Consider the following 57671-nt stretch of genomic DNA (forward strand, 5'->3'; position numbering starts at 1 on the left):
GCACGCTTGCTATTCAGCTGGCAAAAGCCAAAGGTGCTACCGTGATCGGCGTTGCGAGTGAAAGCAATCATAAGTACATGAAAGAACTTGGAGCCGATCATACCATCGACTATAACGACGATCATGTGGGAGCGGCTGTTTCTGATATTGCTCCTGATGGCGTTGACCTCATCTTCCATTGCTCGCGTGGAGATTCATTCAGTCAGGTCATGGAAACGGGCGTGCTTAAAGAGGATGGGAAAGTGGTATCCATCACCAAGAGCCAACCCGATATCAGTGATGATATTGATTTCACGTATGTATTTGTGGAACCGAATGCCGTGCAACTTCAGCATATTCAGGAATTGACGGACGAAGGCAAGATCAAGGTTCCCGTTTCAAAAACCTATCCTCTCGATGAAACAGTGGAAGCTCTTAAAGCAATAGAGACACTGCATACTCAAGGAAAAATCGTTATCACTCCTTAGTTGAACAGTTAAAAGAATCCTTCGGGGCGTTTCTTAGCCCGAAGGATTTAAATCTGTTGCTTGAAGATCATTCCAACGCAAACTCGATCGAAAACTCAATAGGTTTGGTATAATACTCCTTATTAAATAAAGGTTCGATCGGGGAAATCTCCAACTCTGCATCTAATGACACAGCAAAAGCTTGCTGCCTTGTTTTTAGAGGTGCCGGCATATCTAAAGTCTCGTAAACCCGTTCACTTATACCCAATATCTCACCGATCTCCACTGACTCATTTTGGATCAGTTGCCCTGCTTTTAGTTTTGCCTTTCGAATCGCTTGTTCATAGGCAACATTATATAGAGAATCTTCTTTGGAGTTCTTATAGGCCATTACCCTGAAGGTATTTACCCCTTCTTTCAGTAAAGCCCTCCTGATGGTATCAATTTTATTGAGTTCGTGAATATCAAATTGTATGGACGATGTGTAATGGTAGGGCCTCGATTGCGTGTAGTTGAGATGCTGTAATTCGCCGGAGTTTATTTCGAGGTTCTCCCTTTTATAACCCAGCTTTTTTAAAAGATCTACCGCAGAAGCGAGTTTCTCAAAACCACCCTTTTCTGCTTCCAAAGGATCAGCATCTTCCAGCCGAACTCCCGCATATACCGATACATATTCTACCGGGATCTTTAACGTTTGGTCAACTCCGAGTTTAATGGAACTGCTTTTTTCCTGTGTGCAGGAAATCAGTGCTAATGAACTGAAAAGTATCGCTAATTTTTTCATGGGACCGGGTTTTAAGTTTGTATGAAAGTGAAATAGTCCTGTTAAAAGAACTCCCTTTCAGTATGTCCTGTATTTTTCCGGTTTGAAATCGCATGTGTATGTTAAACCGTTTTCCGAAGAAGAGGCATCATTTTTTACTTTCAATTCATTATTGTCAATGCAGACAAGGTTTCGTTTCTTTGGCTGATGCAAAAATCCATTCCAAAATATGTTCTGCCTGTAATTGTGATCGCTCAATTTGCAGGAACTTCGCTCTGGTTTGCAGGAAATGCCGTTGTCAGTGATCTGATCCAGAACCTTGATCTGCCTGAAATTTTTATCGGCTATATCACCATGGCGGTTCAGGGCGGATTTATTGTCGGTACCTTGGTTTTCGCATTCCTTAATATTGCTGATCGCCACTCTCCGGTCTTGGTCTTTTTGCTCTGTGCGCTTTCCGGTTCTGCTGCCAATCTTCTGGTCATTCCGGCAGATTCAGCGCTTAACGTGATCATCGCAAGATTTTTGACCGGTTTCTTTTTAGCAGGCATTTATCCTGTTGGAATGAAAATCGCCTCCGACTGGCATAAAGAGGGTCTCGGGAAGGCATTGGGATACCTGGTGGGCGCCCTGGTTTTAGGGACAGCATTTCCTCATTTCCTGAAGTATGCGGGAGGAAGCTGGCCCTGGCAGTCTGTTTTTGCGGGAACTTCTGTAATTGCTTCAGCTGGAGGCATACTCTTATACCTATCCGTACCGGACGGACCTTACCGAACCTCATCTGCAGGTTTTAAATTTGAACTAAAAGCCATCTTCAGGCTATTTAAGAATCAAAATTTCAGATCTGCCGCTTTTGGCTATTTTGGGCACATGTGGGAGCTCTACACTTTCTGGGCGGTTGTGCCGGTCTTGCTTTCCGCTTATATCCAACAGAATGAAGGGGCAGACCTTTCTATTTCACTGTGGAGTTTTATTATAATTGGGATCGGAAGCATCAGCTGTGCCATCGGCGGATATCTGTCACTTAAAAAAGGCAGTAAATGGGTTTCTATGGTCGCACTCAGCGGTTCAGGACTTTGCTGTTTGCTGTTGCCTCTAAGTTTTGGGCTGCCGGTCGTGTTGTTTTTGTTATTATTGTTGATGTGGGGCATTTTCGTCGTTCCGGACAGCCCTCAGTTTTCTACCCTGGTGGCACGCTCTTCGGACAAAGCTTATGTAGCAACAGGACTCACCATCGTCAACAGCCTGGGTTTTGCCTTGACGATCGTAAGTATTCAACTGATCAGTTTTCTTTGGATTTATACAAACAATGAAGCCATTTTTTGGCTCATTGCTGCCGGACCGATTTGTGGTTTGCTCGCCATTCGGGGCTTCCGGGAGGGTTTTTGACAAGTTCAGCAGGTCTTAATGTTAAGGTAATGCAATACTTGTAAATATTTATTACAATCGGGGGACTTACCGTTATGCAATCTAAAGTAACTACAGAGTCGGTTAACCCTTAACGAACCACAACATATATTATGGAAGGACAAGCTACACGCATTAAGTTGCAGTGGAATTGGTACGCTATTTTCGCTGTAATTCTATTCACATTTGCATTCACTTCTCGATCCGCTTTTGCTCAAAACCAGACGATCGGAGCCGGACTTGAGGGACAAGCACTGATTGATTTCATTCAACAGAACTATACCCCAAGCCAAGTGTTGGGGTATGACACTGCCCGGGATACCATGTATGCCGTGATCGACAATAACAACGGAGATCTTTCAGGTGTATACACCGGTTATACCATCACTCTGGATCCCTCTCAAGATCCAAGCACCGATGCTTTCTATAAAGGCATTAATGCTGAACATACCTGGCCGCAAAGTATGGGGGCAGGCAATGAACCCGCCCGGTCAGACATGCACCATCTGTTTCCGACCAAATCGAACGTAAACAGTGCCCGGAATAATGATCCTCTTGGGGAAATAGATGATAATCTCACAGATACCTGGTACTACCTCGATCAGTCACAGTCATCAATTCCAGGCAGTAATATTGATCTGTATGCTGAAAATTATGGAAGTACCGCCTTCGAACCTCGCGAGCAGCATAAAGGTAATGCAGCGCGTGCCATCTTTTATTTTGTAGCGATCTATCAAGCTGAAGCTGATCAAGCCTTTTTTGATCTTCAGAAAGACGATCTGTATAACTGGCATTACCTTGACCCCGTAGATGGTGCCGAACTAAACCGAAGCAGTGCCATAGCCGGATATCAGGGAAATCAAAACCCATTTATACTGGATACCTCCCTGGTACGCAGAGCCTTCTTCCCGGATGGAAATACCGGTGGAAGCGATACCACCCCGCCAATGATAAGCTCTGTGCAATCAACCAATATTGGAGCCAACTCAGCGACTATCACATGGACAACCGATGAATTGTCTGACTCAGAAGTGGAGTATGGCACTACCACCTCTTATGGCTTTTTGGAACAGAATACCAGTTATACAACCTCCCATGCCGTTACCATAACAGGACTAACGGCCAACACCACCTACCAATATCAGGTAAGCAGTACGGATGGATCCGGTAATACCGGGACTTCTTCCAACTTTTCATTCACCACTGCTGAAGAAGGTACCAGTGCAGGTGCTATCGTTTTCTCAGAGATCTTTTATGATACCCCGGGAACCGATAGCGATGAGGAATGGATCGAACTATACAACGGAACGTCTTCCACTGTTGATTTAGGCGGATATACCATCACCGACAACAACGGAACCGGATCCTCTTATACTTTTCCAGGCGGAAGTAATATCGCTCCGGGTTCCTATTTTACAGTGGCTGCCAATTCAGCCGGATTTAATGCGATCTATGGCTTTGATGCAGATCAATATGGGTCCATTTCAGCACTTAATAATGGCGGGGACGTCCTTATTCTTACTGACGGGCAAAATAATGAAGTAGACATTGTTGCCTGGGAAGGCGGAGCATCCGCAGGGTTGCCTGCAGGATGGGGCAGCACTACCGATCCGTCCGCTTCAACCGGTGAATCCATCTACAGAAGTACCGTTACTGCTGATACCGACAGCTATACCGACTGGGCAGTTGCCGTTAATAACGGAGATCCTCAAACCCAAGCTTCTGCACCGGTTAACCAAGCACCTACAGCCGAAGTAAATGGTCCCTATAACGGAGAGACCGGAAGTTCTGTAAACTTTAGCAGCGCCGGTTCTTCAGACAGTGACGGCACGATTGTTTCTTACAGCTGGTCGTTTGGCGATGGCAATAGCAGTACCCTGGCCAATCCATCACACACCTATGCAAGTGCTGGAACTTATACTATTTCCCTGTCCGTGACAGATGATCAGGGAGCAACAGCTTCAGCATCCACTACGGCTGATATTACAGATCCTGTTCTTGATTACGTGCTGTTTTCAGAGATCTTTTATGATACACCTGGTACCGACAGTGAGGAAGAGTGGATCGAATTGTATAACCCAACTTCGCAACCGATCGACCTAACGGGATATACCATTGTGGATAACAACGGAACCGGTGCTTCTTACACCCTGCCTTCCGGAAGCGTGATTGATGGCGAAACATTCTTCACCATCGCATCCAATCAAATCGGTTTCAATACCTTATATGCAGCTGATGCTCATCAGTATGGAAGTATCCCTGCTCTAAATAATACCGGAGAATCACTATTGCTCTTGGATGGGTCGGGCACCGCGATTGATCAGGTTGCCTGGGAAGGCGGAGCTTCAGCAGGTGTTCCATCCGGTTGGGGAACAGGGCCAACAGCCGCCACAGGAGAAAGTATTGTTCGATCTGAACTCAACTCAGACAGCGATACCGGTGCAGATTGGAGTACCGCTCCCAATAACGGAGATCCTGCAACAATCGAGGCTACAGACACAACCGCTCCGGTTATCAGCTCGGTCACTTCTTCCGGCATAACCGAGACCGAAGCAACCATTACCTGGTCCACTGATGAACCCGCCAACTCACAGGTTAACTTTGGTACCACCACCAGCTATGGCACTTCGGCGGGAAGCGGCAGTTATGTGACATCTCACTCCGTTACCTTGTCGGGACTCACTGCAGGAACCGACTACTTCTACCAGGTTGTTTCAGTGGATGAATCCGGGAACACCTCCGTAGATGAAACCTATTCTTTCACTACCAGTGCTCCTGCTGCAGACCTGCCTGATATCTTGATCACGGAAGTATTTTATGATACCCCGGGCAACGAATCCAAAGAAGAATGGGTAGAGATCTATAATACCACTTCTCAGGAGATCGCCCTGAATGGCTGGCAGCTCGTGGATGACAACGGCAATGGTCAATCCGTAACCCTTTCCAATAAACACAAAATAGCCGGTAATTCTTATATGACGCTGGCTCTGGATCGTAAAGGATTCAAGGATCTCTATAATAAAAATGCAGATGATTTTGTGAATTTACCTCCACTTAACAACGGAGGCGATGTGCTGGTCATCAAAGATCCTTCAGGCAGCGTGATAGATGCAGTGGCCTGGGAGGGTGGAGCCAACGGATTACCTTCCGGATGGGGAAGTACCACCGACCCTGTTGCCGGAGAAGGGAATAGCATCTACCGCAGCGATATTACAACCGACACGGATTCCTTTAGTGACTGGACGGTTTCAACCGGTTTAGGTTCTCCTATGACGCAATCGGATGGAACCTTCATGGCTAAATCCGCCTCCGGTTCGTTCGAAGAACCTCTGACAGAAACCATTCCGGAACAGATCACCCTGGGTAATTATCCAAACCCGTTCAATCCCACCACTCAGATCGCTTACGGACTTCCGGAAACCCAGCGGGTAAGCATCGCTGTTTACAACATGTTGGGACAGCAGGTTGCTACTTTAGTAGATGGAGTGATGGAAGCCGGTAACCATACCATAAATTTCGATGCTTCCAATCTTTCCAGCGGAGTTTATTTATATACCATCCGAACTTCATCAGCTGTCATCACCAAAAAGATGTTGCTGATGAAATAGCTTCCCTTGGACTTGGCCTTATAACTTATATCAATGAAGCCCGGCTGTTTGCCGGGCTTTTTTTATGATAATGCCCGTTCTTACCCTTTGTGCCAACCAAAATGCGAACATATCTATAAGCAGAAGAAGACTTTTAGCTTTAAACTATATACAATAGTTAATCTATAACATTAAAATTATAAATTATCGTATATAAAATATTCCCGATACCTTTAGGCCGGATTTAAAACCCCAAACAACAACCGGCAACCCTAAAAATTCAGAATGTTCACTGATAGTTTGTTTCTACTCATTGTATCATTTTCACCTCTCCTGTTCTTTACTACCTACCTCTTTTCAAAATTTTCTCCGGGTCTTCGCCCAAATGCCCTTCTAAAACTAAGTCTCTTTTCCGGCTCTTTTAGCATACTCGCATCTATATTTGCCATATGGTGGGTTTATCAAACAGGATTGCAGGAAAGCCCCTTGATCGGAATGGCAGGACTCGGCCTCTCAATACGGCTTGATCCGCTGAGTGTCCTTATGTTCACCATGATTGCTTTATTGGCTTTTATCATCATTAAGTTCAGCGCAAATTACCTTGATGGGGATAACCGTCAGGGAATTTTTATAGGGCGGCTTTCCGCTACCATTGCCTCAGTTCAATTGCTTGTGTTATCCGGAAATATGGTGATCTTATTGATTGCCTGGATCCTTACCAGCCTTACCTTACACCAACTGTTGGTATTCTACAAAGACCGGCCAAGAGCAAGAATAGCCGCAAAAAAGAAATTCATTGTCGCCCGCCTGGGAGACTTTCTGCTCTTGATCGCTTCTATCATGATCTACATTGAAGCCGGAAGCGGCAACCTTGAGATCATATTCTCCCATTTCCAATTGGCTTTTGAAAACGGAACTGTTACCGGGCTGATGGAGTGGTCAGGTATACTTCTTGCCTTGGTTGCCCTATTGAAATCAGCACAGTTTCCAACCCACGGATGGTTGATTGAAGTCATGGAAACACCCACACCGGTCTCTGCTCTTCTGCATGCCGGAATCCTGAATGCAGGGCCCTTTCTGATGGTGCGCATGGCGTACGTGTTAAGTCCTTCAGAATTTGGGGCGGTCGTATTAGTATGCGTTGGAGGCTTTACCGCTTTCTTCGCTTCCGTTTCATTTCTCACGCAAACATCCATCAAAACCGCGCTGGGATATTCCAGTATCGCACACATGGGTTTTATGCTGATGCTCTGCGGAATGGGATTATACTCAGCAGCTATGCTTCACCTGGTGGCTCACTCCTTTTACAAGGCACACGCATTTCTGTCTTCCGGGAGCGCTGTTGAACAGATTCGGGCATCTAAAATATCTCTTCCGAAAAGAATGGGCAGCCCGGTCAGGATCGCTGCGAGTTTTGTTATCGCTATTTTTATCTACACCACCTACTCCTATCTGTGGGGCGTGAATGTGATGGAACAACCAGCCCTGTTTATGGCAGGAATCATCATCATACTGGGTTTATCACAGATCGTTGCTCCGGCTTTAGACTCCATGGGATATGTCAAGTCAATGATCGGCGCCTGCCTCATGGCTGTTGGCGTAGCTACCTCATTCTTCACGCTTGAACATGCCACAAATGTCATTTTGCATACGCAAATACCGCATGTCTTGAATCCCGGAAGCTTGGTGCTTTTCCTTGTAAGCGGACTCCTGATACTGTTCGGAATAACCGTTTTAGCTCAGATCGTTGCTCCGGCCATAAATGCCGGTCCGTTTTGGAAAAAACTCGGCATTCATTTTCGAAACGGGTTTTATGCGAATGCCTTTTTTGATCGAATGGTGGGCGCCTTATCGGTCAAGACAACGAATACGGATCCAATGAGATCCTAACCTTCATGCTCTAAAACTTACGCCAAACACCACTCACTTAACCTGATATTTACATGTCTGAAGATCTAAAAACGGCTCAAAAAAACTCGAAAAACAAAAAAGAGAGCAGGCCCGCTTCTATGCAGAAGGCTTGCAAAAAAATAGCGCCCTTATGGTCACTGGAAAATTTCGTGGCGGTAAATCCTTACCTGGGATTTGCAGAAACCCCTTTTAAAGACGCGGCTCACCGGCTGTCTCAACTGGGCAATATCGAAATGACGCTGCCTGTTTCCTTCTATCAAAATGCCATCCGAAATGGAGATATCGAAGACAGAGATCTGGAAAAAGCCATTACAGATGATCCGGATACCGGCTTCCAAACCCTTGGTAAATTTCTCCAAGCTCTTGATGAAATGGAGCCTGCTGTGGAACCCTCTCCAACGGTAGACCTGGTGATGGATGTGGCGGCTGAAGTAACGGGTAAAAACTGGAGTTCACTTTTCGTGGATTGCATGACTTCATGGGCCGCGGCCTACTTCGATGAGGGACAGGCTTTATGGATGACAACCGACAATCATTCGGATATTTTCACAGCTTGGCGGGTTGAAGCAGAGATGGACCCGACACCCGAAATAATGGGGCTGAAAGGGTTCCGATCACATATCCAAAAGCTGCCGGATGATCCCATAAAGGCGGCATTGCACAGTTTGGATGTCCTGAAAGTACCGGAAGAATCACTGGAGTTTTATCTACATGGTTTATTGCTCAGAATTGGCGGCTGGTCATCGTATGTGGCACGGTTTGACTGGGATGCGAATCTGGAAGGGAAAGAAGCCAATCACCTGCAATTATTCCTCTGCAATTTGATCTGCTGGGAAGCGGCATTGTACCAATCACTCGAAAGCATCAACCTGAAAAACCTCTGGGAGAAAGCAAAAGGAAAGTTAAACGAGCTTCAGCAGCAAGAGCGTCCGGAACGCCATCAGCAGATCAAACTGATCCTGCAACAAGCTTTTGATAATGCCTGTGAACGTTCCCTAATTGAACGATTCAGGCAAAAGCCCCAACAAGAGCATATCAGGCAAAAAGAAAGAGCGGATGTTCAGGCGATCTTCTGCATCGATGTTCGGTCAGAAGTATTCCGAAGAAATTTTGAAATGACCTCCCCAACTGTAGAAACCATCGGTTTTGCTGGATTCTTTGGCTTTCCGATCTCATTTCAACCCATCGGACATGGAGAAGGACAACCCCAATGCCCGGTTCTCATATCGCCCGGCCCAAAGGTTAAAGAATCCATGGAGGATTCCCGCGAATACGAGCAAGCGGTATCGGCAAGAAAACTCAGGCGACAACTTATGAAAGCGTGGAAATCCTTTAAGCTGGGAGCTATTGCCTGCTTCAGCTTTATGGGCCCGGTAGGTTTGGCGTATCTATTCAAGATGTTTACGGATGCTTTCGGAATATCGAGGCCGGTAAAAAATCCCGACCGGGCAGGATTCACGAAGCAGCAGTTCGAGCGCCGGGATGTACTTTTAAGCACAGAGCATGATGAAACCGGCTCATCCGGAATCCCGATGAAAGAGCAGGTTGAAATGGCTAAAGGAGCACTAAAAGCCATGTCTCTGACGGATAACTTTGCACGGATTGTACTGATCGCCGGGCATGGCTCCAACACCGTCAATAATCCCCATGCATCAGGGCTCGATTGCGGAGCTTGTGGCGGACGAACCGGGGAAGCCAATGCAAAAGTTGCCGCCAGGATCCTCAATGATCCCGAAGTTCGAGGTCATCTCAAGCACGAAGGCATTCGCATTCCGGATGATACGCTCTTCATTGCTGCTCTCCACGATACCACCACAGATCAGGTGACGCTTTTTAATACGAACCAGATTGATAAAACTCATCAGCATGACCTTGAAAACCTGAAAACGTGGTTAAAGGAAGCAGGTCGCGCAACACGAACTGAAAGAGCGTCCCGGTTCAAAATAAATAAAGACGAAGATGTGGAAAAAGCCATCTTTAGGCGCAGTAAAGACTGGTCGCAAGTCCGCCCTGAATGGGGACTGGCCGGATGTAACGCATTCATAGTAGCGCCCCGCGAACGCACTGCAAATATTGACCTGGGGGGAAAGTCTTTCCTTCATAATTACGACTGGAAGCAGGACGAAGACTTCAGCGTGCTGGAGCTGATCATGACGGCCCCGATGGTAGTCACCAGCTGGATCAACCTGCAGTATTACGCTTCCACAGTAGATAATAAAACTTTCGGTTCCGGCAACAAGACCTTGCATAATGTCACCGGTGGAATTGGAGTTTTGGAAGGATATGGCGGGGATCTGCGAACCGGTTTGCCCTGGCAGTCGGTGCATGATGGAGATCGGTACCAACATCTTCCGCAGCGGCTTAATGTTGTGATCGAAGCCCCGATCCATGCGATGAATGCCATCCTCGAAAATCACCCTTCGGTTAAAAATCTGTGCGACAATGGCTGGCTCAACCTCCTTGCAATGGATGAAGATGGACAGATTCGCAAACGCTATGCAGGAGACCGTAAATGGAAAGCAGTCGAAGAATTTAAAATGGAAATGATGACTTAGCCGATCCGGCTAGCCCCATGAAAAACTGGAAAAGGGAACGCACCGTCTTGTAAAAGGCATTATCGGATGGTATAATCCAATTTCCAGTTAATAAAACCACACTCTGATGAAACGCTTTCATGTCATTATCACGCCTCTTCTATTCATCGCCCTTCTTATGCCTGCCCAACTTGTTTTGGCACAAATTGACCGGGAAGCCGGATTGCCTTTTCTCACCCGCTCTGAGGTAATAGCTCAACGGGGAATGGTGGCTACCAGTCAACCACTCGCCACACAAGTTGGGTTGAATATTCTCAGAAATGGCGGAAACGCGATTGACGCAGCCATCGGAGCAAATGCTGCTATGGGACTCATGGAGCCTACTGGAAATGGAATAGGCGGCGACCTGTTTGCCATCATCTGGCATGAAGAAAGCGGGCAGTTGTATGCGTTAAATGCCAGCGGTCGTTCTCCACGTGGGTTATCATACGATCGATTAATAGAAATCCTGGAGGAAAAAGGAGAAGACGATATTCCACCTTACGACCTGCTCTCTGTATCGGTGCCGGGAGCCGTTGATGGCTGGTTCGAAATGCATGAACGTTTTGGCTCTGCTGAGATGAGCGATATTCTTTCAGAACCCATCCATTATGCTGAAAACGGATTCCCTGTGAGTCAAGCTATTTCTGAAGCCTGGATACGCAGTGCCCGTTTTCTGAAAAATCAGCCGGGGGCTTTTGAAGAGACCTTTACTATTGATGGAGAGGGACCCGAAAAGGGAGAAGTTTTCCGGAATCCCGATCTTGGAAACACGTTCCGGTTATTGGCCGAACAGGGCCGTGATGCTTTTTACAGAGGCGAGATCGCCCGTAAGATCGATGCCTGGATGAAAGAAAATAACGGATATTTACGATATGAAGATTTCGATCAACACCATTCTGAGTGGGTCGAGCCACAGACCGTAAATTATCGCGGCTATGATGTGTATCAGGTAGGCGGAAATGTTCAGGGAACGGCCGTACTGCAAATGCTGAATATACTGGAAGGATTTGATCTCTCTGAAACCGGTTTTGGTACTGCCGAAACCCTTCACCTGCTGATTGAAGCTAAGAAACTGGCCTTCGAAGACCGGGCCAAACACTACACCGATTCCGACTATTATGATATTCCCTATGATGTGTTGCTGTCCAAAGAATATGCTGCCGAGCGACGTAAACTCATCGGAGATCGTGCCCGGCGGGATCTCACCACCGGCGTAGATGTACTCGAAGACGGAGATACCATCTACCTGACAACGGCAGATGAAGAAGGAAATATGGTATCTCTCATTCAAAGTAACTTCCGCGGTATGGGTACCGGTTTTGTGGTGCCAGGAACCGGATTCAGCTTTCAGAATCGTGGCGAACTTTTTTCGCTTGATCCTGATCACCCCAATGTCTATGCTCCCGGAAAACGCCCCTTTCACACCATCATTCCCGGTTTTGTGATGAAAGACGGAAAGCCCCTCATGAGCTTTGGAAATATGGGCGGCGGATATCAACCTATTGGGCATGTCAGCATTTTGACCAATGTGATCGACTTCGGCATGAACATCCAGGAGGCCGGTGATGCTTTTCGCTGGGAACACTCCGGATCTACCCAACCTACCGATGATTTATCCGACAAACTCACGGATACAGGACAGGTGAGTATTGAATCGGGCGTACCTTTTTCTGTAGTTAAGGCACTCCGAAGTATGGGCCATGAGGTGCAGATCGGTGACAGCTTTTTTGGCCGCTACCAGGCCATCATGCGCGATCACGAAAAGGGCGTGTACTACGGCGCTTCAGAATCCAGAGTGGATGGCCAGGCTGCGGGGTATTAGGAAAGGTTTTGACGGGAGATGTTCTCTTAGACCTGGTGGTTGGGAACGAAGTTAAATCGACTCAACCAATTTGCTTTAACATCGAACATGTCAAAGAAATCCGGTTTTCTTTACATATCCAACTAAACGTGTAAAGGAAAAGCTGATTTTTTAATATGTCCACCTTGGATGTAGGTAAACATCACCGTTGTTTAAAGAACCGCTCTATAATTTGATAAACTCTACTGCCATTTTCATTTGGCCATCTTTCTTCCAAATTGTCTCTGAGCTTTGCCCGCTCAATTGCTACTTCTGCATTATCAAAAAACATAGCAGCATAGCCGGAATCATTATTCTGATCGTCACCCATAAGCGGATTTAAAACTGTCTTGACATCATTACAAGACTGTAATCGATCATCAGGATCTTGGTAATGAAGTAAAAGCCAAAACTCAAAACATGGGTTGCTTACTGCTAAACCAATTCCCGCATCCATACATTCTTGTGCTGCTCTTGACAAATGAGGCTCATATTTATCCACATCTACAACCATCCAGGTTTCATCACCCTCCTGAAGCGGCTCTTTTTCTAATTCAGATTTCAGATGTTCTAAAACCTGATCAGGAGATGACCTATGTTCATCACAGGGTATAACTTTGAACTGAAAACGAATATCCTGTTCTTTGAAAATATCAAAATAGCGAGCTTCTTTACTTGTTTGACTGTCTCCTCCTTCAATACCAACAAAAATGATATTTGTATCCCGATGATGTGGAATACTACGATCAAGTGATCTTTTCTTTCTTCTGTTAAGCATGTGCAGGCTCTAATACATCGTATCGGATATTTGGAATACCTCCAAAACGCCCTAATAAATAGTCTTTATCCAGTTTCTTGTCATTACGGATATTATACTCATGCAATGACCTCAATTTTGATGCCCCAAATTTATTTTTTTCCATAAACCAAACTTCATCCCTTCGTAAAAGATCTTGGTCTAATAAATTCGTGTCATGGGTAGTAAAAATTAACTGACTTTTATTCTTCCCGGGACTGATCTCATTAAACAGATTTACCAACGTTCGGCTTAACATAGGGTGCATTCGTCGATCAAGTTCATCAACAAATACTACTTTGGCTTCTGTTTGAACATCTGCCAACAAGGGAATTAAATGCATCAGCCTTAACGTGCCGTCAGACTCTTCTTCCATATCGAAAGCAACCTCTTTGCCTTCTTTATCTTTATGAATGGTCTTAAGACGATACTCAACAATTTTTCCATCTTGTTTTTCATACACACGTTGCATGATTTCTGATGAAATAAATAACCCCTGATCCTCATCCATCTCATTTAATTCTGCACTGAGTTCTTCACGAAGTTCCTCAGGGTATAAAGTTAAGTCACGTTCTACATCGATTTCTCTACTTTGGCTTTCTACCCGCTCAATACCTGTACCAACTTGTTTTAACACACGGCTAACAAATTTGGTAAAATCATCATCTTTAGTAGCTCTTAATGTGAGTTGGCGGTATTTGGAAACGGCAGGAATTACAGCCAGGTTGTTTTCAAACCAACCGGTAATTTTTTCAATTCCAGGATGGTTTTTCTCTTTTAATTCATACAAATACAACTGATTGATTCGGGTAGAGCGAGACACCATTTGAAGCAATTTGGATGTATAGTCTTCAGCTTCTAAAGATTTTCCAGTCTTAACAACTGCATGCTCATCATTGCTTACGCGTTCAAATAGCTTTCTTTCTTTTGCTCCTGGACGTTGACCATAGAGCCATTCTTCTACTACTTTTTCATGAGTTACAGCAAATCCATAGGTATAGATTTGCTCCTCCAAATACATAATAAACTCAATAGAAGTGGGTTCGTCTCTATATTTTTTAGATAACTTAAAAGGACTAACCCGAATTCTTTGACCTGATTTTGTTCCACTAACAATCAAATCCCGAGCAAATTGAACAGCATCAATTAAGTTTGTCTTACCAGACGCATTAGCCCCATAGATAGCCCCTAACTTTAATAACTCAGCTGGCTGACTGAACTCTGTCTCCATCTTATGAGATTTATGCCCTTTAAGTCCGGAAGCAATCATCTTAAAGACGACTTCTTCTTCAATGGACTTGAAATTTTCGACTGCTACTTGAATTAACATTTTAATACTCAAGGCTATTATTTGTGATTATTTCGTAAATAACGATACTAAATATAAATTATTTATAAAAATATTGTTTATCGGGACAATCTTTTTACAAGATTATTAAAATAGTCAGGCTGCGGGGTATTAAGAGGATATTTTAATGGCTTTGTAGCCCTGGACCTTGAGGTCTTGTTTAATGTCCACAACCGGGTGATTGGGAAAGGAGGGACATTTTAAATCATTACAAATTAGCAAGTCGTTTACCCCAATGTTTGCACCATAAACCAAAAAAGCCCATGCAAATCTAAGATCTACATGGGCTTTACTTGAGTGTGGGACCGGGCGGATTTGAACCGCCGACACACGGATTTTCAGTCCGTTGCTCTACCTACTGAGCTACAGTCCCTTTCACAAGGACGGCAAAGATAAAAGGTTTGTAACCTACATACAATATTGAATTCAACTTCTTTTCAAAAAAACCGGCTTCAGGTTACATGAATATCTTTTAAGCGCAGCTGAAGCGTCCGCCGGCCGTTCCAGTTATTCTCTTCGATCACATACGCTACTTTGAACGGATCTCCGGTACGCACCGCCGGCAAATATTCATGCATGTTAAAGCCAATGGTGTCAAATACACCGGATCCGTTTTGACGGATCCTCATTTTAAGATGCCCATTCCCCACAATGGTCGGCTCACCCACCACGGTCACCCCTTCCGTTATAAATACCGGGCGGAGATTTCCTGGGCCAAAAGGCTCAAACTGACTGAGCAGTTTCCAAAATTTCATGTCTACTTCATCCAGGTCGAGCTTGGCATCAACCGTGAGTTCCGGCTCAAAGGAGTTCTCGGAAAGATCCGTATAAGCCAGATCATTCATACGGCGGCGAAACTCTGTCAGGTTTCCTTCCTTGAGTGTGAGTCCGGCTGCGAACTCGTGCCCACCAAACTGCTCCAACAGATCCTCACACTTCTTGATCGCATCATAGATATTAAATCCCTTCACGCTTCTTGCCGACCCCTTCACTTTTCCGTCCACATTACTGAGCATGATGGCCGGGCGGTGATACAGATCTACCAGTCGCGAAGCAACGATCCCGATCACTCCCAAATGCCAGTCTTCATTATATAACACAATAGTCGAAACCTCTTCCATATCAAAGTCCTCATCGATCTGAGCCATGGCTTCTTTCATGGTTTGAGAGTCCGTATCCCGGCGTTTCAGGTTCACTGATTCCAGCTCATAGGCATGCGCTTTTGCCTCGGCCAGGGTTTCTGAGATCATCAGCTTCACCGCCGTGCTGGCATCTCCCATGCGGCCCGCTGCATTGATACGAGGTCCTATGGAGAATACGATCTTGGATGTATTTACCTCTTCTTTTTTCACATTGATCAGTTCAAGAAGCGCCGCTAATCCCACCCGGGGACTCCGTTGTATCATCTGCAAGCCGGCCTTCATCAGCACTCTGTTTTCATCGATGATAGGCACGATGTCTGAAGCAATGGAGATGGCAACCAAGTCCAAAAATTTATACGACACAGACTCCGGCAGCCCCAACTTCTTGATCGTGGCCTGAATGAGCTTGTATCCAACTCCGGCCCCTGAAAGTCCGTCGAATGGATAACTGCAATCGGGGCGTTTTGGATCGAGTACAGCTACGGCATCTGGAATGGAATCGCCCACGGTATGATGATCACAAATGACCAGGTCAATGCCTTTTTCTTTGGCAACTTTGGCTTCTTCAATGGCCGTGATCCCACAATCAACCGATACGATCAGGGAAGCCTTGATCTCCTCAGCATACTGAATCCCGTCCGGATTAATGCCATACCCTTCCTTAAAGCGATGCGGAATATAATAATCCGCATCGACACCAAATTCTTTCAGAAAAGTATAGATACAGGAAGTTGCCGTAGTCCCGTCTACGTCGTAATCTCCGTACACGAGTACTTTCTCACTTTTGCGGATAGCCAAAGCAAGCCGCTCCGCACCGGCGTCCATATCCTTCATTAAAAAAGGATCGTGAACGTTCTCTATCTTTGGCCTGAAAAAGTATTTTGCATCATCGTATGTTTTTATGCCGCGGATAGCCAGTAAATGGGCTATTTTGGCCGGAATTCCAAGTTTGTCTGCCAGTGCAGGTACAGACTCCCCTCCCTCCGGCTGCGCGAATACCCAGCGGAATGACATGATTGTTTTGTGCTTTATTTTTATTCATAAAGGCGATGCGGCGGTCAAACCGGAATGCCAACGCGTTCTGCGTTTTATTGATATATAAAATAGCATTAAACTTGAGAAAATCAGCCCATTTGTCAGATAAAATAAAAAGGATTTTGGCAAGGTTCATTTTTAGAGCCTCTTGCTGCTTTTCTTACAAACTTTAGTAATCTAACGGACGGATTGGTTGAGAACCGTCAAATAAATGCCGAACTTTGGAAGCGGTTCCATTCCGAACCTCCATGAATAAACCCTTATATTCCTGCCATGATTGAAACCATTGAAAAAGAACCCAAGACATTGAAGAAAGAGAACAAAGATTTTCCCCTTTTTAGTGAGCTGGCAAACAAAGAACATGAACAGGTTGTCATCTGCTCTGACCCGGATACCGGGCTCAAGGCCATCATTGCCATTCACAACACCACACTAGGTCCTGCCCTTGGCGGAACCCGCATGTGGAATTATGAATCTGAAGAAGCCGCGATGAAAGACGTGCTGCGTCTGTCGCGCGGAATGACCTACAAATCTGCCATTTCGGGATTGAATTTAGGAGGGGGAAAAGCGGTGATCATCGGTGATCCACACACCGAAAAAACCGAAGCCCTGTTTCGCTCATTTGGTCGTTTTGTAGATGGACTTGGCGGGCGTTATATCACCGCAGAAGATGTGGGAATGACGGAAAAAGAAATGGAATGGATCTATTCCGAAACCAAATATGTGACCGGCATCCCGAAAGCACTGGGCGGAAGTGGGAACCCATCTCCTGTTACAGCTTACGGCGTTTATATGGGAGCCAAAGCGTGTGCAAAGAAAGCTTACGGCAGTGATTCCCTGGAAGGCAAGAAGATCGCGCTTCAGGGCGCCGGAAATGTAGCCTCTTTCTTTGCCCGACATGCCGCCAAAGAAGGTGCAAAATTATATATCACGGACATCTATGAAGACAAAGCTAAATCACTAGCTGAAGAAGTAGGCGGTGAGCTTGTTGATCCCGATGCCATTTACGGTCTTGATGTTGATATTTTCACTCCTTGTGCCCTCGGCGGTATTATCAACGATGATACCATGGATCAGTTCAAATGTGATATCATTGCCGGTGGGGCAAACAATGTATTGGATGAAGAAGACAAACACGGACAGATGTTGCTTGATAAAGGCATCATTTATGCCCCTGATTATGTGATCAATGCCGGTGGTATCATCAACATTGCCAGCGAACTGGAAGGCTACAATGAAGAACGCGCCCTCCAGAATGCCGGTAACATCTACAACACCATCACCGATATTTTGAATTACTCGGAGGAGCACGGCATTCCGGCTCATAAAGCTTCCAATGCCTTAGCTGAAAAACGCATTGAAACCATCGGAAACATCAAAAATAAATATTCTTCCAAAGCGAATGTTTCCGGCCGATTGGGAGAAGTTTATAAGCGTTTTATCGACTGATCTGAATCAATTTGATGATCATGAAGGGATGCAGGCAACTGTATCCCTTTTTTTGTTTGATTACTTTACTTCCACCTGCCTGCCCGCCAGATCTGCTGGGTTTCCCCACCCAATAAAAAGGTTTTTTCTGCGTATCTTTGGGGCTAATTACATTACAACAAAGAGACTCTTTTTTCACTCCTATGAATATCGAAGAATATAATTTTAAAGACCGCCTCATCAAGGGAATTACGACCGACGGACATTTTAAGATTTCAGTGGTAAAAACAACCGAAGTGGTAAAAACCGCTCGGGACAAACATCAGCTTTCCCTGCTGAATACAGTTGTACTTGGAAAGGCTTTGACCGCCACCATGCTGCTCGCTTCCGAACTAAAGGGCGAAGAGCGAATCCAGTTGCGTATGGATGGAGACGGCCCTATCGGATTTTTGGTAGCAGAGGCCAATCAAGTAGGCGAGATCCGCGGATATGTTAAAAATCCTGCTGCTGAGTTGAATTATGACAATCCTGAAACCCGCTTGGGAGATGGCATTGGCCTGGGTGTACTCACCTTCTCAAAAGTGCTTTACAATGAAGCAGAACCCCGAACCAGTACCATCCAGATCGTAAATGGAGATGTTACCAGTGACGTTGCACACTACCTCGCCCAATCCGAGCAAATTCCTTCTGCTTTACTGGTTGATGTAGGTATAGATGAGGATGGAAATGTAACCAACGCCGGCGGACTGCTCATACAACGCATGCCTGATGCTCCCGAAGGGCAGATCGATCTTTTGCAGGAACGTCTTGGCTCCTTCCCACCGATCGACGAGCTTTTATCTGACGGGCAATATATTGATGAGATTATGGCCAAAGCCGTTTCTCCTTTGAAGGTTAAAGAGCTAAACCGTCAACCGGTGGATTTCTTTTGCAGATGCACTCGCAAGCGATTTAAAAATGCACTTTCCATGCTCAGCCTTGATGACCTGAAGGATATGGAAGGCGAAGGGCAGGAAGTGGTATGCCATTATTGCAACCGAAGAGAAAAAATTTCGAAAGAGGAGATCGAAAAAATTATCACGGATGCGCAAGCCAAGATGAACTAACATTACATTATGGCCAAACAAGTTGTTATTGTCGGTGGTGGCTTTGCAGGTATTTCTGCTGCTAAGAAACTGGCCTCCGCAAATTTCTCGGTCACCATCATCGACAAAACGAATCACCATCTCTTTCAGCCGTTACTGTATCAGGTAGCCACGGCAGCACTTTCTCCGGGAGATATTGCCATGCCGATCCGGGCTATCTTCAGCAAACAAAAAAATGTGGAGGTAGTGCTGGGCGAGGTTGATGCTATTGATAAAGTCCAAAGACGCGTTCAGCTGAAAAGCGGGGCTTACTATCCATTTGATTATTTGGTGTTGGCCTCAGGCGCTCAGTACAATTATTTTGGTAATGATGATTGGAAAAAACATGCTCCCGGCCTGAAAACACTTTCCGATGCCCTTGAGATTCGGGAACGGATCCTTTTGTCACTGGAACAAGCCGAACAGATCATCGATCCGGACAGACGTAAACCTTACCTCACCTATGTTGTGATTGGCGGCGGACCTACCGGCGTTGAAATGGCGGGATCGATCGCAGAAATCGCAAAGCGAAGTATGATGCGCGATTTCCGAAACATTCAACCCAACGAAACCAAGATCTATTTGATAGAAGCCGCAGGGGGTATTCTCAATGGCTTTGAGGAACCTCTCCCTGAAAAAGGCTTAAAAACACTGGAAGATATGGGGGTTGAAGTCATTCTGAATTCTCCTGTTCAGGAGATCCGGAAAAACGGAGTACAAATTGAGGACACATTTATTGAAACTCCGAATATTATTTGGGGAGCCGGAGTGGCTGCATCACCGTTAATCCAGAAATTAGGGATTGAAACCGACCGTATGGGACGCGCTATGGTTGAAGCTGATCTCTCGATTCCGGGCGACCCTGCGATTTTTGTGGCGGGAGATGCCGCTCATGTCAAAGACAAAAACGGAGTTCCGCTTCCCGGTCTTGCTCCGGTAGCCATGCAACAAGGAAAATATGTAGGGAATCTCATCAGGAACGAAACGATGGCTTCCTCTAATCGAACCGCTTTTAAGTATGTTGACAAAGGCACAATGGCCACCATTGGAAGAGCAAAAGCCGTAGCGGATATTCGTGGGTTTAAATTCAGTGGCTTTTTCGCATGGCTGCTGTGGGGGTTGATCCACATCTTTTTCCTCATCGGCTTCAGAAACCGGTTTCGGGTATTCGCCGAATGGACCTGGCATTACATCACTTTTAAAAGAGGGGTAAGGCTTATTGCCAAAAAGGAAGATGAAGATCGGTTGTAAAGTCTTTGCTCAGATAGCAAATGAGGTTCCGCATCCACAATTCTCGACCGCATTGGGATTATCGAAGGTGAACCCGCGCGCATCCAATCCGTCGGGATAGTCGATTTGCATCCCCTCCAGGTACATCAGGTGTTTGGGAGCAACGATGATCTCCACACCAAAGCTTTCGTAAACATGATCGTCGTCTGTACGGTAATCAAGGCCGAGTTTGTAGCTTAATCCGGAGCAACCTCCGCCATCTACGGCAACGCGCAAATATAAGTTCTCATCAAGGCCCTCTTCGCCTTTGATCTTTTCCACCTGTTTGGCTGCCCGCCGGGTAAGGGTAACCGGTTCACCCGTCAGTTCTTCTTTTTGATAATCTTGTTGGGTGACAGGCTGGGGGGTGGCAGAATCTTTCTCCTCATCTACATCATCGATGAGGGAAGCAATTACATCGTCTAAATTTTCTTCTTGAACACTCATGATACTTTTTCGCTCCTTTATTTAGAACGAGTCAAAATTACGAAGTTTTTTGGGAAAATGTATAATGGGTGATGCCGTCTTTTTCAAACAGATCAAGAATACCGGCACTTACCAAATTCACCAATATTTTCGCTGCTCGGTAAGTTGTAACGCTTATCAGCAGCGAAAACCGTTCAACAGTGATATCTCCATATTCATTCAAAAACCGAAAAAGTTGCTGTTCGTTTTCCCCGTATTCAAAAGTAACGCCTTCATCCGAATAATTTTGCTTCAGCACTTCGATGTATTCATCGCTGGCTACTACACTTTCGTCTTTAACCCGAACATAGACCTGGCGGTATTTTTTGCCTTTAACATACACCGGCTTCTCTTCGGCTTCGGGCACTTTTACCATCAGCACATCCCGTTCTCCGGTGTTTACTAATTCGATGGTGATGGGAATGGCCGGAATGCATTCTTCTTTTGCTGCCTGGTTCAACCAGAATTCTTCTTCGTAATAACTTTCAACCCCAACGATCTCTCCGTTATCTTCTACCCCGATCAGTATCGTGCCCCCTTTGGTGTTTGCAAAAGCAGCCATTTCGCGGGCTATTTTTTCCGGGGAAGCCACGCTGTGCTTGAATTCCAAAAAGCTGCTTTCACCGGTCTGAACAAGGTTTTTCAGATCACTGAGCGTGAGTTCAGATACTTTAACGGTATCAGAATATTGCATGTAGAATTCAAATTCATCTTTCATCGCAAATGGGATTTTGAGCTAAGCGTTACGAATTATAGGCGCAATTATCACGCAACCTGTAACAGGTAACACGAAACCCAATTACATCACAATTTCATTTTTAGGGTCGCGCGTCATGAGTTCGTATAACGCATCCTTTGGGTCTACATTGTCGAACAGTACCCGGTAAACGGCCTTAGTAATGGGCATTTCCACATTATTCTTTGTAGCCCAATCATATACCGACTTGGTTGTTTTCACACCTTCAGCCACCATATTCATGCTTTTAATGATATCATCCAATTTTTCACCTTTACCAATGCGAAATCCTACCGAACGGTTCCGGCTGTGGGTACTGGTACAGGTTACAATAAGATCCCCCATACCTGTTAAACCGGAGAATGTGTCAGAATGAGCCCCCATCATCCCCCCCATACGTTTCATCTCGTGGAGTCCGCGGGTGATGAGCGCAGCTTTGGCGTTATCTCCAAGTTCAGCTCCATCTACAATACCGGCGGCAATGGCCATAATGTTTTTTACGGATCCTCCGATCTCTACGCCAACCACATCATTATTCACATATACCCGAAACATGGGAGTGAGAAAAGTATCCTGAATGATCTTGGCTGTTCGGGTTGAATAGGCGGCTGCCACAACGGTTGTTGGTTTCAACTCACCAACCTCTTCTGCATGGCTGGGGCCGTATAATACCCCGATATTGTCTTCCAGCGTAAGTCCCTGCATTACTTCGATCAGCACCTGCGACATGGTTTTGAACGTATCATTTTCGATACCTTTGGCTACCGTCACAAGGATCTCATGACCATCAAGGCATGGTTTTAGCTTTCCGGCCACTTCCCGTAACGTGTGAGAAGGCGTGGCAAAAACTACCATATCCTGCCCTTTCATGCACTGTTCTAAGTTATTGTAGGCTTTAATAGATTTAGAAAGTTCGAGCTCGGTCAGATAAGCAGGATTCCGGTGCTTTTCGTTGATATGATCCGCTATGTGTTTTTCGCGAGCCCATAGCTGTACATTATTACCGGCCTGATCTAAAACCATTGCAAGTGCGGTACCAAAACTACCGGCACCAATAACCGTAACGTTGCGATTACTCATACTTCAGCCTCCGTAAGATGCTCGGCTGTTTTATTTTCATTTTCTTCTTTTTTACTCCCCGAAAAATTCACGCGATTCTCTGTCCCATTCAGTAGACGCCGGATATTCGATTTATGCTTGTAAATAATGCCTGTTGCAATGATAGTCGCAAAAATAATGATGCTGCCATCCACATAATATCCTAAACCGTAGCGCATAATCAACAGACTGATCGGATAAATAAAACTTGCAACTATGGAAGCCAAAGAAACATAACGGGTAGTAAAAACGATCAAAATAAAGATGGCGGAAGAAATCCCTATGGAGATCGGCTCAATCCCGAATAACATACCACAAGCGGTTGCAGCTCCTTTTCCTCCTTTAAAATTGGCAAAGACCGGAAACATATGGCCAATAACAGCAAATAAACCGCAGGTGATCTTCAGAAAAGCATCGGCTTCCCAGCCGGGAGGCGCTATGGGACCGCTTCCAATTTCAAATGCATACATTGCGATCCAGAACGAAGGCACGAAGCCTTTCATGAAATCCAGCACCAGCACACTGACTCCGGATTTCCACCCTAAATTTCGAAAAGCGTTGGTTGTCCCCAGATTTCCGCTCCCAAAATTGCGGATATCCATTTTATGAAATATTTGTCCAACCCAAAGTGAAGAGGGAATGGATCCCAACACGTAACTGATCAATAAAACCGTGAATAATGAAACCATAAGCTAATTGTTTGCCTGAAGTTACAATATTGGAATCTTAGTTAACAGTTTTGGAAAAGGAAAAGCTATAGTCGCAACGCTCGCAGGATCTGTCGGACGCTGCGAGGTTACTTAATGCTCTTAAACGTGGCGCTCGGCGTGGTAAGAAGAACGTACAAGCGGACCACTTTCCACATGCTCGATTCCGAGTTTTTCTCCAATTTCTTTGTACTCGGCAAATTGGTCGGGATGAACCCAATCCAACACCGGGTGGTGCATTTTGGTAGGCTGCATATATTGTCCGATGGTAAGTACATCTACGCCGTGTTCTACACAATCCTGCATTAACTCGATCACTTCTTCCCGCTCTTCACCCAAACCAACCATGATACCGGTTTTGGTTCGGAGTCCGGCATTTTTGGTTCGCTGAAGAAGTTCCAAAGAACGCTCATAACGAGCCTGGGGACGTACTCTTCGGTACTTGCTTGGCACGGTTTCTAGATTATGACTAAGCACATCCGGCGGAGTATCGAAAACGATTTGTAGCGCAGCATCCCACTCACCCCGGAAATCAGGAATGAGGGATTCTATTGTTACGCCGGGGATGGCTTCGCGGAGAGCTTTATGTGTTGCAGCAAAAATTGGAGCACCACCGTCTTTGCGTTCATCACGGTTTACGGAAGTAAGTACCACGTGCTTGAGTTTCATTTTGGCTGCTGCATCAGCTACGCGAGCCGGTTCATCCCAGTCCAGATCTTGTGGAGGTCGGCCGGTTTTAATGGCACAAAAAGCACAGGAACGGGTACAAACATCCCCCAGGATCATGAAAGTAGCGGTTCCGGCTCCCCAGCATTCTCCCATATTCGGGCAGCGGGCTTCGGAACAAACGGTGTTCAAATTATTGTTGCGGATGGTTTCCGAAACCTCTTTGAACTTCTCTCCGGATGGAAGTTTTACACGCAGCCAGTCGGGCCGGCGATTCTTGGTCTTATTTTCTACAACCTGAAGTTCTTTGATCATGGTGCTTCTTTAGTGATTATGTGCTGAATTAAAAATCAGCGAAGTAATTGTCATCCTGAGCGCTTAGAGTTAAAAACTATGGTAAAATGCATTCCGCGAAGGATCTCAAAGTATAAAATAGTTCCTGGATTCTGCTTTGAGACTCTTCGCGATAAACTCAGATTCTTTTAAACCATCTAAACGCTCAGAGTGACAACAATTTTACTTTTAAAACAATAATTAAAGTTACGAAATAATCTGCTCCACTTCTTGCAGGGAGCCTTTGTTTGTTATGGAGACTTCAAAAACATCTTCAAAGTGAAAAACAATCCGTTCTTTAACTTCCTCTGGGTCAATTTCTTTGCCGGATAGTTGCTGTAAACTGGTTACGGATTTATCGTCAATTCCACACGGCACGATGTTGTTAAAATATCTCAAGTCGGTGTTTACGTTGAGCGCAAAACCGTGCATGGTTACCCATCGAGAACAGCGAATGCCCATGGCGCAGATCTTAGCTTCATCTACCCACACTCCGGTAGCGCCTTCTATTCGTCCGGCTTCAAAACCATAATCGGCACAAACGCGGATCATGACCTCCTCCAGGAAACGAAGATATTTGTGCACATCAGTGAAATGCCGATCCAGATCTAAAATGGGATAACCCACAATTTGCCCGGGACCGTGGTAGGTGATGTCGCCGCCACGATCGATCTTGATGAACTCGGCTTCCAATTGCTGCAGCTCCATCATGGATCGAAGCATGTGTTCTTCGCTTCCGCTTTTGCCAAGCGTGTATACATGGGGATGCTCTACAAAAAGAAAAACATCATCTAACCGCTCTCCCTGAAACTCACCTTTCTGCTCAGCTCGTTTCTCATCGATGAGCCGCTGCTGAACGGATTTCTGCAGGTCCCATATCGGCTGATAGGAAGCATGGCCTAAATCGTACAATTCGATGGTTTTTTGTGGCATTTGATTTCGAAATGGACCATTCACCGTAGGGGCAATTCATGAATTGCCCCTACGGTGATACATTTAACTTGGAAAACCAATTTATCTATAGACAAAAATGGCTCCCGAAGGAGCCATATTCGTTCAACATTCCCCGAATTCTCGGGGCAAGCTAATGTTCCTGTTCGGTGTTCTACTTCTTAACGGGAGTTCCTAAATGAACACCTTCGTTATAAGCTTCAGCTACCGCTTCCATCACAGCCTCAGAGAGGGTTGGGTGAGGGTGAACGGCGCTGATAATTTCGTGTCCTGTGGTCTCGAGATCACGGGCTACAACAGCTTCCGCGATCATTTCGGTTACGCCAAATCCAATCATGTGGCAACCGAGCCACTCACCGTATTTCGCATCGAATACAACCTTAACGAAGCCTTCTTCGTGCCCGAGGGCTGTGGCTTTTCCGGATGCAGACAGCGGGAATTTCCCAACTTTCACATCGTAGCCTTCATCTTTGGCTTGCTGCTCGGTATATCCAACCGAAGCAACCTGAGGCTCACAATAAGTACAACCCGGAATGTTGTTGTAGTTGATTGGGTGTGGATTTTGTCCGGCTAACTGCTCGGCCAATACAACGGCTTCATGAGAAGCTTTGTGTGCCAGCCATGGAGCGCCGATGATATCACCGATGGCGTATATTCCATCCACATTGGTTTTGTAGGTTTTCTTATCTACAACGATTGATCCTTTCTCGGTTTTCACACCGGCTTTGTCGAGGCCAAGTCCTTCAATGTTTCCGGTCACACCAACGGCAGAAAGAACCACATCGGCTTCGATCTTCTCTTCGCCTTTTTTGGTTTTTACGGTGACTTCAACACCTTTACCTTTTTTCTTCACGTTCTCGACCGTGCTTTCGGTCATCACGTTGATGCCTTTTTTCTTGTAGATCTTGCCGAGTTCTTTTCCGACATCGGCATCTTCTACCGGTACTAAATTCTTCTGGAGCTCAACCAAAGTCACTTCGGTTCCGATGGTATTGTAGAAATAAGCAAACTCAACGCCAATCGCGCCGGCACCTACAATCACCATTTTCTTCGGCTGCTTTTCGAGCTGCATGGCCTTTTCAGAATCGATGATCATTTCGCCATCAATTTTAAGGCTTGGAAGTTCACGCGGACGAGCACCCGTTGCCACAATAAAATGCTTGGCTTTGATGCTTTCCTGCTCTTTACCTTTGTCATCATTGACGGCCAGCTCAGACTTCGATTTGAAAACACCTGTTCCCATGAATACATCGATCTTGTTCGCTTTCATGAGGAACTGAACGCCTTTGCTCATTTTGTTGGCAACACCACGGCTTCGTTTTACCATACCCCCAAAATCAGCGGAATAATCTTTTACGTTGATCCCGTAATCCGAAGCGTGTTCGATCGACTCATATACTTCTGCCGAACGCAATAAGGCTTTGGTTGGAATACAACCGATATTCAAACAAACACCGCCGAGATGTCTTTTTTCTACAATTGCGGTTTTAAAGCCAAGCTGAGAAGCGCGAATGGCGGCTACATATCCGCCTGGGCCTGACCCGATTACACATACATCAAATTCTTTTGCCATGGTACTTTCTGATAATAGTTTTGAAGTTCATCGCCGGGGCGAAACTCAATTCACCACAGCGCACTTTTAAAAGCCCTAAAAGGTAAGGGTTTTTGAATTGAACTTCGAATAGTGAACAAGGAATATTGGATGTTGAAGTTTTTCATGTTCAGAAAGAATCCCGCTCCAACGCAGAGCGTGTGGAGCGAGGCCTTAGAATACTATTCCCATATTCGATTTAGTAAATTTCTCCACTCTGCCTAAGCTTTAATATTGAAGACTCGTTCCTAGGCTCTGCGTTGGAACGTATTCTTGGCTCAAAATTTTATATAACTTCCCTAAAATCCTGTTCGCAAATCCCTTCAGTTTTGTTATACTTCAAGAGAGAGACGAACTTCATGCTTTAGACTTATGCAAAAAACGATCATCACGCTACTATTACTTTTTATTTCCTTCCCGTTATTGGCTTCTTCAAACAGCAGCGATCCGGCTAACATGGAAAAGAACATCAAAGAGTTGGCTGAGTATTTTGAAGGCAAAGGATACGCATTCAATGATATGTTGAAGGATTCCCGGTTTAAGCTGGTCGATAATATTACAAAAAAGTTTACCCGGGCTGCTGAAGTTCGTATTGAGGATTTCAGTGACTATCAGAAAGTTCTAAACTACGATCATAAGAAAAAAATGATCTCATCTTTCATGAAAACGCATGCCGAAGATCTTGAATCGGCGGAAAAAGAATATGGCATCCCTAAAGCGGTTATTGCAGGAATTTTGGGAATTGAGTCTGAATTTGGCAAGTATAGCGGATCATACAATCCCTTTAATGTGTACGTATCCATGTATGCGGAAGGACATCGGTCGGAATTTGCGAAAGCTCAACTGGAAGAGCTACTTATCTTTGTCAAAAATAACGGCCTTGATGTGTTTGAACTCAGGTCCAGTTATGCCGGTGCTATGTCGTTCGCTCAATTTATCCCCTATTCTTTAAATCGATGGTGGATTGGAAATGATCTTTATAACATGACCAATAACATCAACTCTGTGGCAAATTATCTGGCTCATTTTAAGGAGATCACCGGGTCTGTAGAGAAAGCCGTATATCGTTACAACCCAAGCGACCTTTACACTCAGGCTGTGTTATCTTTAGCCAATGAGGTATCGGCCCAGGCAGGCACAAACTGATATCCCGGCATTCCGCCTAACTATTCTAAATACTTCCCGAGGGTTTCCATTAGATTCTCGGCAGATAACGCCATCCCATATTCAATGATAACGCCTTCAGGATCGACTAAATAGTAGGTTGGATAGGAATTCGCGGAATACAATTCCTGGATCTCATTGTTCTCTTCATAAATTTCCGGGATTTGCGGCCATTTCAGGTTTTCACGCTCCACAAAATCCCCGAAGCGCTCCAGACTCAGTTCGTTGGCAATCCCCACGATCTCAAAGTCTTCCCCGCCGTACGTTTCATACGCCTCTTTTAGGATCGGAAGTGCATCAATACATGGCCCGCACCAGGTTCCCCAAAAATCGATCATTACATATTTTCCCTGCAAACTTTCTAAGCTGATCTTGTTTCCGGTCAATGTTTCAGCTGAAAAATTGGGCGCTTTTGTTCCCGGCCGAAGGGCTACTTTGGGGTCTACTTTTTCTTCGGAAACATCGATGGTAATGGAACTACCATCTGCAGCAATCTTGGTGATCTCCCAACTTTCTCCCGCGATATTAAAGGGCTCGGTTACAGGATAAGCCTCAAAACCGTCAGGCATTACATCGAATATACCATCTTCATTGAGATCGATATACAGATAGGTATACAGTTCTTTTCGGTAGGGTGGGGCGCTTTCTTTGGAGAGAAGCACATCAAAAGGTTGGTCATTAACATTCCAGGTTCCCATCCTTAATTTCTCAAAGAATAGCTGAAGGCTTTCTTCCGGCGGAGAATCGGCGAGATACAGCAAACTCGCCTGCCCTTCAAACCGAACCGTTTCAGTTCCATTATAATACTCAAATCCGGCCGGCACTACCGCTTCCATCACCTGAAACAAATTATCCTGAAACTCTACCGTAGTGGGCACAAAATAGAACGGCTCCGGCCTAAACTCCCCGCTTTTCCCTTCCACATAAGCAACAGGATCGCCATCTCCATCCTTTCCTACAGCCACTGTAAAAATAACATCTACCCAATCGCGGGTAACTGTGGATGAATCAATCAGCACTCTGTTCCCCCGGTAAGTAGAAGAATCTATAAAACCCGCCCCAAAACCCTGACTTACATATTGGTAGAGATCGATGATCCCGTGAAAAATTTGTCCATTTTTAATCTGAGTGGGCATTTCCGTAGGCTCTCCGGGGTATTCCGGTTCAAATACATAGCCGCCACCCATTGAAACCGCAAGCAAAGGCGGTGCTTGTCCTGTGTTTTTTGTTAGTTTGAGATCCACTTGGTACGGTGGAATCTCATTTTTTGAAGTGCAAGAGGTTAAAATTATAATTCCCGAAACAATTAAAATGATAAATTTTTCCATAATAGCATGATCGTACTGATTTTACCGCATATTAGCATTTCATTCTGAAAATAAAAAAAGCCTCTTCCGTTTAGAAGAGGCCTTCATTTCAACATTCTGCATTGAATTGATTATTCGCTAACCGAAATCAATTCAGATTTTTCGTCATGAAATACCATTTGGGATCGCCGTATTCAAATGCTTGTTTTTCGTATAATCGGCGCGCCGGATTATCTTCCCGGACTTCCAGGGTAACTTTTGAACATCCCATTTCGCGAGCTTCCTGTTCAATGGTTTCCAGCATCATAGTTCCGATACCCATTCCGCGTGCATCGGGGTGAACCGCTACATCATGGATTTTGAATACTTTGCTGGCGGTGAAGGTTGAGAATCCTACAAAGCAGGTTACAATTCCCAAAGCCTTTTCATCGGCATAAGCGATGTAAGTCATGGTAGTGGGAATCTTCTTCATTTCTGCGATCATATCTACGCGGACTTCCTCGTCCAGCGGTTCATCCTGCCCCATAGGATCTCTCGCAAAAAGGTCTACAATCTTGACGATATCTGAGGCGTGTTTAGGGTTGTTTAAATCAGCTTTTAAAATTTTGACGTCAGTTGAAACGTCGGCTTCTGCAATCACTCTTTCTTGATTTGATTAAAATTAATGGTCAAAGTTAAGAAGTTTAGGCACCGGCATAAAGCAGATAACCATTTTCTAACTTTTCTTATTAATAAGTTAATTTGGCTTTAATTGTTTCGTGACAGTTTTCGCTGTTGCACAAGAAAAATGCCGGCGCCTAATGAACCGGCATTAAATTTTATTGTTTTTTCTTAGTCTGCAGGGACAACTTTTGCCTGACTTTGCAGGTCATCTGCTACTGCCTGTACCTCATCCAATACACGAAGCAAATTTCCGCTCCACAACATTTCAATTTCTTCTTCGGAATAGCCGCGTTTCACCAGCTCATGGGTTACATTAAAGGTTTCGGAAGCATCCATCCAGTTATAAACGCCACCGCCACCATCAAAATCTGAGCTGATACCCACGTGCTCAACTCCGATCAGACCTACCATATAATCCAGATGATCTACAAAATCTGATACATTTACAGGAGGTGTATTTGGATTCACTTCACTTTCAATACGCGGTTCTGCATTATCCTGAGCGGTGCGGTACAACTCCATATACTCGTCGCGTTCTGCTTCGCTCATTTCCCTCAAATCTCCCCAACTTACTAATTCAAAACCAAGTTTTTCGGCTTCTTCTTCTAAAATTGTGCGCGAAGCTTCCTGCCATGCGGCATGTTTTTCACCGTCCACATAACCACGGAATGCAACAGTTTGAACAACTCCGCCATTTTCTTTGATCGCCATCAGTTCTTCATCGCTGAGATTCCGGCTGTGATCATATACTGCTCGTGCCGAGGAGTGAGATGCAATAACCGGAGCCTTGGATAGCTGAATAGTTTGCAGGTTCGCTTTTTGGGAGGGGTGTGAAAGATCGATCATGATCCCAACGCGGTTCATTTCGGCAATGGCCTGTTTACCCAATTCACTCACTCCGTCGTGCAGCCACTCTCCATTTTCTTCACCGGTGTTGGAGTCCACAAACTGACTGTGTCCATTATGTGAAAGTGACATGTAACGCGCCCCCCGGTCATAAAACTCTTCAATCCGGGACAGATCTGTTCCTACCGGGTAGGCATTTTCTACTCCAATCATAGCTACTTTTTTGCCCTCAGCCACAATTCGCCGGACATCCTCTGAGGTAGTGGCAAGTTCTATCTGATCGGGAGCAATTTCTTCCACCAGCCGATGAATGGCTTTGAACTTAGCATCTGCAATTTCATAGGCGGCTGCATATCCTTCTTCCGAAAGCGTATCCTGCCCGGTATATACCACAAGCCAAACCACATCCAGCCCGCCTTCTTCCATTTTTACCAGGTCCACCTGCGTATCCAGTCGTTGAGTGTAGTTGGTTTCTTCGGTGAAATTATTCACGTTGATATCTACATGGGTATCCAGGGTTATCACCTTTTCGTGAATATCCATTGCTTTGTCAAAAATTTCCTTCTCGCCGGAACCGCATCCCACAGTCAGCGTCATAGCAAGCAAAGAAAGGCCAAGTAGTTTTTTCATGATCAAAAAATTGTGTTTAAAAGATTAGAGGCTGAATCTATGTTAATTTTTGGAAAGTTGTGAATGCCCACGGAACGCTATCCGATTACTGAGCATTGATTTAATACATATTAACAAAACTTTTTCGCTATGACATTCATGACTTTTCTCGGATATATAACCATTGGATTAGTAATTGGATGGTTAAGCAGGATTATTACAAAAGACCGTGGAGTTACCATGTACCCCAGCCTTGCTTTCGGTGTATTGGGAGCCTTAGCCGGTACGGCGATCGTACAATTTTTAGGCCTGGCTGGTGCGGCTTTCTATGCAGCTGTGGGTGCTATAGGTATATTGTTCACCGTTAATGTATTCCGGCAGGACGAACCAATTTTCACGGAAACTGAGACCGTTTGATCTTATCTCCTACATTCTAAATACAACCTGATGGTTTTGCACCTCAGGTTTTTTTATTTGCTTTTGGGTCTTTAAGGAACAATTTCCGATCATTTTGATAATGGTATAAAGAGAGATCTCCCAACCCTAATTGTTTTTAGAATGAATGTAAAAGACCGCCGAATCCATCTTTTCCTACAAATATTTTTCTTACTCATTGGAATTTATCAGCTTATTCGGCTCGTTGGCTTTCTTCAAAGTAGTACCGGGCCTGTTCAGCTTTTTGAGTTTCAGCAAAATCAACTTCCTTTTCTTTCACTTGCTGCAGGTGTCATTGCATCCCTCACCTCCCTGATCAGCGCATTTTCGTTATGGACCCGTACAACCTGGACGTATGGATTCACCTTATTTACATCGGGCATATTGTTCATGTATCACTTGCTGAATCTTGCCCAAGCTATCCGTTTTAATTCATTTGAGATCATACCTATCGTGATCGTGCTGATCGTGTTGCTGCAAAGTTTCCCTTACCTGCTTAGAAGGTCTTACCGAAGTGCGTAACACAAATACTTTCTTTGCGTTCAACAGTACATGGATAAGATCTCTCAAAAAGATATTGATTGGCTGCTGAACCTGAAGGGTTCAACCACGGCAAAAAATTCATTTGCACCTCCTCCCAAAAAGAGAAGATATTGGCTTCAAATATCTGCCGCCTTATTTATTCTTTTTGGAATGGTGATCCTGCCATTCTTTTTGCTGATCCGTACTTCGGTTTTCCTGAATTTAGCGAAAGGATGGAATGCATGGCTTTCTTTAGGGGGCGGTATTTTTGCTACTGTATTGTTGTTGGTATTCTATCTCTTTTTGTTCTTCAGAAAATACCCTAACAAAAAATTACTTCTCAAATTGAGCCTTTCCGGTGCAGGTATCCTGGTTTTTTCTTTCTGCTTGTACGGGGTAATGTATCTTTCATCTGTAAATGCAAAGAGTGAAGACATCCGAAATGTATACCGTTCCATGCATCCGGTGCTCAGGGTAGCTGTAGCAACAACCACTCTTGCCGATGGCGACCTGGTAATTACCGACATCCGTCGCGCCCCTGAAGATTATGAACGCATGGGATTGCCATTAAATGAGCGTTCCCTTCATTATCCTCAAGCCGAGACCGGGTATGTGCACGCCGTTGACCTTCGTACCAAAAATCGTTCAGAGATTCGAAATATTCTGCTTCAATACTCTCTGGAAGCTATGGGATTTTACACCCTGCGTCATACCGGCACCGGAGATCATCTTCACATCTCTTTTCCCCGCTCTAACTAACATTCTTTCCTTGTTTATCTCTAAGATAATTACGACCATCAAAACACTTCAAAACAAGGAAAGGAGACAGGGAATATGTCCACATATAAATTTTATGAACAGGTCAACAAGAACTTTGACAAAGCAGCCAAATACACCCGTTTTGATAAGGGTATTTTAGCTCAGATCAAGATTTGTAACACGGTATATCATGTTACATTTCCAATTCAAAGAGATAACGGCAACATTGAGGTGATCGAGGGATGGAGAGTTGAACACAGCCATCATAAAACGCCTACCAAAGGCGGTATACGGTTCAGTCATAAAGTAGATGAAGATGAGACCATGGCATTGGCTGCACTGATGTCTTATAAATGTGCCATCGTGGATGTTCCTTTCGGAGGTGCAAAAGGTGGTGTCAAGATCAGCACCAGGGATTATTCCGAAGCAGAACTGGAGCGGATCACCCGTCGCTATACTTATGAATTGATCAAAAAGGGATTTATCGGTCCCGGGGTTGACGTTCCCGCTCCCGACTATGGAACCGGTGCCCGTGAAATGGGATGGATTCTGGATACGTACCGTCAAATGAAAGATGACCTCAATGCTGAAGGTTGTGTAACCGGGAAACCGATTCAACAAGGCGGTGTTCGAGGACGAACCGAAGCGACCGGTCGAGGTGTTTATTTTGGTATTCGTGAAGCATGCAATGTGAAAGAAGACATGCAAAAATTGGGCCTCGATACCGGCGTTGAAGGAAAAACTTTCGTTGTTCAGGGACTCGGTAACGTTGGGTATCACGCTTCAAAATACATGACGGAAGCCGGAGCTAAGCTGATCGGAGTAGCCGAGATCGAAGGCTCGATCTATGACGAGAATGGGATCGACCTGAAAAAGCTGATGGAATACCGCAAGGAAACCGGCTCTATCATTGGTTTCGAGAACACCAAGGAACTTAAAAACCGGGATGATGCCTTTTATCTCGATTGCGACATCCTGATCCCCGCCGCCCTCGAAAGTCAGCTTACCGGCGAAAATGCCGACAAGATCAAGGCAAAGATCATTGCAGAGGCCGCCAACGGCCCTACCACTGCTGACGGACATGACATCCTGAAAGAACGCGGAGCATTGATCCTACCCGATACTTACCTGAACGCAGGTGGTGTAGTAGTTTCCTATTTCGAATGGCTCAAAAATATCCAACACGTTCGATACGGAAGAATGAGCAAGCGGTTTGATGAAACCAGCTTCAAAAAGATTCTTGGGGTGATCGAGAACATTTCAGATCGCAAGTTTACTGATGCTGAACTCGAGGATCTCGCTCATGGCGCCAACGAATATGATCTGGTTGATTCCGGGCTGGAAGAAACCATGATCACTGCATACCAGGAGATCGCAGAAATTCGCAGAGAACACGATCTGGATGACCTGAGAACCGCTGCCTTCATCAGTGCCATCAATAAGATCGGCATCATGTACGAGCAGATGGGTATTTTCCCGTGATTTGAAGACCCTGCTTCAAAAACTGGTTCTGACGCAGAGCGTGCTGAACCAGTTTTTGAAATCTCAATTTTCAATGCTGATCGTGTTGGAAATTGGGATTTGGTTTTTGGAATTTCTTACCGTGAATGAACTAAACACCATATCGATCGATGGCAGCGGCTATGTGTTAGCTGCATTCATCGGGTACCTTGCGATCCTGTTTGGGATTGGCATTTATTCCGCGCGCTTTTCTTCAGAAGGCATTTCCGAATTCTTTATAGGCGGAAGAAAAATGAACCGTTTGGTCGTTGCCCTTTCAGCCGTGGTTTCCGGCCGAAGTGCGTGGTTGTTGCTCGGCGTGACCGGCATGGCTTATGCACAAGGTGCTTCTGCCTTATGGGCCGCTGTTGGATACATTGTGGTAGAATGGTTTCTATTTATGTACTATGCCAAGCGACTTCGTCAATTCTCCGAGCGGTACGACTGCATTACCGTCCCCGATTTCTTTGCGGAACGTTTTGATGACAAGAGCGGCAGCCTTCGTATCATTTTAGTGATCATCTTCCTGATCTTTATGGTTGGATATGTCTCCTCACAATTTGTAGCCGGCGGAAAAGCATTCGCTTCCAGCTTTGGGATCACACAGACATCCGGGGTCATCCTTTCAGCAGCAATAATTTTACTCTATACAGTGTTGGGAGGCTTTATGGCTGTTAGCCTCACCGATACCATTCAGGCTTTTTTCATGATCATTGCCCTGGTGTTCCTTCCTGTTATTGCTATATGGAATTTAGGCGGTTGGAACATAATGGCAGAGCAGCTTACCCTTCACGAAATTGGTTTTCTTGATCCCTTTGCCTTAGGCTTCGGCGCTTTCATTGGGTTTGTAGGTATTGGGCTGGGATCACCCGGAAACCCTCATATTCTATCCCGGTATATGTCGATTGATGATGCCAAACAGCTGAAATATGCCGCGGTAGTGGGCACCACCTGGAATGTATTGATGGCCGCAGGTGCCATCCTGATCGGCTTGGTTGGAAGAGCCTATTTTCCGGAAGCTGATATGCTTCCCGGTTCCGATACAGAAAACTTGTACCCAATATTAGCTCAGCATCAATTACATCCTTTGCTGTTCGGGGTGGTGATCGCCTCCATCTTTGCTGCAATTATGTCCACAGCTGATTCGCAACTGCTGGTAGCCGCCTCAAGTGTGGTCCGGGATGTATACGATAAACTTCTGAAAAAGGAAGAAGACATCCCTCAGAAAAAACTGGTCTTGTACAGCCGCATTGTGGTTGTGGTATTGGTGGTTCTTTCCATGATCTTTGGCCTGGCAGCTGAGAACATCGTTTTTTGGCTGGTGCTTTTTGCCTGGGCGGGATTGGGAGCTTCCATTGGCCCTACTTCCATCATGGCGCTTTACTGGAAAAAGACCACTAAAGCCGGAGTGATCGCAGGCTTACTCACCGGGACTTTTGTAACTATCATCTGGTATTCCGTTCCTCTTCTGAAAAACAGTATGTATGAACTTATCCCCGGCTTTTTCCTTGGATTATTTGCCACCTGGATCGTCAGTAAATTCACTAAAACTCCGGAAAAGATCGAAGAACACTTTGAAGAGATGATCAGAAAATAACTTCCGACAGCTAATTATCCCTTCATCTTCGGGAGCGACCAATTCCACTTTATGGACACCGTGCGAACGGTAATGATCACTGCCGTTGTTATCAGGTAATTCAGGTTTTCGGGGAGATTCAATTCCAATCCAAGATAGAATACCATGGCTCCCAATAAACAAGCGGTGGCATAAATTTCTTTTCGAAAGATCAGGGGGACTTCCCGGCAAAGCACATCCCGTGTCACCCCGCCCACTACGGCTGATATCATCCCCATCATTCCGGCCATAAAAGGATTCAGCCCCAGGGAAAGAGCCTTTTCCATCCCAATAATCGTAAACAGAGCGATCCCAATGGTATCGAAGATGAAGAGTGTTTTGCTGAAATTATTGAGCTTTTTCCCCATGAAATAAGTGAATGGTACGGCCGCCAATATCACTAACGGATAGGTTATGTCTCCCATCCAGGTGATGGGGTGATTATCAAGCAGTAGATCACGAACCGTACCGCCGCCAATAGCTGTTACAAATCCTACAACTGAGGCTCCGAATACATCCATGTCCGTTCGTGCTGCCAACCGAATACCGCTGATGGCAAATACAAAAGTACCAATGAGGTCGAGAAGGTAAATGATATCCATATGCAACTGAGTTGCTTTTCTAAGAAAGTAGCAAACGCCAGACACCAAGTCACCAATAACTTGTAATTTGAAACTTGGTGCCTGGAATTTATTTCATCTAAGGCCGAAATTTAATATCCACCTTCTGCGTCGGCCCTTGTTCTTTATTGCGGATCGCCAACTGCTGCTGAATATTACCGGTTACCTGCATCAATGCGGTTGCCGCCGGAGATTCAGAATCATCCAGTACGATTGGCTTCCCGGAATCGCCACCTTCGCGCAAGGTCTGCTGCAGCGGGACTTCTCCCAGCACCGGCACATTCATTTCCTGCGCCAAATGAGCCGCGCCGCCCTTACCGAAGATGTAGTATTTCTTATCCGGCATGTCCGGAGGGGTGAAATAGGCCATATTTTCGACCATACCAAGTACTGGAACGTTAACTTTCTTGAACATGGCCACGCCTTTGCGGGCATCATCCAATGCTACGGTTTGTGGGGTGGATACGATCACCGAACCGGTCAATGGAACGGTTTGTACGATGGTAAGCTGGATGTCACCGGTTCCTGGAGGCAAATCCATGATGAGGTAATCCAGTTCGCCCCATTCCACATCGGTCATAAATTGTTTCACGGCGCTGGTGGCCATCGGTCCGCGCCATACCATGGCTTGGTCTACATCCACCAAAAAGCCCATCGACACCAACTTGATGCCAAATTTTTCATGGGGTACCAATTTCTTCTGCGTGGTGATATTGGGCCGGTCGTGAATGTTGAACATCGTGGGGATACTTGGGCCGTAGATATCAGTATCCATCAGTCCCACTTTCTCTCCCCGTTTGGCGAGTGCCGCCGCAATATTCACAGCTACGGTAGATTTTCCAACTCCGCCTTTACCCGAAGCAACGGCGATGATATTCTTAACGCCCGGCAAGATCTGCTGCTGTTGAGCCTGCTGATTTTCCGGCTTGGTTGCTTCCATCTCTCTTTTTTTGGAGAGATTCACGGCCATCTGGATATCCACAATGGCTTCCTTGTCGATAAATTTCCGGATGGCTTCTTCGCATTTTTCGCGAAGATGGTTTTCGAGGGCTTCATCCTTCTCGGGAAATTCGAGGGTAAATGAAATGTATTTTTCCTGAACGATCACATCCTGAACCATATCGAGGGAAATGAGATCGCGTTGTTCGGAGGGGTGTAAAACCTGGCTGAGTGCTGACTTAACCTGTTCTTTATTGATAGACATAAATGATCTTTAAAACCTGAATCTGATGAACGGTCATTGATTTCAATTTCGGGCGCTAAAGATAAGGATTCTTATGGAGAATAAATTCCGGGAAGTACGTGGTAACTGACAAATTTCAAATACCAATGATCAATTATGCTATCAATTTTACACCTGGTTCCATACGCTCTGCGTTGAACTTAATATGTAGCTGCAAAATTCACGATCTGTGAGCAACATCTTTTTCTCGCTGATTTCCGCGGAGTTTGGCGCAGAGTTTCGCTGAGGGTTTAATAACCTCATCAATTACAATCTGCGGAACTCAGCGTTTTCATCAGCGAGCCTCTGCGTGAGACAAGATGCACCTCGTTCTCATTAATCGGTAGAGGCTCAGATTCAACATTCAGCTCAGTGAGCCGCATTACGGTTCCACAAACATTCCAAAGAAATACCTATGTTGTGCCGATTTTTGGTGAACAAAGCCTTACCTTTGGGCTGATCTTAAATATTGATTTCGGGGATCTGTTGGTGAACCGGAATGGATCTAAACACAGACTTTAACTTCATACATGTCAAAGAAAACGCCTTTTTACGCTATTCATAAACAAGCCGGTGCCAAGCTGGTGGACTTTGCCGGATTCCAGATGCCGGTACAATACGAAGGCATTAAAACCGAGCACGCAGCTGTTCGGGAAGCCGTCGGAATGTTTGATGTGTCCCATATGGGAGAATTTTTTGTAAGCGGCCCCAATGCCTTAGAATTGATCCAAAAGGTAACCGTTAATGACGCCTCAAAACTATCTCCGGGAAAAGCTCAGTATTCCTGCATGTGCTATGAAGATGGCGGCATTGTAGATGACCTGATCGTTTATCAAACCGGCGAAGAAGAATATATGCTGGTCGTGAATGCTTCCAACATTGAAAAGGATTTCGATTGGATCTCTTCCCTCAATACCATGGGAGCTGACCTGGTAAACGTTTCCGACAAATGCGCTTTACTTGCGGTTCAGGGACCCAAATCCATAGAAACCCTGCAAAAGCTAACCGACACCGACCTTTCGTCGATCAAGTTCTATACCTTTGAAGAAGGCAAACTGAATGGGGCCGAAGTCTATTTCTCAGCCACCGGATATACCGGCGAAAAAGGATTCGAACTCTATTTTGATACCGATGCAGTGGATGCTGAAAAAGTTTGGAATGCCATTATGGAAGCCGGTGAGGAATTCGGCATCGAACCTTGCGGACTTGGTGCACGTGACACTTTACGCCTCGAAATGGGCTTTGCTCTGTACGGCAACGACATCACCAAAGATACGCACCCACTGGAAGCCCGCCTTGGCTGGATCACCAAATTCGACAAAGGTGATTTTATCGGCAAGGAAGCCCTTCAGCAGAAAAAAGAAGAAGGATTGCAGCGGCAGCTTGTCGGCTTTGTGGTGGAAGGCGAACGCAACATTCCCCGGCAGGGATACGAGATCCAAAATGAGGCCGGAGACGCCATCGGGGAAGTCACCAGCGGAACAATGTCCATCACTTTGGGTAAAGGTATAGGGATGGGTTATGTGGATAAAGATTACAAAGATGAAGGAACCGAGATCTACATAGCCATTCGCAAAAAACAAGCGAAGGCCACGGTAACCCGTCCTCCATTTATCAAAAAATAATTTTACTGAGAGACCTATGCCAGAGATCAATTATATAGACGTTTTCTTTTCTTTACAGAGTTTTCAGGAAGAAGAGCTGCGTGGAAAAAGTGCAGTTATTATCGACGTGCTTCGAGCTTCCTCTTCCATCACCGCGGCCATTCATAATGGTGCCAAAAAGATCATTCCGGTGGCTGATATGAGCGATGCCATGAAGATCGCTACTACCATGGATCAAAAAGATTACCTGTTATGCGGCGAGAAAAATGGGACCAAGATCGAAGGATATCATCTTGGAAATTCGCCCGCCGAATATCAACCGGAGGTGGTGAAAGACAAGACCCTGATCTTCAATACCACCAATGGAACCAAGGCCATCAAAAAAGCCTCACTTGCCAACGAAGTGTATGTGGGAACTTTTCTCAATCAACAAACGATCCTAAACGCACTGAATGAACATGACGATGAGGTCGTGCTGATCTGCTCGGGATGGCAGGGACGGCTGGCCATCGAAGATACTTTGTTTGCCGGCTCGCTCATCCATCAGCTTACCGGCGGCAACCTGCCTGATTCTGCCAAAGACGGGGCAAAAGTAGCATTTGGTCTTTTCGAAAAATATGGGGATGATTTAGAAGGAGCGATCAGTCAAAGCGACCATGCAAAGCGATTGGCTGAAGTGGTTCCTAATGACGATATTGCATTCTGTTGCAAAGTAAATGAATTTGACGTACTTCCCGGAATGCGGGACGGAATTCTGACAAACCTGAATGGCTAAAAACAACTTAAATACATCTGCGACATCCGGTTTAGACGCGAACCGCAAAAAAGAAATCATCGGCATTATTGTGATGTCGATTGCGGTTTTGTTGGGGTTGAGTATTCTCTCATACAATCCTGAGGATTATCAATATGCGCGGAGCATCTCTTTTCTGGATCTCTTCAACCCTGATGCCAATTCCCGGCTGGTGCAAAACTGGCTGGGTCCGGTAGGTGCCTATATCTCGCACTATCTTGTGTACAGCTTATTTGGTTACACCAGTATCATCTTAGCGCTGATCATCGGGTACCATGGCTGGCATACCTTTCGACGACGTGATTTTACCGAGCTGGGCTGGCTTACCGTGCTTTCCGTTTGGGGGATGGTGCTGCTATCCACCTTTATTGGCTGGCTGAATTCCAATGCCGGCTTTCCGGACGATTCCATCTGGAGCGGTGCTGCCGGAGTGGCCGTTGCTCAGGTGATGTACAATATCACCAACATCGGTTCCATCATCATCCTTTCCGTTTTGATGCTGGTTACTTTGTTGATGCTGGTAGATCGCGACCTCCAGAAAACCATCGACAATGTGAAGCTTTGGATGGAAAATCTCCGGGAAAAACTGGAGGAACGCCGCGCAGCCCGTCAGCTTCGTAAAGAGGAGAAAGCCAAAGAGCGTGAAGAACGGCTCGCTCAAAAAAGAGCGGAGAAAGAGCAAAAACAAGCTCAGAAAAAGGCTCAGCAAGAAGACAAATCGGAAGAAAAGGAATTAGAAAAACAGGCTATCGCCGAGCCAAAGGATGAAAAAGAGCCTGTAAAACCGGCTCCTTCCATCGACGAGATCGTAGAAAAATCGGAAGAAGAGGAGCAGAAAAAACGAGCCGAAGCCAAGGAAGAGGTTAAAACACTGGATACCCGTCAGCGAGCTTCCCTGGAGAAGGAAGAAGAGATCGACGATGAGGAAGACGATATCGAAGTTTCCGTGTTTGTAGGGAAAGGCGAGGAAGAAGCCGACGACAAAGACCTGGAGAAGAAAAACCGCGAACAGGCTAAAGAAGAGAAACCGGTCATTCAGTATAAGTTTCCTAAAGTTGACTTGCTGGATCCCCCGCCTAACGAAGGCAACGAAGTGGATCTGGAAGAGATCAAAGAGAACAAGCGGATCATCCTCGACAAGCTTAAGCGCCATAAGATCGAGATCGTGGGCATCAATGCGATCGTAGGGCCTACGGTTACGCTCTATGAATTGGAGCCTGCGCCGGATGTGAAGATCTCTAAGATCGAGAGTTATTCAAACGACCTGAAAATGGCGACCGCTTCCAAAGGATTGAGGATGCTTGCGCCTATTCCCGGAAAATCGGCGGTTGGAATTGAAGTTCCGAATAGCACGCGCGAGACGGTATTTATCAAGCAGGTCATCAATACCAAGAAGTTTGTAGAAACGAATTTCACGCTCCCGATCGCGTTTGGGAAGACCATTGAGAATGAAGTATTCATGATCGACCTGACCAAGATGCCTCACTTGCTTATCGCCGGTGCTACCGGTTCCGGTAAGTCCGTGGGTATTAATACGATCATCACCTGTCTGTTGTATAAATGCCATCCTGACAATCTGAAGTTTGTGATGATCGATCCAAAGAAGATCGAGCTTTCGCTGTATCGCAACATTCAGAATCACTTTTTGGCGATGCTGCCGGATTCCGATGAGCCCATCATCACCGATACCTCCAAGGCGCAGGAAACGCTCGAAAGTTTGTGTAAGGAAATGGACGATCGCTACGACTTGCTCAAAATGGCGATGGTACGGGATATCAAATCCTACAATCAAAAATATAAAACCGGTGAGCTGGACGATGAATTAGGACACCGTCATCTTCCTTATATCGTGGTAATTATTGATGAGCTTGCCGATTTGATGATGACTGCCGGCAAACAAATTGAGGAGCCTATCGCCCGTTTGGCACAGCTGGCCCGTGCGATTGGAATTCATTTGGTTGTTGCTACCCAGCGCCCATCGGTGAACGTAATTACCGGGACCATCAAAGCGAACTTCCCGGCACGCATTGCTTATCAGGTGGCTTCCAAAGTGGATTCCCGAACTATCCTGGATCAGGGTGGAGCCGATCAGTTGATTGGCATGGGAGACATGTTGTTCAACAATGGCACCGGGCTTACCCGAATTCAAAATGCTTTTGTTTCTACTGAGGAAGTGGAGCGGATCAATGAATTCATCGGAAGACAGGCGGGCTACAAACAGCCATTTCACTTGCCCATCATAAAAGATGATACTGCAGACATTCCTGATCCGTTAGACGACATAGACGAATACTTCGAGGCTGCGGCCAAACTGGTGATTTTGCATCAGCAGGGTTCGGTTTCGTTGTTGCAGCGTAAACTTAAAATCGGCTATAACCGCGCCGGGCGAATCATAGATCAATTATTTAATGCAGGTATTGTTGGACCTTATCAAGGCAGTACGGCACGTGATGTGCTTATCGACAGCGAAGAAGAATTGGAAGAATTACTGGACAATCTGGATGAATATGAAGGGTAAAAGCAGCTTTCAGCTTTCAGACTTCAGCTCTCAGCTTAATAGAGTCCTTATTCCAAACCGTCCCCATTATATTGGGAGAATGTATGGCGGAACCGCCGGTTCCGGAATGTTAGTCAAGGGTATTTTTCTTGTTTTAGGATTTGTACTACTTACCAACACCGTCTTTGCCCAAACGCCAAACTTTGATCAGCTCAAAGAGCGCTTTGAATCCGGAGAGGTTTTTGTGGCCGACTTTGATCACATTTACACCGATTCATACACCAAAGAATCTACAAGCACCTCCGGAAAGATCTGGATCGATCAGGTTCGGTATAAACTGCAAAGCGGTGAACAAACCATTGTGGTGGATGGGGATGTCTCCCGCGTATACGACTCGAATCGAAACCGGGTGATCATCGACAATTATGATCCCGAAGACGATGACTTCGCTCCCTCTCGTATGCTCAGTGGCATCGACTCTACCTATTCCGTTTCCGAAAGGAAAGAAGGCGAGCGCACCGTCATCACCCTGACTTCGAATGATGATTTCGCTGTTTTTGCTGAGGTTGAGATTCTACTGGATGCCGAGCTTCGTCCCTTGCGCATCACAGCCTGGGATATTTCTGATAACGAGATCCTCACAGAATTTTCGAAGGGTCGTTTTCTTGATCCTTATGATGGTCTTTTTGACCTGCAGTATCCTAATAATGCCGAAATAGTGGATATGCGGTATTAATTTGATCTATGATTTTTTGTGCCCCGATCATATCCCGCCCAACCTTTAAATAATGCAGCCATAAGAAAATGAATGGGAAAAAAGCGTTAAAAATCTTAGGCAGTATCTTATTGGGGATCTTATTCCTTTGGCTCGCTTTTCGGGGTGTTGAACTTTCAGAGATCTGGGAATCCACCAAAGGGATGAAATGGTGGTGGATCGCGCCTTTTACAGCTGCCACTTTGTTTGCTCACTATATCCGTGCTTTACGCTGGGAGATGCTATTTACCAATAAAGAAAAAGTGCCCGCAAAGATCACATTGTACACCGGAGTAATGTTTGGCTATTTGGTTAACATCCCCCTTCCAAGAGTTGGAGAAGTGGCACGTCCGGTTTATGTGGCCCGACAAGTAGGTGAGAGCAACAGTAAGATCATCGGAACCATAGTTTTAGAGCGAGTGGTGGATCTGATCGGCATGCTGCTGCTGATGGCTTTCGTCATTGTTTTCCTGATCGCCGACCCGCAGGTTCTTTCCCGACTGTTTGGCATCGATATTACTGATGCTGCCACACAGATCGATCTTCTTTTAACGCTCGGCACTTTTGGAGTCATTGGTTTATCAGCATTGGGTTTACTGTATTGGCTGTTCAAACTGGCAGCAGAGAAAACCGAAGGAAAGATCTTTGAGATCGTGACTAAAATTCAAAGGGTCTTCCGCACTTTTGTGGATGGCGTTTTGGCGATCCGCGAACTCAAAAACTGGCCGCTTTTCATCTTTCATTCCGGATTGATCTGGGCGCTCTACATCTTCATGACCTACGCAGGTTTCTGGATGTTTGATATGCAGACTGAATTCAGCCTGGGAATTACCGAAGCTGTTGTGCTAACTGTGGTAAGTGCGGTTGGACTCTCTATTCCTACACCCGGAGGCATTGGGTCTTACCATCTTTTCATCACCAAAGCCCTTTTTATCTTTTACGGGGTTCCGGAAGTCACAGGCCTGGCTTACGCCACAATTTCTCACGCTACCACTCTGGTGATTATTTTCATTGTCTCTCCCTCCCTTTTAGCAATTGATAAATTTTTAGGGATGAAACGGGAAGCGAGGGGAACATCGAACATCCAACATCGAGCAGGGAACATCGAAAGTTGAGTTTTTTAAACCCTTGGAATCCATCATTCCGTTTCCCTAAAGTAGGGGCTTGATCTCGTTCAGGGCAGAAACGGGGTGATGGATGTGTTGGATGCCACCTCGGTGCCCCGGTCATTCCATCACCCGGCTCTCACATAGCAAGCTGAATTTTCCTATTCAAACTGAGCCGAATGATGGAGGTATGGTATTAAATCACATCAATGTAAACCCGTACCAAATGGTAATAAGGGTAGCAATTCCTGATAGAAACAAACTTAACAGTTGAGCCTTATTTGAATCTGCCTTCAGATATCCATAGAAACCAAATATGGCGCTGGAAAAACTCATCCCAAAAAAAGTCAGTGTAATACCAAACGGGTTTCGGAGGAATTCCGGGAAATAACTCATCAGTAATTGAACCTGCCCGGCATAAGTAAGTGCTTCATTTTGTAAGATGGAGATCCACAATCCAAGATATAATACCGGCATAATGATCAACAATAGACTTAATCGGATCAGGTTTCTGGTTCTTTTGTTGGCCTTATACTCCTTTGAAGAGATCATTCAGCACCGTTGAGTTCAAATTTATATTGATACACCGAAGGTTCACTTCTTAAGAAATTCAGCTCAAATAACTGACCGGTTCGCCAGCTTTCCACCATATCGTCGTAGTGGGGTGAACCTGGATTTCCTGATTGACCACCGGGATACACGCCCCAGCCTTTCACAGCTCCCGGCTCCAATTCCACCACCATTCGCCAGGAAGGTCCGTTTCCTCCTCGGGTTGCATTGATAGATTCAGCAGAACCACCGCTAAAAAGGTCTTCCTTCCCAAAACCAGGGATCTGTGCAAGGTGATCGATATCATTGTTGATGTCGTAGCCCCATTTCCAGTTTGCCGTGTCTTCTCCGTAATAATTTACCAATGTGGCAATCGTCTCTTTGTAGGTCTCCGTTACAATCTCTTCGATTTCCTCTGCCTTTTCAGTAGTGATGTCATCCACGTATTTCATGTCGGGGTCTTTTTTGAGCATCTCCACAAAAATATCACGAGACGGATAACGCAGGTTCGCTTCCGTGGCATTATATTCATCTCCAAAAACCGCTCTGAACAACCGGTTTCTCCAAACTAAATACACAGTGGGTTGAATGAGGTCGGCATCCATCATAAAATTCCAGGAACTCAATTCTTCCAACACCTCCGCTTCCAGTGAGGAAAGTTCTGCGGTATTCGTCCATTCTATTAACTCCGGAATGATATTGGAACCGGTGTATGCAAAGTTATCCATCTGCATGCGTTGCATGTCTTTTGGGGTGATGTCGTCCATACTCTCCAACAGCTCATTAATTCGTCGGCCACGTTCGAAAGGAGCAAAGTCATCATCCAGGTAATAGGGGTAGTCCGGGGCGGCCGATTCCTGGTTGGCGGAGCTCACAAATCCCCGTTCCGGATTTTTGATATGGGGATTTTGATCTGTTGGAATCCACCCTTGCCAGTCATAATCCGTATTGGTTCCGTCGCTTACGGTTCGCCCCTGAAATTCCCATTTTTTGGGCAGTTTACCGGAAACCCATAAGGCAATATCACCGGTGGTATCGGCAAATACAAAATTTTGAGCCGGTGCAACATAATGCGTAATGGCCTCCACAAAATCGTCGTAGTTCTTCATCTTGTTGAAGCCGTAGAAAGTCTTTAAGTCATTGGAAGACTCATGGGCGATCCACCGCAGGGCATGATAAACCGGGCCATTTTCCCCGGGCGTGCCCACCTCCATAACCGGTCCGTGGTGCGTATATATCACGGTATCCATGATCGTTTCTCCCCCGCGAACTTTGATCTCTTCAATTCTTTGGGTCGTGGGCTTCCATTCCCCGTCGTGCCAATATTCTTGCATGGTTTCGTCCCGAAATTCAATTTCATACCAGTCCATTACATCCGAGCCCACATTGGTGGTTCCCCAGGCGGCTTGCTCATTAAATCCGATGATAATAGCCGGCGAGCCTTGCAGGGAAACTCCGTAGGTATTATAACCCGGTGCTGAAAGCTGTATTTCATACCAAATGGAAGGCAGTGTAAGGCTGAGATGCGGGTCGTTAGCGAGGATGGGATATCCTGACGCTGTTTTACTGCCATCTGCCACCCAGTTGTTGCTACCAATTCCTTCCGGCTGAGGGAAGGGATCAATGACTTTTGAAACACTCGGAACGAACAATGAATCCGGTTTTTCAGGAACCTCGGCTACAAAATCCCATTCGCGGGTAGGAGGAATGATGGGATCATTGAGTTCCGGTTTTTGGGTGAAATAGTTCTCCACAAAATCATCCCCAAAATATTGAAGCGTGTTGCTGGTACGCACGTCGTTATTTCTGCCGGCCAGCGTACGTGTCATATTCTTTAACAGATATGCGGTCTTGATCGGCTTCCATTCCTCCGGTTCAATATCAAGCACTTTATATTCTATGGGATATTCAGCCTGTGTAAGCTCGTTGATGTAAGCATTTACGCCCTCCGAGTAAGCTTGTATGATCCCTGAAATTTCCGGGTCTTCATTGATGGCTTTCATTGCTTGTTCTGCCCCATACACCATGCCCAGTCTGCGCGCATTCAGGTCTCTGTTAGCTAGAGACGGCCCTACAATTTCAGCCAATCTGCCGGCAGCATCGTAGGTTTGCATTTCCATTTGAAAAAGACGGTCGCGGGCCACGACATAACCCTGTGCAAGAAACAGGTCATGTTCGTTTTGGGCGAAGAGGTGCGGCACGTTTCGATCATCAAAGTAGACAGTAACTTCATCCTGCAATCCCGGTATATCAAGTGTTTCGGACTCCGGTTCTCCCGTCACTGCGTTTGCCCAGAAACCGGCATCCGGATCAAAAAACTTTCCCAGCGGCGGAACAGCTCCAAATTTAGTATTCAGCGATATGATGACTCCAATGAGAACGATGAAAGAAACAGAGGCTTTGATGAGGTTCATGTGTAATGTGCTTTGTGCTATTGTGCGGTGGTGTTATGGTGCTTAGTTCCTTTAAATCTATTTTTTTGTAAGGAATTGGTTTGAAAGCGCTCTTAGTATATACATCAAAACTAATAAATGCACTATGACTAAGATTACAAGATTCGAAGATTTGAACTGCTGGAAAGAAGCCAGAAAACTGGTGAAAAAGATCTATAAGATCAGTGAAGAGGGAAAATTTGGAAAGGACTATGGCTTAAAGGACCAATCAAGAAGGGCTTCTGTTTCAATTATGACTAATATAGCTGAGGGATTCTCCAGGTATCATAGAAAAGAATCTATTCGATTTTTTGATTTTGCACAGAGCTCAGCAGCGGAGGTCCAAAGTCTGCTATATGTTGCAGAAGATTTAGAGTATATCACTGAAGAGAAAGCAAAATCATTAAGAGAAGATGCACTAAGATGTCAAAAAATGACACTTTCTCTGATTAAACACTATAAAAAGTAAAACTACCCCGATAAACCGTAACACCATCGCACCATAACACCGCTTTTACCAGAGCAGCATTTTCATGCAGAAGACGGAGCCGCCGCTTTTCAGGAATTCGTAGGTGCTGAATTCATGGACTTTGAAGCCGGCATCTTTCAACTTATGATTTACATCTACGCAACCCTGCTGGATGAATACATTTTTCCCATCCGGACAAGTAGCATTGCAGGCAAACAACTTCTCTGCCTCGTATTTGGAAGCTTCGATCACATTAGTAAAGATCGAGTGAATAAGCTCTAAACCCTCATCTGTAAAAGCTTCAGGATAGATCAGCGCAGAATGTTCATCAAGCACACAAAAACAGGTATCCAGGTGATAGAACTTGGGATTAGTAAGCTCAAGGGCAATGACCGGCGTATCAAAAGTTTCTGATATGATCTCATAAACATCTTTAGAAGTTCTGAAGCCATAACCTCCCCAAAGCAGGCGGCGTTTGAAATGCCAGATGGCATCACCCATACCCTCAAAACTATGAAACCGGGAACCATCCAAATGAACGATGTCGTAACTGCTATCCTCGTACACTTTCTGTATGAAGGGTACCTCCCCCTTCCGTTCATCGGCATTCATGACACTCATCACAACCTGCTTAGTGCCCTCTTTGGTGATGTTGGGAAGGCTTTGATTGGCACAAAAAACCATGTCCGGAAATCCGCGCCGGCCTTCTTCCACATGCACGTACAATCCAAGCTCCTCATACGCCGATTTAAGATGCTCCCACTCATTCTGAGCCTGTAGTTTATCTACATTACCAACATGGCCTTCCATATGGGGATTGATCACATACTCCACCGAAAAGAACGTGGGCTTAACCAACAACACCTTTCCCGGTGCCGGCATAGATTCCAGATCCTTAAGACCAAAATCCAATTCGTTAACAGATGTGATTACGTTCGCCATAGATTCCAGAATATCACGTTAAATTAAAGGTTGGACAGACTCACAAATATTGAAAATATCAGAATGAGGAACAAGTTCAAATAGGTGTTAGGTTTTAGATTCAAGCTGTTTGGGTTTTGCAGAAGGAACCCAAGCCCTTGAACCTTGGTACTAAATTCTTCTGACCTGCTAACAATTATCCCTAAACAATCCTATTTTCGCTGAAACACAAAAACTGATTATGTCTCAAAAAAATCTTGTAGTAGCCTTTGGTGGAGTCTCTCCAGAGCACGAAGTATCGGTACTGACAGCCATTCAGGCGATCTCTGCGTTGGAAGGTTCATCCTATAACTGCATTCCTTTATATGTCACAAAATCCGGACGATGGTTAACCGGAGAGAAATTGCTGGATCTCTCCAACTACAAGGAGCTGAAAACACTGGAAAACGACTCGGTTTCCTGCGCTTTTGTTAAAGATGAAACCGGCAAAACATTCTTAAAAGAACAAGAGGGAGGCGGATTCTTTTCCAAACCCAAAAGTTACCCGGTATATGCCGTACTGTGTGCCTTTCATGGGAGTGAGGGAGAAAATGGCTCATTTCAGGGGGTATGTGAGATGATGAACATCCCCTACACGGGAAGCGGCGTGCTGGGCTCTTCTTTAGGCATGGATAAAGTGAAAGCCAAACTGGTGGCTGCTGCAAACGGGATTCCGGTTACCCGGGCCGTTAATTTTTATGAAAGTGACTGGGAGAAAGAGCAAGACGATCTCATCGCCGTAGCGGAGGAATACGACTATCCCCTGATCGTGAAGCCGGTGAGCTTAGGCAGCAGTATCGGAGTAGCTATTGCCAACGACCGGAATTCCTTGATCGACGCTGTAGAAACTGCTTTTCGGTATGATGCGCATTTATTGATCGAAGAGGCCGTAAACCCGCTTATGGAGATCAACTGTTCAGTGATGGGAACGCCCGACGACTGCAAACCCAGCGTTTGCGAAAAGCCGTTAGGGAAAACAGAAACTCTTTCTTTTGAGGATAAATACCAAAGCGGAGAGGGTGCCGATAAAGGCATGGCTTCTGCCGACCGGATCATCCCGGCTGATATCCCGGACGAGCTCACCAAAAAAATTCAGCGAATGGCTACCAAAACGTTTTCAGCATTAGGCGCTTCCGGCCTGGCCCGGCTCGACTTCCTGGTGAATGCCAATACCAACGAAGTTTATTTCAATGAGATCAACACCATACCCGGTTCTTTCTCCTTTTATTTGTGGGAAAAGTCCGGCTTGCAATTCAGCGAACTTTTGAATGAATTGATAGCCATTGCCCTGAAACAACATCAGGCCAAAAACGGTCGGGTGCGCAGTTATGAAACCAATTTACTGAGCGAAAAGGCTGTGAAAGGGATCAAAGGATTGAAAGGAACCAAAAACTGAAGCTAAACGAATAAAACTATTGGTTTGTTTAACCTTTGTGCTAACATTGCATAGATTGAATACCTGAACTGCACATTATGAAACACCTATTATTTTTTGCTATTTCTTTTCTGATCGTTTCCTGTGGTTCCTCTTTGGAAACCACAACCGTAAACTCAGATCCGGCCGAATTACTCGACAACGATACCACCACCGCAACTTCGGAAGATGAGATCGATGATTTCATTCACCTAAAATTGGGAGAGATCGCCCCTGTATACTCCCTTGATCCTTTGTTTGCGGAATCAAACAGTGAACTGCGAACCAATAACCTGGTATATGAGCAGCTCATCGGATTGAATCAGCTGGGAAATCCTGCTCCGGAACTGGCCAATAGCTGGGAAGTAAATGCCGATTCCACCCAATTCACCCTACACCTGCGCACCGATATTTACTATTACGATTCTTCCGTTTTCAGCAGTGGTTCGGGGCGACGTATTACCGCAAAGGATGTCCGCTTTATTTTTGAGCGCATGGCCGACAATAAGGTCCCCGATTTCGCAGCCAACATGTTCGATGATATTCGCGGCTTCAACGCCTACCACAACGAACAAACCCTCATCAAAGATCCTGAAAAGCGCGTTCTTGAAAACATTGAAGGCTTACGCATTCAAAATGATTCAACCCTCGTTTTCTATCTGAATAATAGTTCTTCCGATTTCCTGATGCGGCTGGCACATCCTTATGCATCGGTGTATCCGGAAGAGAGTGTCCCTGAAACAGGCCCTATCGTCCGTGCGGCTGGAACCGGACGTTTTAAGTTCATCCAAAAAAACGACAACACCCTGCTGTTTGCGATTAATGAAAATTACCGTGGAGTAACACCGGACCTAAACCGACTCGATATTGTATCCGGTTTGGATGAACGGGATCTCTATCAGGAGTTTGCCCGGAAAAATTTAGATGCTTTGGTTGAGGTCAGTATTCCAACTTTGAGAACCATTACAGATCCTCCGGGTTCACTGATCGATCAATTCAACCCGATCTATCGGCTCGAGAACACCGGGGTTACTACGACTTATACCGTTTTTTATAACCAAGTTTCGGATCAATCCAATTCCGTAAATACCTTGTTGGATTCACTGGATGCAGGCCGGCTTATCGGGAATGAAGCCTGGGGCAATGTTCAGTTCTACCCTTTAGAAAATACCTCTGTGAATACCGAGGATCGGCAGCTCGCAGCAACACATCTCCAAAACCACAACGAACGCATGTTGTTCAACAACCTGGCTTCCGCATCGGCAAGTTTAGGATTTAGCTTTTCCGTATCTCCTTCTTTTGCTCCCTCCTCAACCACCACCTTCACCACCCTTCCCTATGCCGATACCACACCGGTCATTCGATGGGAAGCGCCTGTTTTTATCCTCTCGCACCGTAATATTCAAGGTATTCGCCTGCAGAACTATGCCTGGGAGATGAACCTGACATCCGTTGAAGTTTCGGAGGACAGCTGATGAAACTGAGTGTGGTTGCCAACCCTTCCAAGTATGAAGTGCGCGAGGTTCTATCCAAGACCATTGAATGGGCCAAACGAAAGAATATCACCCTTTTCATAAAGTCCGAGATCTGCGATGAAACCGGACTGAACAATGCTCATGTCATTCAAAAAACCGGCTCCGATGAAGAGTCCATACAAGCCTCCGACTATGTGTTGGTGATGGGAGGCGATGGTACTATCCTATACACCGCCCGCATTTCCAAAGAGATCAACAAGCCCATTTTGGGTATCAATAGCGGCAGATTGGGTTTTATGGCCAACACCCAGGTGGAAGACCTGGAGCGGGCGCTGGATTGCCTGCTTAAAAGTGATTTTACCCTTGATAAACGGTCTTTTCTGAAAGCCACTACCAAGCAGGGTACTACTTTTCACGCCCTGAATGAATTTCTGTTTACCCGAAAGGATTCCATTTCTATGGTAAACGTGACGGCTGAATATGACGGCAGCCTCATCAATACTTATTGGGCTGACGGTCTGATCGTAGCTTCTCCAACGGGATCTACCGCTTACAGTTTGGCATCAGGCGGACCTATTGTGGCACCGGGAACCGAAGTCTTTCTGGTGACTCCGATCAACCCCCATACGCTTACAACCCGGCCTTTAGTGCTGAACTCCAATCATCCACTTCGGGTGATCATTGAGAAGCAACAAAGTGAGGTCTTGTTTTCTTATGATGGACAAGTGCATGAGATCAAGGAGTTTCCTTTTGAAGTTGAGATCCTGAAATCGGAGCTGACCTTTGACCTGATCCACTTGCCGGGACAAGATTATTTTGAGACGCTTCGTAACAAGCTCATGTGGGGAATGGATTCCCGCCGTAAAACGGAATGACTATTCGCTTGCAGCGATAACCTTTGCTTTGTTCGAGCCTGTCTGCCCTGTAATACTTCTCGCTCATTCAGCTTTTGCCCCGAGAATTCGGGGTCGCGGTATACCACCTAACCCTACTCTAACACCACTTCGCTCGGGGTGACAACAAAGAGATGAATATGAAATACGACATTTCGGGAGTTACAGTACTACAAGCCCAAAAGTTGTCATCCCGAGTGCCCGGATGCTTTCTTCGATAGGCCTTGCCTAACACGAGCCTGCCTTTGCCGGCAGGCACAACAAAAAAAAGGCACATCCTTGCGAATGCGCCTTTTCACCCCTACTCACCCAAACGCCTAAAAAGCCCATGTTAATTGGAACAAGAAGTTCGTACCTGCCTGTGGGTAGTAGTAATTATAGTAAACAGGGTCGCCTGACTGAATCCAGCCAAAGGTATAGCCATTGGTCTCGTACTCATGGTTGAAAAGATTATTCACCTGCAGGGTTGCAGTGATTCCCTCCAGCAATGGCACTTCCGAAAGCTCGTAACTTAGCCTCAGGTCATTCACAAAATACGGGTCGATGGAGCGACTCTCGGTTTGGGTGTTATCCAGGTATTGGCGGGAGACGTACTTCGAAACCAGCTCCGCATACAGCGCTCCTTTTTGATATCCGATCACCCCATTCGCAATCACAGACGGAGAAAAAGCGATATCGGTATCTTCATAGACTGATTCCTGTTGACCCAGGTAAACAAAGGTTGGACTATACCGGTCGGTATACTGGGTATATTCCACGATCTTATTCTGACTGAAGGTCGCATTGGCAGAAAGACTCAGATTACTCGTAAGGCTGTACCCACCCTGAAGCTCAATTCCTGCACGATAACTTTTTGGTACATTCTCCCGCACGATCTCTCCCACATCATTGATCTGTCCGGTGGGCACCAGCTGATCGCGATAGAACATTCCGTATAAATTCACCCCTGCATAAAAGCGGTCAAAATCACCGCGATAGCCCAATTCCACATTGTACATTTTTTCAGGATCGGGACGACTGTCAGGCGTGGAATCCACATATTCATCGCGGGTTGGCTCTTTGCTGCCTATGGCAAAAGAAGCATACAACCGCTGACTTTCCGGAAGCTCATAAACGAAGCCAAACTTTGGATTGAAGAACAGCAGGTTCTCAGTCTGCTGAATGGCAACCAGGCTATCACGGACATTGCTTCCTTCACTGCGGACAAACCCGTTTCCGAGGAAATCATATGCTACGCCACGTACCTGCAGATCCAGGTATGAGCTCAGCGACTCTGTAAAATTATACTGCACCTTGCTGTACACATTGTAATCGTCTTTGATACCGTCATTATCATAATAACGATCTTCAAACTCGCTGTCGCCGGCGTACCGGGCCCAGATCACTTCTCCAAAATGAGCTCCGTCATAATAGCTGTAACCACCTCCAAAAGTCACATTCCAAATGTCGGAATGCGTGTATTTGGTGGAAAAGATGGTGCCATAGAAATCATTATCCAGCCAGCGGCGCCGGATCAGGTCAGACTCCTGTGGGGTGGTAGGCAACAGCGGTTCAATGCCATAATCCGATAAAGCTTCGTTTGCTTTGTATTCTTCATAATAGCCAAACCCTTTGGTATAAAAAGCCGAGATGTTGGCGTTCCAGTTATTCGTTAACCGGTACGAATAATGCAGCTGATAATAATTCTGCTGGTAGTTATCCACCTGATTTTCATAGGGCTCACCCTCTTTTTCAGTTCCCGCCTCGTTGAAGGTGCGGTCGTTTTCCAGCACGCTTTCTTCGATGCCATACCACGCCTGATACGTGCGCTCCCGGCCTGAGAATACATCGGCGCGAAGCAAACTTCGTTCGCCATGGTGAGAGGCCGACAAGAAATAGGAATCCAGGTCCGAACTTGCACGATCTATAAATCCGTCCGAATCAATTTTGGATAAACGTCCCTCAAACTGCCAGCCGTTTTCCATCAGTCCGGAGCCCAGTTTTACATTGTATTTTTGGGTGTTGAATGAGCCGAATCCGGTATTGATCTCCCCAAAAGGATCGACCCGCGAAGAACTTGTTTGTAGATTTACCGTCGCACCAAAGGCCCCTGCTCCGTTGGTGGAAGTTCCTACTCCCCGCTGTATCTGAATGTTCTTGGTTGAAGACGAAAGGTCCGGCAGGTTCACCCAAAACACGGCATGTGATTCCGCATCATTGACCGGGATCCCGTTGATGGTCACGTTGATACGCGCCGGGTCAACCCCGCGAATGCGGATGCCGGTATAGCCTATACCTGCCCCGGCATCAGAGGTAGTAGTAACCGAGGGCGTACTTTGCAGCAGGTAGGGTACATCCTGCCCAAGGTTGCGCTTCTCGATCTCTTCCTCTTCCACGTTGGTGTAGGTGATAGGCGAAGACTCATCGGCGCGGGTGGCACTTACAAAGACATCGTCCCCGATATAGGTTTCCGGGTACATGAATATCTTCAGGTCTTGCCGGTCAGACGAAACATCAACTTCCTGATCTTTATATCCGAGATAGGTGATCAGTAAGGCATCTTTCCCATTTTCGGACAACCGAAGTTCAAAAGATCCGTCATCTTCGGTTACCACGCCCCGGGAAGTACCCTGCTGACGTACGGCGGCCCCGGTGAGCGGTTCCCTGGATTGAGCATCCAAAATAGTTCCGGTTATAGTTTGTGCCTGAAGGGAAGCATCAGGCGTGAAGAGTAGCGGTATCGCTAACAAAAAAGCCGCATAAAACGACTTTCGAAATATAGAATTAAACATGAATTCCTCCATATAAACTTAAAATTAATGGAGGAGGTTAACTTGCGTTACTGTGCGGTAAACAGGTTTCCCTACGCCGGTATTATCCGGTTCAGGTATCAGGGTGTAATCTCAGCCCGCTATGCAAGCACCCCCAACCTTGGTTGTGAATGAAGAAGATAAGCGGAAAGCAATTGAATATCGACCACTGAATGCAGGAACTTCGAACATTAATCCTCCCTCCTCCGACGAATGGGAAGGAAACCTATTAAATCCATCTACCGGCTCAGTCTAAAAGGGAAACAGCGTATGATTCCAAAAGAGCGGGGTGATGGATCGCGGGAACACCGATCATTCAACATCCAACTCCGAACATCGAACTGTAGAGCGACTCGCTGAGTCGCTTTGGAGCCATCGCCAAAAAAGGATTATTCCAACACACGAATTTGATCTCGCTCCACACGCTCTGCGTTGGAGCGGACAAGTATTAGAACCCTATCCCTGTCACTTTCCCTAACGCACTTTATTTGGGATGGCTGAGGTGAAGAAGAACAGCAGTACGTTTAAGAGTACTCTGCTCGTGAAGAATGTATGCGTCAGGGCAATGGGACTTGATGCTTATTTATGATGTCGAATATTTAAAGTATATCCTGTGGCTAAAAGTTCTTCATAAGGCAAGTAGCTAATTTAGGTGTCTCCTTCCTTGGCATGCTTGCACATTATGCCTGACTGCCGGAAGGGGCAACAAAAAAAAGCCCCGCCAAAAAGACGGGGCTATTCATGCTAAATAAACATCAAAAAAAGGGTTAACTGATCACGGTCTACTGCTCACTGGTATTCTCGCCCAGCCACCAGTTTCTAAGTTGAATTTGCTCTTCCGTGGCATCTTCCATTTCGATCAGTTTAGGTGACATGGCTTTGGGCTCGCCTACTTTTCCGGAGACTTCCACCTCTTCGCCATCCCGGATGAGCGTCATGCTGAGGTCCATATCCGGCGTCCATTGAAAACTTGGGGCGAGGATGGCCTGCGCATTCCGGATCGACAATTCCGTACCGTTTACGGATTTGATGATATCGCCCGGTTCAACCCCCAGCTCGATCAAGGTGGTATTTAGTCCGGAATCCATAAAATAAAGCTCTCCGGTTTCCTGATTTACGTTGATGAAAGGCGTCTGCTGATCCCGGAAAAATACGGTAACCGGTGTTTCCACTTCTTCCATGCTCAAACCGACTTTGTTAAAATACACCTGATAGTCGATCGGAGTTGTGCCTGCGACATGGGTCTGTAAAAAGTCACCGATCTCAGGATAGGTCATAGCGGTGATCTCATCCATGATCGCATCGTCCTCAAATGGCTTATCCTTACCGTATTTTTCGGACAGTTCATGCATCAGCGACATCATGCTTCGCTGACCTTCACTTTGCTCACGCATGATGATATCCAAGCACATATTGATGAGCGCACCCTTCATGTACACATTGTAATAATTGGAA

At 45.8% G+C, this 57671-nt stretch carries 47 protein-coding genes, 1 tRNA gene and 1 riboswitch (1 of these 49 running past the window's edge); of the genes, 26 read left to right on the forward strand and 22 right to left on the reverse strand.

Going from position 1 to position 57671, the window contains the following annotated elements:
- On the forward strand, window positions 1-467 hold a 467-nt coding region (locus tag B151_RS0115220; RefSeq protein ID WP_020404513.1), incomplete at its 5' end, for a zinc-binding dehydrogenase.
- 67 nt (window positions 468-534) lie between these two features.
- Here B151_RS0115220 and B151_RS0115225 read toward each other — a convergent pair.
- Window positions 535-1230 (reverse strand): SIMPL domain-containing protein, encoded by a 696-nt coding sequence (locus B151_RS0115225; protein WP_020404514.1) that lies wholly within the window; start codon window positions 1228-1230, stop codon window positions 535-537.
- Between the two features lie 186 nt (window positions 1231-1416).
- On the opposite strand from B151_RS0115225, the gene B151_RS0115230 reads away from it, so the two are divergent.
- The 5 genes from B151_RS0115230 (at window position 1417) to ggt (ending at window position 12512) form a co-directional block, all read left to right on the forward strand.
- A complete protein-coding gene (locus tag B151_RS0115230) occupies window positions 1417-2598 on the forward strand; it encodes an MFS transporter (RefSeq protein ID WP_020404515.1) in 1182 nt (393 codons plus the stop codon).
- Window positions 2599-2729: 131 nt separating this feature from the next.
- The gene (locus tag B151_RS19745; protein WP_020404516.1) at window positions 2730-6224 is read left to right on the forward strand and encodes a lamin tail domain-containing protein; all 3495 of its coding nucleotides are present in this window, start codon (window positions 2730-2732) and stop codon (window positions 6222-6224) included.
- Window positions 6225-6488: 264 nt separating this feature from the next.
- Entirely contained in the window at window positions 6489-8093 is a 1605-nt protein-coding gene (locus B151_RS0115240) for a proton-conducting transporter transmembrane domain-containing protein (protein WP_020404517.1), read from the forward strand.
- 53 nt (window positions 8094-8146) lie between these two features.
- Window positions 8147-10669: a YbcC family protein gene (locus tag B151_RS0115245; RefSeq protein WP_020404518.1), complete on the forward strand. Its 2523-nt coding sequence runs from the start codon at window positions 8147-8149 to the stop codon at window positions 10667-10669.
- Between the two features lie 106 nt (window positions 10670-10775).
- Window positions 10776-12512, forward strand: a complete 1737-nt coding sequence (gene ggt, locus B151_RS0115250; protein ID WP_020404519.1) for a gamma-glutamyltransferase — start codon at window positions 10776-10778, stop codon at window positions 12510-12512.
- A 181-nt stretch (window positions 12513-12693) separates the two neighbouring features.
- Here the strand turns inward: ggt and B151_RS0115255 are convergent, their stop codons facing one another.
- The 4 genes from B151_RS0115255 to recJ form a co-directional block, all read right to left on the reverse strand.
- Complete coding sequence (locus B151_RS0115255; protein WP_020404520.1) at window positions 12694-13308, reverse strand: RloB family protein; 615 nt, start codon at window positions 13306-13308, stop codon at window positions 12694-12696.
- Complete coding sequence (locus B151_RS18980) at window positions 13301-14668, reverse strand: AAA family ATPase (protein ID WP_157471072.1); 1368 nt, start codon at window positions 14666-14668, stop codon at window positions 13301-13303. The genes B151_RS0115255 and B151_RS18980 overlap by 8 nt, the downstream gene beginning before the upstream one ends.
- 306 nt (window positions 14669-14974) lie before the next feature.
- Window positions 14975-15047 (reverse strand) — tRNA-Phe (locus tag B151_RS0115265).
- Between the two features lie 79 nt (window positions 15048-15126).
- Entirely contained in the window at window positions 15127-16830 is a 1704-nt protein-coding gene (gene recJ, locus B151_RS0115270) for a single-stranded-DNA-specific exonuclease RecJ (protein ID WP_020404522.1), read from the reverse strand.
- Window positions 16831-17124: 294 nt separating this feature from the next.
- Between recJ and B151_RS0115275 the strand changes: the two genes are divergently transcribed.
- The 3 genes from B151_RS0115275 (at window position 17125) to B151_RS0115290 (ending at window position 20654) form a co-directional block, all read left to right on the forward strand.
- Window positions 17125-18300 (forward strand): Glu/Leu/Phe/Val family dehydrogenase, encoded by a 1176-nt coding sequence (locus B151_RS0115275; RefSeq protein ID WP_020404523.1) that lies wholly within the window; start codon window positions 17125-17127, stop codon window positions 18298-18300.
- 182 nt (window positions 18301-18482) lie between these two features.
- Window positions 18483-19385, forward strand: coding sequence for an Hsp33 family molecular chaperone HslO (gene hslO, locus B151_RS0115285; protein ID WP_020404525.1), 903 nt, complete (start codon window positions 18483-18485; stop codon window positions 19383-19385).
- Between the two features lie 9 nt (window positions 19386-19394).
- Window positions 19395-20654 (forward strand): NAD(P)/FAD-dependent oxidoreductase, encoded by a 1260-nt coding sequence (locus B151_RS0115290; RefSeq protein ID WP_020404526.1) that lies wholly within the window; start codon window positions 19395-19397, stop codon window positions 20652-20654.
- A gap of 9 nt (window positions 20655-20663) precedes the next feature.
- Here B151_RS0115290 and B151_RS0115295 read toward each other — a convergent pair whose 3' ends face one another.
- The 7 genes from B151_RS0115295 to lpdA form a co-directional block, all read right to left on the reverse strand.
- Window positions 20664-21119: a HesB/IscA family protein gene (locus tag B151_RS0115295; protein WP_020404527.1), complete on the reverse strand. Its 456-nt coding sequence runs from the start codon at window positions 21117-21119 to the stop codon at window positions 20664-20666.
- A 37-nt stretch (window positions 21120-21156) separates the two neighbouring features.
- A complete protein-coding gene (locus tag B151_RS0115300) occupies window positions 21157-21855 on the reverse strand; it encodes an AlbA family DNA-binding domain-containing protein (RefSeq protein WP_020404528.1) in 699 nt (232 codons plus the stop codon).
- A gap of 81 nt (window positions 21856-21936) precedes the next feature.
- A complete protein-coding gene (locus B151_RS0115305; RefSeq protein ID WP_020404529.1) occupies window positions 21937-22953 on the reverse strand; it encodes an NAD(P)H-dependent glycerol-3-phosphate dehydrogenase in 1017 nt (338 codons plus the stop codon).
- On the reverse strand, window positions 22950-23660 hold the full coding sequence (gene plsY / locus B151_RS0115310) for a glycerol-3-phosphate 1-O-acyltransferase PlsY (RefSeq protein WP_020404530.1): 711 nt from the start codon (window positions 23658-23660) through the stop codon (window positions 22950-22952). The genes B151_RS0115305 and plsY overlap by 4 nt, the downstream gene beginning before the upstream one ends.
- Before the next feature lie 120 nt (window positions 23661-23780).
- The gene (lipA, locus tag B151_RS0115315; protein ID WP_020404531.1) at window positions 23781-24659 is read right to left on the reverse strand and encodes a lipoyl synthase; all 879 of its coding nucleotides are present in this window, start codon (window positions 24657-24659) and stop codon (window positions 23781-23783) included.
- Window positions 24660-24884: 225 nt separating this feature from the next.
- On the reverse strand, window positions 24885-25610 hold the full coding sequence (gene lipB / locus B151_RS0115320; protein ID WP_020404532.1) for a lipoyl(octanoyl) transferase LipB: 726 nt from the start codon (window positions 25608-25610) through the stop codon (window positions 24885-24887).
- Between the two features lie 172 nt (window positions 25611-25782).
- The gene (gene lpdA / locus B151_RS0115325; protein WP_020404533.1) at window positions 25783-27201 is read right to left on the reverse strand and encodes a dihydrolipoyl dehydrogenase; all 1419 of its coding nucleotides are present in this window, start codon (window positions 27199-27201) and stop codon (window positions 25783-25785) included.
- 390 nt (window positions 27202-27591) lie between these two features.
- Here lpdA and B151_RS0115335 point away from each other — a divergent pair, with 390 nt between their 5' ends.
- Window positions 27592-28365, forward strand: coding sequence for a lytic murein transglycosylase (locus tag B151_RS0115335; protein ID WP_040517181.1), 774 nt, complete (start codon window positions 27592-27594; stop codon window positions 28363-28365).
- A 20-nt stretch (window positions 28366-28385) separates the two neighbouring features.
- Here the strand turns inward: B151_RS0115335 and B151_RS0115340 are convergent, their stop codons facing one another.
- The 3 genes from B151_RS0115340 to B151_RS0115350 all read right to left on the reverse strand — a co-directional run bounded on the left by B151_RS0115340 (window position 28386) and on the right by B151_RS0115350 (window position 31829).
- Window positions 28386-29627, reverse strand: coding sequence for a TlpA family protein disulfide reductase (locus B151_RS0115340; protein WP_169332226.1), 1242 nt, complete (start codon window positions 29625-29627; stop codon window positions 28386-28388).
- A gap of 211 nt (window positions 29628-29838) precedes the next feature.
- The gene (locus B151_RS0115345) at window positions 29839-30330 is read right to left on the reverse strand and encodes a GNAT family N-acetyltransferase (RefSeq protein WP_020404537.1); all 492 of its coding nucleotides are present in this window, start codon (window positions 30328-30330) and stop codon (window positions 29839-29841) included.
- 191 nt (window positions 30331-30521) lie between these two features.
- Window positions 30522-31829 (reverse strand): dipeptidase, encoded by a 1308-nt coding sequence (locus B151_RS0115350; RefSeq protein ID WP_020404538.1) that lies wholly within the window; start codon window positions 31827-31829, stop codon window positions 30522-30524.
- A 129-nt stretch (window positions 31830-31958) separates the two neighbouring features.
- Between B151_RS0115350 and B151_RS0115355 the strand changes: the two genes are divergently transcribed.
- From B151_RS0115355 to B151_RS0115375, 5 genes are all read left to right on the forward strand, one after another.
- Window positions 31959-32225, forward strand: a complete 267-nt coding sequence (locus tag B151_RS0115355) for a GlsB/YeaQ/YmgE family stress response membrane protein (protein WP_020404539.1) — start codon at window positions 31959-31961, stop codon at window positions 32223-32225.
- A 141-nt stretch (window positions 32226-32366) separates the two neighbouring features.
- Window positions 32367-32765, forward strand: coding sequence for a hypothetical protein (locus B151_RS0115360; protein ID WP_020404540.1), 399 nt, complete (start codon window positions 32367-32369; stop codon window positions 32763-32765).
- A gap of 30 nt (window positions 32766-32795) precedes the next feature.
- On the forward strand, window positions 32796-33524 hold the full coding sequence (locus B151_RS0115365) for a hypothetical protein (RefSeq protein WP_020404541.1): 729 nt from the start codon (window positions 32796-32798) through the stop codon (window positions 33522-33524).
- Between the two features lie 75 nt (window positions 33525-33599).
- Entirely contained in the window at window positions 33600-35006 is a 1407-nt protein-coding gene (locus B151_RS0115370) for a Glu/Leu/Phe/Val family dehydrogenase (protein WP_020404542.1), read from the forward strand.
- Window positions 35007-35061: 55 nt separating this feature from the next.
- Window positions 35062-36621, forward strand: coding sequence for a sodium/proline symporter (locus B151_RS0115375; RefSeq protein ID WP_245550433.1), 1560 nt, complete (start codon window positions 35062-35064; stop codon window positions 36619-36621).
- Window positions 36622-36635: 14 nt separating this feature from the next.
- On the opposite strand, the gene B151_RS0115380 is transcribed toward B151_RS0115375, so the two are convergent.
- Together B151_RS0115380 and B151_RS0115385 are read right to left on the reverse strand one after the other, a co-directional pair.
- On the reverse strand, window positions 36636-37241 hold the full coding sequence (locus B151_RS0115380; protein ID WP_020404544.1) for a trimeric intracellular cation channel family protein: 606 nt from the start codon (window positions 37239-37241) through the stop codon (window positions 36636-36638).
- Between the two features lie 97 nt (window positions 37242-37338).
- Entirely contained in the window at window positions 37339-38463 is a 1125-nt protein-coding gene (locus B151_RS0115385) for an Mrp/NBP35 family ATP-binding protein (protein WP_020404545.1), read from the reverse strand.
- Window positions 38464-39011: 548 nt separating this feature from the next.
- Here B151_RS0115385 and gcvT point away from each other — a divergent pair.
- From gcvT to B151_RS0115415, 5 genes are all read left to right on the forward strand, one after another.
- On the forward strand, window positions 39012-40106 hold the full coding sequence (gene gcvT, locus B151_RS0115395; protein WP_020404547.1) for a glycine cleavage system aminomethyltransferase GcvT: 1095 nt from the start codon (window positions 39012-39014) through the stop codon (window positions 40104-40106).
- Window positions 40107-40122: 16 nt separating this feature from the next.
- On the forward strand, window positions 40123-40860 hold the full coding sequence (locus B151_RS0115400) for a 2-phosphosulfolactate phosphatase (RefSeq protein WP_020404548.1): 738 nt from the start codon (window positions 40123-40125) through the stop codon (window positions 40858-40860).
- Window positions 40853-43396, forward strand: coding sequence for a DNA translocase FtsK (locus B151_RS0115405; RefSeq protein ID WP_020404549.1), 2544 nt, complete (start codon window positions 40853-40855; stop codon window positions 43394-43396). The genes B151_RS0115400 and B151_RS0115405 overlap by 8 nt, the downstream gene beginning before the upstream one ends.
- Window positions 43386-44111 carry a LolA family protein gene (locus B151_RS0115410; protein WP_169332227.1) on the forward strand — a complete coding sequence of 242 codons (726 nt, stop codon included), beginning with the start codon at window positions 43386-43388 and terminating at the stop codon, window positions 44109-44111. The genes B151_RS0115405 and B151_RS0115410 overlap by 11 nt, the downstream gene beginning before the upstream one ends.
- Window positions 44112-44179: 68 nt before the next feature.
- On the forward strand, window positions 44180-45244 hold the full coding sequence (locus tag B151_RS0115415; RefSeq protein WP_020404551.1) for a lysylphosphatidylglycerol synthase transmembrane domain-containing protein: 1065 nt from the start codon (window positions 44180-44182) through the stop codon (window positions 45242-45244).
- Between the two features lie 192 nt (window positions 45245-45436).
- Here the strand turns inward: B151_RS0115415 and B151_RS0115420 are convergent, their stop codons facing one another.
- Together B151_RS0115420 and B151_RS0115425 are read right to left on the reverse strand one after the other, a co-directional pair.
- Window positions 45437-45787, reverse strand: coding sequence for a hypothetical protein (locus B151_RS0115420; RefSeq protein ID WP_020404552.1), 351 nt, complete (start codon window positions 45785-45787; stop codon window positions 45437-45439).
- Complete coding sequence (locus B151_RS0115425) at window positions 45784-48198, reverse strand: penicillin acylase family protein (protein WP_020404553.1); 2415 nt, start codon at window positions 48196-48198, stop codon at window positions 45784-45786. The genes B151_RS0115420 and B151_RS0115425 overlap by 4 nt, the downstream gene beginning before the upstream one ends.
- 124 nt (window positions 48199-48322) lie before the next feature.
- On the opposite strand from B151_RS0115425, the gene B151_RS0115430 reads away from it, so the two are divergent.
- Entirely contained in the window at window positions 48323-48685 is a 363-nt protein-coding gene (locus tag B151_RS0115430) for a four helix bundle protein (protein ID WP_020404554.1), read from the forward strand.
- A gap of 45 nt (window positions 48686-48730) precedes the next feature.
- Here B151_RS0115430 and B151_RS0115435 read toward each other — a convergent pair whose 3' ends face one another.
- Window positions 48731-49627 carry a dimethylarginine dimethylaminohydrolase family protein gene (locus B151_RS0115435; protein ID WP_020404555.1) on the reverse strand — a complete coding sequence of 299 codons (897 nt, stop codon included), beginning with the start codon at window positions 49625-49627 and terminating at the stop codon, window positions 48731-48733.
- A 220-nt stretch (window positions 49628-49847) separates the two neighbouring features.
- Here B151_RS0115435 and B151_RS0115440 point away from each other — a divergent pair, with 220 nt between their 5' ends.
- From B151_RS0115440 to B151_RS0115450, 3 genes are all read left to right on the forward strand, one after another.
- Window positions 49848-51041, forward strand: a complete 1194-nt coding sequence (locus B151_RS0115440) for a D-alanine--D-alanine ligase family protein (RefSeq protein ID WP_020404556.1) — start codon at window positions 49848-49850, stop codon at window positions 51039-51041.
- A 77-nt stretch (window positions 51042-51118) separates the two neighbouring features.
- Window positions 51119-52534 (forward strand): ABC transporter substrate-binding protein, encoded by a 1416-nt coding sequence (locus B151_RS0115445; RefSeq protein ID WP_020404557.1) that lies wholly within the window; start codon window positions 51119-51121, stop codon window positions 52532-52534.
- Window positions 52534-53409, forward strand: coding sequence for an NAD(+)/NADH kinase (locus B151_RS0115450; RefSeq protein WP_020404558.1), 876 nt, complete (start codon window positions 52534-52536; stop codon window positions 53407-53409). Before B151_RS0115445 ends, B151_RS0115450 begins: the two co-directional genes overlap by 1 nt.
- Window positions 53410-53744: 335 nt before the next feature.
- Here B151_RS0115450 and B151_RS0115455 read toward each other — a convergent pair whose 3' ends face one another.
- Window positions 53745-56198: a TonB-dependent receptor gene (locus B151_RS0115455; protein ID WP_157471076.1), complete on the reverse strand. Its 2454-nt coding sequence runs from the start codon at window positions 56196-56198 to the stop codon at window positions 53745-53747.
- A 51-nt stretch (window positions 56199-56249) separates the two neighbouring features.
- Window positions 56250-56343: riboswitch (TPP riboswitch) on the reverse strand.
- Between B151_RS0115455 and B151_RS20135 the strand changes: the two genes are divergently transcribed.
- Together B151_RS20135 and B151_RS20140 are read left to right on the forward strand one after the other, a co-directional pair.
- Window positions 56320-56472 (forward strand): hypothetical protein, encoded by a 153-nt coding sequence (locus tag B151_RS20135; RefSeq protein WP_020404560.1) that lies wholly within the window; start codon window positions 56320-56322, stop codon window positions 56470-56472. (Overlaps the previous riboswitch by 24 nt.)
- Before the next feature lie 36 nt (window positions 56473-56508).
- Window positions 56509-56694 (forward strand): hypothetical protein, encoded by a 186-nt coding sequence (locus tag B151_RS20140; RefSeq protein WP_157471077.1) that lies wholly within the window; start codon window positions 56509-56511, stop codon window positions 56692-56694.
- Window positions 56695-56998: 304 nt separating this feature from the next.
- Here the strand turns inward: B151_RS20140 and B151_RS0115465 are convergent, their stop codons facing one another.
- Window positions 56999-57671 carry the 3' end of a M61 family metallopeptidase gene (locus B151_RS0115465; protein WP_040517184.1) on the reverse strand. The gene runs 1232 nt beyond the window's last position, so only the last 673 of its 1905 coding nucleotides appear in the window; its start codon lies beyond the right edge, outside the window; it ends in the stop codon at window positions 56999-57001.

The organism is Gracilimonas tropica DSM 19535, assembly GCF_000375425.1.
GTDB classification, from domain to species: Bacteria; Bacteroidota; Rhodothermia; order Balneolales; family Balneolaceae; genus Gracilimonas; species Gracilimonas tropica.

Coding starts and splice junctions, on each gene's coding strand:
- B151_RS0115225 (WP_020404514.1), bottom strand. CDS start 1,230: ATGAAAAAATTAGCGATACTTTTCAGTTCATTAGCACTGATTTCCTGC.
- B151_RS0115230 (WP_020404515.1), top strand. CDS start 1,417: ATGCAAAAATCCATTCCAAAATATGTTCTGCCTGTAATTGTGATCGCT.
- B151_RS19745 (WP_020404516.1), top strand. CDS start 2,730: ATGGAAGGACAAGCTACACGCATTAAGTTGCAGTGGAATTGGTACGCT.
- B151_RS0115240 (WP_020404517.1), top strand. CDS start 6,489: ATGTTCACTGATAGTTTGTTTCTACTCATTGTATCATTTTCACCTCTC.
- B151_RS0115245 (WP_020404518.1), top strand. CDS start 8,147: ATGTCTGAAGATCTAAAAACGGCTCAAAAAAACTCGAAAAACAAAAAA.
- ggt (WP_020404519.1), top strand. CDS start 10,776: ATGAAACGCTTTCATGTCATTATCACGCCTCTTCTATTCATCGCCCTT.
- B151_RS0115255 (WP_020404520.1), bottom strand. CDS start 13,308: ATGCTTAACAGAAGAAAGAAAAGATCACTTGATCGTAGTATTCCACAT.
- recJ (WP_020404522.1), bottom strand. CDS start 16,830: ATGTCATTCCGCTGGGTATTCGCGCAGCCGGAGGGAGGGGAGTCTGTA.
- B151_RS0115275 (WP_020404523.1), top strand. CDS start 17,125: ATGATTGAAACCATTGAAAAAGAACCCAAGACATTGAAGAAAGAGAAC.
- hslO (WP_020404525.1), top strand. CDS start 18,483: ATGAATATCGAAGAATATAATTTTAAAGACCGCCTCATCAAGGGAATT.
- B151_RS0115290 (WP_020404526.1), top strand. CDS start 19,395: ATGGCCAAACAAGTTGTTATTGTCGGTGGTGGCTTTGCAGGTATTTCT.
- B151_RS0115295 (WP_020404527.1), bottom strand. CDS start 21,119: ATGAGTGTTCAAGAAGAAAATTTAGACGATGTAATTGCTTCCCTCATC.
- B151_RS0115300 (WP_020404528.1), bottom strand. CDS start 21,855: ATGAAAGATGAATTTGAATTCTACATGCAATATTCTGATACCGTTAAA.
- B151_RS0115305 (WP_020404529.1), bottom strand. CDS start 22,953: ATGAGTAATCGCAACGTTACGGTTATTGGTGCCGGTAGTTTTGGTACC.
- plsY (WP_020404530.1), bottom strand. CDS start 23,660: ATGGTTTCATTATTCACGGTTTTATTGATCAGTTACGTGTTGGGATCC.
- lipA (WP_020404531.1), bottom strand. CDS start 24,659: ATGATCAAAGAACTTCAGGTTGTAGAAAATAAGACCAAGAATCGCCGG.
- lipB (WP_020404532.1), bottom strand. CDS start 25,610: ATGCCACAAAAAACCATCGAATTGTACGATTTAGGCCATGCTTCCTAT.
- lpdA (WP_020404533.1), bottom strand. CDS start 27,201: ATGGCAAAAGAATTTGATGTATGTGTAATCGGGTCAGGCCCAGGCGGA.
- B151_RS0115335 (WP_040517181.1), top strand. CDS start 27,592: ATGCAAAAAACGATCATCACGCTACTATTACTTTTTATTTCCTTCCCG.
- B151_RS0115350 (WP_020404538.1), bottom strand. CDS start 31,829: ATGAAAAAACTACTTGGCCTTTCTTTGCTTGCTATGACGCTGACTGTG.
- B151_RS0115355 (WP_020404539.1), top strand. CDS start 31,959: ATGACATTCATGACTTTTCTCGGATATATAACCATTGGATTAGTAATT.
- B151_RS0115360 (WP_020404540.1), top strand. CDS start 32,367: ATGAATGTAAAAGACCGCCGAATCCATCTTTTCCTACAAATATTTTTC.
- B151_RS0115365 (WP_020404541.1), top strand. CDS start 32,796: ATGGATAAGATCTCTCAAAAAGATATTGATTGGCTGCTGAACCTGAAG.
- B151_RS0115370 (WP_020404542.1), top strand. CDS start 33,600: ATGTCCACATATAAATTTTATGAACAGGTCAACAAGAACTTTGACAAA.
- B151_RS0115380 (WP_020404544.1), bottom strand. CDS start 37,241: ATGGATATCATTTACCTTCTCGACCTCATTGGTACTTTTGTATTTGCC.
- B151_RS0115385 (WP_020404545.1), bottom strand. CDS start 38,463: ATGTCTATCAATAAAGAACAGGTTAAGTCAGCACTCAGCCAGGTTTTA.
- gcvT (WP_020404547.1), top strand. CDS start 39,012: ATGTCAAAGAAAACGCCTTTTTACGCTATTCATAAACAAGCCGGTGCC.
- B151_RS0115400 (WP_020404548.1), top strand. CDS start 40,123: ATGCCAGAGATCAATTATATAGACGTTTTCTTTTCTTTACAGAGTTTT.
- B151_RS0115405 (WP_020404549.1), top strand. CDS start 40,853: ATGGCTAAAAACAACTTAAATACATCTGCGACATCCGGTTTAGACGCG.
- B151_RS0115410 (WP_169332227.1), top strand. CDS start 43,386: ATGAAGGGTAAAAGCAGCTTTCAGCTTTCAGACTTCAGCTCTCAGCTT.
- B151_RS0115415 (WP_020404551.1), top strand. CDS start 44,180: ATGAATGGGAAAAAAGCGTTAAAAATCTTAGGCAGTATCTTATTGGGG.
- B151_RS0115420 (WP_020404552.1), bottom strand. CDS start 45,787: ATGATCTCTTCAAAGGAGTATAAGGCCAACAAAAGAACCAGAAACCTG.
- B151_RS0115425 (WP_020404553.1), bottom strand. CDS start 48,198: ATGAACCTCATCAAAGCCTCTGTTTCTTTCATCGTTCTCATTGGAGTC.
- B151_RS0115430 (WP_020404554.1), top strand. CDS start 48,323: ATGACTAAGATTACAAGATTCGAAGATTTGAACTGCTGGAAAGAAGCC.
- B151_RS0115435 (WP_020404555.1), bottom strand. CDS start 49,627: ATGGCGAACGTAATCACATCTGTTAACGAATTGGATTTTGGTCTTAAG.
- B151_RS0115440 (WP_020404556.1), top strand. CDS start 49,848: ATGTCTCAAAAAAATCTTGTAGTAGCCTTTGGTGGAGTCTCTCCAGAG.
- B151_RS0115445 (WP_020404557.1), top strand. CDS start 51,119: ATGAAACACCTATTATTTTTTGCTATTTCTTTTCTGATCGTTTCCTGT.
- B151_RS0115450 (WP_020404558.1), top strand. CDS start 52,534: ATGAAACTGAGTGTGGTTGCCAACCCTTCCAAGTATGAAGTGCGCGAG.
- B151_RS0115455 (WP_157471076.1), bottom strand. CDS start 56,198: ATGTTTAATTCTATATTTCGAAAGTCGTTTTATGCGGCTTTTTTGTTA.
- B151_RS20135 (WP_020404560.1), top strand. CDS start 56,320: ATGCAAGCACCCCCAACCTTGGTTGTGAATGAAGAAGATAAGCGGAAA.
- B151_RS20140 (WP_157471077.1), top strand. CDS start 56,509: ATGGATCGCGGGAACACCGATCATTCAACATCCAACTCCGAACATCGA.